Source organism: Paracoccus sp. SSJ (assembly GCF_030234105.1).
Taxonomy (GTDB): Bacteria; Pseudomonadota; Alphaproteobacteria; order Rhodobacterales; family Rhodobacteraceae; genus Paracoccus; species Paracoccus denitrificans.
Window position 1 is genome coordinate 1 of sequence record NZ_JASSPE010000018.1, and the last position, 54875, is coordinate 54875.

The window sequence follows — 54875 nt, forward strand, 5'->3', positions numbered from 1 at the left end:
ACAGACCCAGCACGCCAAGCCCCCGGCCCAGCAATCACCCAGCGCGCCGAACCACACCAAACACGCCCGACCAGCCCCATTTCCTCAGCAAACGCAGAAACAACAACAAAAGAATCGTCCCGAGAATGCAAAGAGGACGATGAAGGGGTTCCTGCCCGGGCCATCCGGTACCCGCTCGATCAAGCCGATGATCTTCCAGGATCGCGAAAAGCCGAAGATCGCGCCGAAAACCAACCTGAACGACGACAACGTCTTCTTCCAGGACGAATTTGTCTGGGGCGCCAAGCGCCGTTGCGCGGCCGGGTTCGGGGCCTGACAGCTTATCTACGCCTCACGCCAACCCCTGACCGCGCAGAACTACGCCGCCGCCAGGGCGGCGATGACCACGATGCGCGGCCACCGGGGGCGCAAGCTGAACCTGAAGCCGAAGCTGCTGATCGTGCCGGGCACGCTCGAAGAGACTGGCCTGGAACTGCTGAACGCCGAACGCAACGCCGCCGGTGCGACCAACGTGTGGAAGGGCACGGCGACCCTTCATGTCGAGAACCGGCTCACCCTGATCTGACGGCGGTCATCTTCCCGTGGGGGCGTTTCGCGCGCCCTCATCGATAAGCTGACAGGAGGCCATCATGGCGCGGAAACCCGCACGGACCACCACGAAACCGGCTGCCGAGGAGAAGGTCGCCGTGAAACCCGAGGCCGATATCATCAAGGCTCCGGTCGAAGAGGCTGTGCCCGAAAAGGAGGCTGGAAAGCCCGATGCCGCCACGGCATCCGAGAATACCGAGGGGGCTGAAACAGCGCAGCAAGCTGCCGATGCCCCGAGCCAGGCCCCTGCAGATGATGTGCAGGGGCAAACCGGCGGGGAGGATGGGTCGGACCTCCCCGCCGACGATAATCTTCAGCAGCTGGTGATCCGGCCGCTGCTCACCAGGGCGAAGCGTCGCGCTCCATGGCCGAACTGCTGGCCAGCGGCGGCGCCACCTCGCTCGCGGCGATGATCGCCGAGGCGGCAGGGTCAACAGCGCCGATCATCTCGAAAGGCACCGACGTCGTTTTTGTCGGCCTGGACCTCGCCGTGTCGGAGGTCGACTGGATCGTCACCTACCACCGCGAAGACGGGCGCCGTCGCGCAGGTCGGCGCTGGCCCAGGGGCGAAACCCCGGTTCGAGGCGGTGAACTCACGGCTCACGATCTCGCTCTGCTTCAGGGCGATCCGCAGTTCACCGTCCGCAAGGCCGGCCAGGACTGACCGATGCCCTATACGTCCCTCGACCAGCTGAAGGAGGTGATCCCGGCTCGCGACCTCGAACTCCTGACGGATTTCGAGCACAGCGGCGAGCCGTCCGATACGCGCCTCCAGCGGGCGCTGGTCGACGCCACGGCCGAGATCAACGGCTACATCGCCAAGGTGGTCAAGCGCCCCCTGGCGGACCTGCAAACCCGGCGCGGTTCAGAGGGCCGGTTCTACGCAGAGCTTAACTGGGGGCCACGCTATCTCGCGACATCTGTCGAAGGCGAGTTTGTATCAGATAGCGCATTCAGTGCGGTCGATTCCAACGGCTGAACTTCTTGATGGTAGGCGCATCACGCATTGAGCGACTGCTGTAAACTCAGTTCGATCCAGTTTTGTGTGCTGCAAATATTCCTGTCAGGCCCTGCAAAAATTAGCGTCACGCTACATCCGAAGCCGATCGGATCAATGATACGAACCATAGTGCCGGGTGAATAGCCTCTCGCGCCTCCAGACTTGCTGGGGGCTCGGGTGACATGCCAGTGCCCAACTCACTTGAAGGGAAGAACCATGGTGGCCCCGGCAGGACTTGAACCTGCAACCTGCCCCTTAGGAGGGGGCTGCTCTATCCAGTTGAGCCACGGGGCCGCTCGGCGCCTCTTTTGCCCTCTGGCCGAAGAAATGGCAAGCTTGCCGCGACCGGGCATAAAAGATAACGGTAACATGATTGCGTCCCGGTAGTTGCGATGAACACGAAAAGATCCCGCCGCCCCCTGACATTGCGCGATGTGTCCGAAGCATCGGGCGTATCCGAGATGACCGTCAGCCGCGTGCTGCGCAACCGGGGCGATGTCTCGGCCGCCACGCGCGAGAAAGTGCTGACCGCCGCACGCACGCTCGGCTATGTCCCGAACAAGATCGCCGGCGGGCTGGCCAGCCAGCGCGTGAACCTGGTCGCCGTGGTCATCCCGTCGCTGTCGAACATGGTGTTTCCCGACGTACTGGGCGGCATCTCGGCCGAACTCGACGACACCGGGCTGCAACCCGTGGTGGGGGTGACGAATTACAGCCCCTCGCGCGAGGACACGGTGCTTTACGACATGCTCAGCTGGCGGCCCTCGGGGGTGATCCTGGCCGGGCTGGAGCATAGCCGGGCGGCACGGGCCATGCTGGACAATGCCGGCCTACCGGTGGTCGAGATCATGGATGTGGACGGCGAGCCCATCGATACCGCCGTCGGCATCTCGCATCGCCGGGCCGGCGCCGAAATGGCCGACGAGATCCTCGCCGCCGGCTATCGCCGCATCGGCTTCATCGGCACCCATATGCCCGAGGATCACCGCGCCCGCAAACGACTGGCCGGCTTCGAGGAACGGCTGGGCGAGCATGGGCTGCAACTGGCGGCGCGGGAATATTACCAGGGCGGATCGTCGCTGCTGAAGGGGCGCGAGATGACCGAGCGCATCCTGGCCCGCGAGCCGGACCTGGACTTCCTGTATTTCTCCAACGACATGATCGGGGCCGGCGGGCTTCTGTGGTGCATGGAGAAAGGCTACGACATTCCCGGCAGGCTGGGACTGGCCGGCTTCAACGGCGTCGAGTTGCTGGACGGGCTGCCGATGCGGCTGACCACAACCGACGCCCGGCGCATCGACATCGGCCGGCGCGCCGCCCGCCTCGTCGCAGGCAAGGAGCCGCGGCCCGAAAGCGGCATCATCGCGCTTGCACCGACGATCATGCCGGGAGAGACCATCCGCAAGCATTGACGCCGCGCCTGCGGGCGGCGTTGCATGAGTATTTGCCAAACGGTGAAACAGGCGCTGGGTGGGCCCGCGCGCGACGGCCTGCGTTTTCTTCGTTCCCCAAATACTCATGCGGCGGCGACGATTGCACGGTCGCATGAGTATTTGGGGAACGAAGAAGCCGGGAAGTCAGCCCAAATCGGGGAAGAACAGGCCCTTGGGCGAGGGCGTGAAGATCTCGCAGCCATCCGCCGTCACGCCGATCGAATGCTCGAACTGGGCCGAGAGCGACTTGTCGCGCGTCACCGCCGTCCAGTCGTCGGCAAGGATCTTGGTCTCGGGGCGGCCAAGGTTCACCATGGGCTCGATGGTGAAGAACATGCCCTCCTCCAGCACCGGGCCCTTGCCGGGGCGGCCGAAATGCAGGACGTTCGGCGGCGCGTGGAAGGTGCGTCCGAGGCCGTGGCCGCAGAAGTCGCGCACCACCGACATGCGGTTCGATTCCACATAGGACTGGATGGCCCAGCCGATGTCGCCGAAGGTGGCGCCGGGACGGACGGCCTCGATGCCGCGCATCAGCGCGTCATGGGTGACCTGGATCAGCCGCCGCGCCTTGACGCTGGGCTTGCCCGCCACATACATGCGCGAGCTGTCGCCGAACCAACCGTCCGCGATCACCGTCACGTCGATGTTCAGGATGTCGCCGTCGGTCAGGATCTTGTCGCCCGGAATGCCGTGGCAGACGACATGGTTCACGCTGATGCAGCTGGCATGCTGATAGCCGCGATAGCCGATGGTGGCGCTGGTGACGCCCAGTTCCTCGACCCGGCCGCGGATGAAATCGTCCAGGCCGCCCGTGGTGGCGCCGGGCTGCACCAGCGGACCGACCTCGTCCAGGATCTGCGCCGCGATCAGACCAGCCGCCCGCATGCCCTGGAAGTCCTGCGGGTCGTGGATGCGGATCCCCTCGCGGGTCTGGCGTGCGTCGTTCATGGCGTCCTCGTGCTGGTCTGCCCCCACAGATAGTCCCATGGCGCCACTTGTTCCAGCCCCTCGCGCGGACCTATACATTCGGAACCGCAGCAGATCGCCAGGGGAACGCGCCGATGCAATCCGACAATCCCACCGCAGCCATCCTCGTCATCGGGGACGAGATCCTTTCGGGCCGCACGCGCGAGGGCAATGCCCATTACCTGTCGCAGGTCCTCAACAGCATCGGCGTCGACCTGCGCGAGGTGCGCATCGTCGGCGACGACCACGACCAGATCTCCGCCTCGATCAGGGCGCTGGACAAATCGCTGGGCGGCGCCTGGGACATGCTGTTCACCAGCGGGGGCATCGGGCCGACGCATGACGACATCACCGCCGATGCGGTGGCCGCAGCCTTCGGCGTCGGCATCGAGATCAACGAGGAGGCCCGCCGTGTCATGGTCGAGCGCTGGCAGGCGCGCGGCGTCAAGGTCACCGGCAACCGGCTGCGCATGGCCCGCATCCCGCTGGGCGCGGCGCTGATCCCCAACGCCCATTCCGCCGCCCCGGGTTTCCATATCGGCAACACCTATGTCATGGCCGGCGTGCCCGAAGTGTTCCGCGCCATGGTCGAGGCGGTCGTGCCGCAATTGCCCACTGGGCGCCCCTCGGTCAGCGAGGCGCTGGAGGTGCTGCGCCCGGAATCCGACGTGGCCGACGAGTTGCGGGCGGTTGCCGACGATTTTCCCGACCTGTCGCTGGGCTCCTATCCCTTCCAGCGCGGACAGCGCTACGGCACCAGCCTGGTGATCCGGGGGCTTGACGGCAAGCGCGTCACCGATGCCATGACCGCCCTGCGCGAAAGGCTGGCCCTGTGATTGCCGATCCCGATATCGCCCGCGCCTTCGAGTCCACCTGGCCCGCCGCCGAATATGCCCAGGCGGGCGGTTTCCTGGTCGGCCGCGGCCGGGGCGGCGGCGGTCGCGTCAGTTCGGCCCGGGCCACGCGGCCGGATTGGAGCGAGGCCGACATCGCCCGCGCCGAGGCCGTCCAGCGCAGTTGGAACGAGCGGCCCATGTTCCGCGTCGCCGACGACGATGCCGCGCTGTCGCAGGCACTGGCGGCGCAGGGCTTTCGCCACGGCACGCCGACCGCGATCCTGGCCGCCGATTGCGCCCGGCTGACCGCCCTGCCCGTCCCGCCGCTGACCGCCTTTGCCATCTGGCCGCCGCTGGCCATGCAGCGCGACATCTGGAGCGACGGCAATGTCTCGGCAGCCCGGCAAGAGGTGATGGAGCGCGCCTGCCTGCCCAAGACCGGATTGCTGGGGCGGGTGCAGGACCGGGCGGCGGGTGCGGCCTTCGTGGCGCTGGACGGGCCGGTCGCCATGATCCACGCCATCGAGGTGGTGCCCGCGCTGCGCCGGCAGGGCGTGGCGGGCTGGCTGATCCGCATGGCGGCGGCTTGGGCCGAGGAGCAGGGCGCCACGCGGTTGGCGCTGGCGGTCAGTCGCGCCAATACCGGCGCCCGCGCGGTCTATGACCGGCTGGGCTTCGCCGAACTGGGCGGATACGGCTATTGGAGCAAGGACTGATCCCGGGCAAGGCGCTCAGCCCGGTTCGGCGGCCAGGCGGCGCAACTCCTTCTTGAGCAACTCCAGTTCGCTGCGCATCAGGCTCAGCTCGGCATGCAGGTCGCCGTCCAGAAGCGCGCCCGCCACCAGCGTCAGGCTGGCCAGATGCCGGGCGCCGGGATGGGGCGGCTCGCCCTCGGCGCCCCGATCCTCGAGCAGCAAGAAGCTTTGCACCCCGTCCGACAGCCGCTCGGCCGGGATGGCGACGTCGACGGCCCAGCCGCCCTCGGGCTCGGGGGTCGCGCAAGCCTCGGCCAGCCGGCTGCCCATATGCACCAGCACCAGCCGGCCGGGCGGGGCATCGCGATGGAGCACCCCTTGCCAGATGCCGCCCTTCAGCCCGAGGGATTCGAAATCGTTCATGGGAAAATCCTTGCTCAGAACTCGGCCCGCAGATGGCGCGAGAAGAACAGCTCGCGAATCTCGACCGCGTTCATCCGGGGCGCTTCGAAGATCAGGTCCAGCCAGATCTTTTCCAGCCGCTTCTCGTTCATCTGGGTATAGGCCAGGTCGAACTCGATCACCTGCTGGCTGCAAAGGCCCGGTTCCAAACCGTGCAACTGCTCTGTCAGATCGTCGATATTCGGGCCGTGGCCGATGTTCAGCCGCGCATAGACGTTCAGCGCACGCTCGGCCAGGATGCCGGTTTCCAGCCGCAGGACATGGCTGCGGGTCAGGCCCTGCAAGGCGCTGGCCGGCAGGTCGACGGACAGCGACAGGAAGCTGCCGGCAAAGCCGAACACCTCCAGCCGCACGGCAAAGGGCGACAGGTCGGTCGCGCCGGTGCTGGCCAGCTGTTCCAGGATCAGCGCGCGTTCGGGGCAGTCGTGCCAGACCGCGGTGCCGTCGCCCAGCCGGTCGCCGTTTTCGGGACCGGCCAGGCCGCGGGGCGAGATCCGCCCGGCCATGAGCCCGGGGCGCCAGCGCCAGTCGGTGCCGCCCGGCAGGTGCAGCACGTCCAGCGCCGCGCGCGAACGCGCCGCACGACGGTCGGTGCCGACCAGGAAACGGTCGAGATCGCCGCGCAGGCCCAGCGCCTCGTCGCGCAAGTTGCGCAGGCGGGCGGGGGCCAGCGTCTCGACCCCCCTGGCCAGCGCCGTCCATTGTCGCGCCACCCGTTCCCGGGCCTTGCGTTCAAGCCATTTGCGAGGGCGTATTGCCATGCGTCCGCCTGTCACTGATCCATATAGACATGGGTTTCGGCCGCCGCGCCCGGATGGGTGACCGCGCCATAGCGCGCCTTGCCGACCAACTGGGCGTATTTCCACAGCGCGCCCGAGGCATAGTCGGTCTTGCGCGGTCCCGCCCATGCGGCGCGGCGCCGCGTCAGTTCCTCGTCCGGCAGCGCCACCGAGATCTCGCCCCTGATCGCGTCGATGGTGATCATGTCGCCGTCTCGCAGCAGGGCGATGGGGCCGCCATGCGCCGCCTCGGGACCGACATGGCCGACGCAGAAGCCGCGCGTCGCGCCCGAGAACCGCCCGTCGGTGATCAGCGCCACCTTCTTGCCCATGCCCTGCCCCGACAGCGCCGCCGTGGTCGCCAGCATCTCGCGCATGCCGGGGCCGCCGGCCGGCCCCTCGTTTCGGATGACGATCACGCAGCCCTCGCTGTAATCGCGGCGGGCGACGGCCTCGAACGCCTCTTCCTCGCATTCGAAGACCCGGGCGGGGCCGGTAAAGACCTGGTGCTCGGGCGCCATTCCCGCGACCTTCACGATGGCGCCGTCGGGCGCCAGGTTGCCGCGCAGCCCGACCACGCCGCCGGTCCTGGACAGCGGCGCCGTCACCGGATGGATCACCTTGCCGTCGGCCTCGCGCTTGACCAGGTCCAGCTCCTCGCCCATGCTGCGGCCCGAGGCGGTCAGGCAATCCTCGTGGATCAGCCCGGCGCGGCGCAATTCGCGCATGACGACCGGGACGCCCCCGGCCTCGAACAAGTCCTTGGCGACGTAATCGCCGCCCGGGCGCAGGTTCACGAAATAGGGCGTGTCGCGGAAGATCTCGCAGACGTCGAACAGGTCGAATTCGATCCCCGCCTCATGCGCGATGGCGGGCAGGTGCAACCCGGCATTGGTCGAGCCGCCGGTGCAGGCCACCACCCGCGCCGCGTTTTCCAGCGATTTGCGCGTCACCACGTCGCGGGCACGGATGTTCCTTTCGATCAGCGCCATCACCGCCTCGCCCGAGGCCAGCCCATACTGGTCGCGCGATTCGTAAGGCGCCGGCGCGCCCGAGCTGTTCATCAGCGCCAGCCCGATGGCTTCCGACACGCAAGCCATGGTGTTCGCGGTATATTGCCCGCCGCAGGCCCCGGCCGAGGGGCAGGCCACGCGCTCCAGGATCTCCAGCTCGGCATCGGACATGTTGCCGGCCGCGTGCTGGCCCACCGCCTCGAACACGTCCTGCACCACCACGTCGCGGCCGTTGAGCTTGCCCGGCAGGATCGAGCCGCCATAGATGAAGACGCTGGGCACGTTCAGCCGCACCATGGCCATCATCATGCCCGGCAGCGACTTGTCGCAGCCCGCCAGCCCGACCAGCGCGTCGTAGCAATGCCCGCGCATGGTCAGCTCGACCGTATCGGCGATGGCATCGCGCGAGGCGAGACTGGAGCGCATCCCCTCATGTCCCATGGCAATGCCGTCGGTGACGGTGATGGTGGTGAATTCGCGCGGGCAGCCGCCACCCTTCTTGACGCCCTGCTTGACCGATTGCGCCTGTCGGGCCAGCGCGATGTTGCAGGGCGCGGCCTCGTTCCAGCAGGTGGCGACGCCCACCCAGGGGGAATGGATTTCTTCCTCCGATATCCCCATGGCATAGAAATAGCTGCGATGCGGCGCGCGGGCCGGCCCTTCGGTCACATGGCGGCTGGGCAGGGACGACTTGTCGAAGCGGCTGTTTTTCATGGCTGCATCCTCCGGCTGAATTCTGGATAGGCCCAGCCCGCACCCGGGGCAAGAGGCTGCGTCCCGGGCGCCCGGCCCTCAGCCCGTCGCGGCGTCCAGCCGGGCGGCCATGATCAGGTCGTTTCGGCTCACGCCGCCCGCCGAATGGGTGGAATAGCTGACGCGGGCATGGCCCCAGCCAAAGGCGATATCGGGATGATGCCCGGCGGCCTCGGCCTGCCAGGCGGCCAGGTTGGCCAGTTGCGCCGCCTGCTTGAAATTCTTGAAACGCCATTCGCGACAAATCGACTTGCCGTCCCCGGCCAGTTGCCAGCCGGGCAGGCCGGCCAGCGCCGCCTGCAATTCCTCCGCGGAAAGCGCCGGGGCGCCGTCCACGATCCTTTCCCTGTCCAGGTCCGTCATCGCTTCCTCCGTCACAGGATCGGCGCCGCCAGCGCCAGAAGGTTGTTGCGCAGCCGCCGCAGGACCGACCAGCCCCGGATCTCGTCCAGATGGATCGGGCGGGCGCGGCCGATATAGCCCTGCTGGCGTTCGTCCAGCCGCTCGGTGACGTCGCCGCCCAGAAACAGCATGTTCATCTCGTAGTTCAGCTCGAAGCTGCGGCGATCCATGTTGGCGCTGCCCAGCATCGCCATGCGCCCGTCCACGGTGATGATCTTGGAATGCAGCAGGCCGTCCTTGAACAGCATCAGCTTCACCCCGGCCGAGACCAGCCCGTAATAGAACCCCTCGGAGGTGGCCTGCACCACCAGCGAATCGTTGCGCTGGGGCAGGATCACGGTCACGTCCACGCCCCGCCGCGCCGCCGTGCGGATCGCCGAATCAAGCGAGGCGTCGGGGACGTAATAGGGCGTGGTGATGACCAGCCGCTCGCGCGCCGCATGGATCATCGTCGCCATGCAATCCGACAGCGAGCCCAGGCGTTCGTCCGGGCCGGTGGCGACGACCTGCGCCACCTCGCCCGGGGCGGTGACGGGACGGGTCATGCGCAGCATCTCGCCCAGATCCTCGCCCGTATAGCTCATCCAGTCCTGCAGGAAGACCGCCTGCATCTGGCGCACCACCGGCCCCTCGATGGCCAGGAAGACGTCGATCCAGGGCGCATAGCGCGGCTTGATCGCAAAGGCGCGGTCCGAGCAGTTGCGGCTGCCGGTAAAGCCCAGCACATGGTCGATCACCACGATCTTGCGGTGATTGCGCAGGTCCATGCGCTGGAAAAGCCCGCCGATCACCGGGATGCTCAGCGGCAGCGCCTCGACGCATTCCACGCCCGCCGCCTTCATCCGCGCCCAGGGTTCCGAGCGGCCGAAGGCGCGCGAGCCGAAGGCGTCGATGATCGCCCGCACCTTGACGCCGCGTCCGGCGGCACGGATCGCGGCATCGGCCACGGCGCGGCCCGAGGCATCGTCCAGCCAGATATAGAACAGCATGTGGACATGCTCGGTCGCGCCGTCGATGGCCTCGACCAGGGCAGTGATGGCGCTGTCGTCCTCGGGCAGCAGCGCGGCGCGGTTGCCGGCAACGGCGGCAAAGCCGGTCGTGGCGTGATTCGCCTTGATGACGGGCGCGGCGAAATCCGGCAGCATCTTCAGCTCTTCGGGGCTGGGCTGCCACAGGCCGGACAGGCGCGAGCGGACATTGGCCATGGTCTCGACCTCGGCGCCGCGCATGCGGATCTCGCCGAACAGCACATAGGCCAGGATGCCGACCAGCGGCACCAGCTCGATCACCAGGATCCAGGACAGGCGAACCGTCGGCTCAAGCCGCGGACGCAGCAGCACGCGGGCCGAAACGGCCAGCGCGGCTGCGTAATGCATGAACACAAGCGCTTCGGTCCACATGCCGCCATGAAAGCCCGGACAGCGTGGAATTGCAATTCGGCACCGCTTTGCATATCTGAGCCCCTGAACGCAGCGCAGGGGGCCGCCGATGAACTGGATCACCAACTATGTCCGTCCGCGCATCAATTCGCTGTTCTCGCGCCGCGAGGTGCCCGAGAACCTGTGGACGAAATGCCCGGAATGCGGGACCATGCTGTTCCACCGCGAGTTGTCGGACAACCTGAACGTCTGCACGAATTGCGACCATCACCTGGCGATCAGCCCCCGGCAGCGCTTTGCCGCGCTGTTCGACGGCGGCGTCTTCAACGAGGTCAAGGTGCCCGAGCCGGTCGCCGACCCCTTGGGCTTTCGCGACCAGAAGAAATATCCCGACCGCATGAAGGCGGCGCAGAAATCCACCGGCGAGAAAGAGGCGATGCTGGTCGCCGAGGGCGAGATCGGCCGCACCCCAATCGTCGCCGCCGCGCAGGATTTTTCCTTCATGGGCGGCTCGATGGGCATGTATGTCGGCAACGCCATCATCGCCGCGGCCGAGCGCGCGGTGAAGCTCAAGCGCCCGCTGGTGCTGTTCTCGGCCGCCGGCGGCGCGCGCATGCAGGAGGGCATCCTGTCGCTGATGCAGATGCCCCGCACCACCGTCGCCGTCGAGATGCTGAAAGAGGCGCGGCTGCCCTATATCGTCGTGCTGACCCATCCGACCACCGGGGGCGTGACCGCCAGCTATGCCATGCTGGGCGACATCCAGATTTCCGAGCCGAACGCGCTGATCTGCTTTGCCGGCCCGCGCGTGATCGAGCAGACCATCCGCGAAAAGCTGCCCGAGGGCTTCCAGCGCGCCGAATACCTGCTGGAACACGGCATGCTGGACCGGGTGACGCATCGCAAGAAACTGCGCGAGGAACTCGTCTCGATCCTGCGCATGCTGGGGGGCCTGCCCGCGCCGGTGGCCGGCGACCTGCCCGCGCCGGGTCCGACCGCAACCGCCCGGTCCGAAGCCGACGAGACCCCGGCCGACAGCACATCCGCCTGAGCCGGACGGCATCGCGATGACCTCTTCCGACGCCATTCTCGCGCGGCTCATGCAGCTGCATCCCAAGGTCATCGACCTGTCGCTGGACCGGATGCATCGCATCCTTGCCGCCTTGGGCGACCCTCAGCGTCGCATCCCGCCCGTGATCCATATCGCCGGGACCAACGGCAAGGGCTCGACCCAGGCGATGATCCGGGCCGGGCTCGAATCGGCGGGCAAGCGGGTCCATGCCTATACCTCGCCGCATCTGGCGCAGTTCCATGAACGCATCCGGCTGGCCGGCGAGCTGATCGCCGAGCCCGACCTGGCTGCCGCGCTGGAGGAATGCGAGGCCGCGAACGGCGGCGCGCCGATCACCTTCTTCGAGATCACCACGGCGGCGGCCTTCCTGGCCTTTTCGCGCATACCGGCGGATTACACGCTGCTGGAGGTGGGCCTTGGCGGCAGGCTGGACGCGACCAATGTGATCGACGATCCGGCGCTGACCGTCATCACCCCGATCAGCATCGACCACACGCAATATCTGGGCGAGACGCTGGCCGAGATCGCCGGCGAAAAGGCCGGGATCCTCAAGCGCCGCGTGCCCTGCATCGTCGGGCCGCAAGAGCCCGTCGCCCGCGAGGCGATCGAGCAAAAGGCCGAGCGCCTGTTCGCGCCGCTGCGCATCGCCCGGCAGGACTGGGACAGCCGGCGCGAGGGCGACAGCCTGATCTATCAGGACGAGCACGGGCTGATGGACCTGCCCCTGCCGGTGCTGCCCGGTCCGCATCAGATCGTGAACGCCGGCACCGCCATCGCCGCGCTGCGCGAGTTGGGCTTCGGCCGCATCGAGGCTCGCGCCGCGGTGATCGAGGCGGAGTGGCCCGCCCGCATGCAGCGCCTGACCCGCGGCCCGCTGGTCGAGGCGGCGGGGGCTTGCGAGCTGTGGCTGGACGGCGGCCACAACCCGGCGGGCGGCGAGGCGGTGGCGGCGACGCTGTCGGCCATGGCAAGGAAACCGACGCATCTGGTCTGCGGCATGCTGAACACCAAGGATGTCGCGGGCTACATGCGGCCGCTGGCCGGCGTCGCGCAAAGCCTGACCGCCGTGGCGATCCCGGGCGAGCCGAACACCCTGCCGGCCGAGGACACCGCGGCCGCCGCTGCCTCGGTCGGGCTTGCGGCTGGAACCGCCCCGGACGCGCTGGCCGCCGTGCAGCGCCTCGCCGCCGACCAGCCCGGGGCGCGCATCCTGATCTGCGGCTCGCTCTATCTCGCCGGGCAGGTGCTGCGCCAGAACGGCTAGGCCCGGTTGAATCCCGCCTAAGCCCCGCCCCGGCCCCAATCGGCGTCGCGCATCTCGCGCAACCGGCTGGCGGTGCGCTCGAATTCGAACGCCCCCTCGCCCTCGGCATAGAGCCGCTCGGGCTCGTCGGCCGCGCTGGCGACCAACCGGACCTTGGCTTCGTAAAGCGCGTCGACCAGGGTCACGAAGCGCTTGGCCTCGTTGTAGTTCGACTGCGACAGGCGCGGGATGGCGTCGATGAACAGCAGGTCCAGCGCCTCGGCGATGGCCAGATAATCGGCCGGACCCAAGGGCTTGCCGCAAAGATCCCAGAAGCTCGCCCGCCCGATGCGACCGACATGCTGCGGGATCTCGACCTTGCGGCCCTTGACTTCCAGCAGCAGGGGCAAGGCGGCCGCGCCGCCGGTCTCGGCCCGCCACAACGCATCCATCTGCTCTCGCGCCGGTGCATCGGCGGGGATGAACCACACCTGCCCGCCCTCGTCGCGGTTCTGGCGGTGGTCAGTGGCGCTGGCCAGTTCCACCACCTCCAGCTTCTCGCGGATCTGCGCGATGAAGGGCAGGAAAAGCTGGCGGTTGAGGCCGTTCTTGTACAGATCCTCGGGCACCCGGTTCGAGGTGGTGACGATGGTCACGCCCTCTTCGAACAATACCTGGAACAGCCGGCCGACGATCATCGCATCGGCGATATCGGTGATCTGCATCTCGTCGAAGCACAAAAGCTGCGCATGCTGCGCCACCGCCTTGGCGACGGGGCGGACGGCATCCTGCTGGCCGGTCTTGCGCACGCCCTCCAGCGCGGCCTGTATCTCCTGCATGAATTCGTGGAAATGAACCCGGCGCTTGACCGCGACCGGCGCGGCCTCCATCACCAGATCCATCAGCATGGACTTGCCGCGGCCGACCCCGCCCCACAGATAGATGCCCCTTGCCGCCCGCACGGGCGCAGGCGCCGAGCCGCGCAGCCGCGACAGCCAGCCGTTCTTCTGCGGCGCGGGCTCGGGGACGGCCGTCAGTTCCCGCACCAGCCGGTCCAGCACCGGCAGCACGCCGCGCTGCGCCGCATCGGGGGCCAGCAGGCCCGCGGCCACGCGGGCATCATAGAGTTCGGATACGCTTACCATACCTGCCCCCTGCCAAAGAAAGGACCGGCCCGCAAGGGCCGGTCCGGCAATTCCCACGAATTTCCTCTGCTATCCGCTTCGGGATCAGCGGCCGCGCCGCTGGAAGCTGCCGCGCGGATCGGCGCCGCGGCCCAGCCAGTTCTGCGTCACGGCCGCGATCTGGTTCACGATCTGCACGCGCTGGGTCAGGCCCCTGGCCTCGGCCTCGTCGCCGGCCTTGCCGACAAGGGCGGGGAATTCGGCCTTGATGAGCTGCGGCTGGCTCAGGGCGGCACCGCTGCGTGCGTCGAAGACCTGCACGGTATATCGGATGTTGTGCACGCCCGAATTCTGCAACCGCTCGCGCACCACCGGGGTGATGGCGTGGAACTGGCTGACGGTCGCGACGATGCGCACGCCGGTCTTGCCGTTCAGCCCGGCGGCGCCCTTTTCGATACCCTCCCTGAGGATGGCGGCCACCTGGGCACGGCGGTCGCCGGCGGGCTCGCCATGCCAGACGATGTCGAAATCGGGGATATAGTTGTTCGCCTCGCTGGTGGTCAGGGCGTCGGGGACGGCGACCTCGACCGCGGCGACGCGCCAGCCGGCGGTCTGCGCCGCATCAAGCTGCTGATAGGTGGTTTCCCAGGTGGTGGCACAGCCTGCAAGGCCAAGGGCCAGGCCAAGCGCCAGAAGCGCGGGTTTCAACATGGGGTGGTTCCTCGTTAACAGATGAATGGAATACCGGCCGCAGGCCGGCCGTTGAAAATTGCGCCAAGGCCTTTGGGCATGATCGTGATCGGGAAATCGGATGGATCAGAAAAGCGCCTCCGCAAAGGGGCGGGCTTGCGCCGCCCTTGGGTCGCGGGGACAATCCCACGACCCGGCGAAAGGATAATCTTGGTTTTCCAATGCGCAAGAGATTCGATTCGATGCAAGCCGCCGCCCGCGCCCAGCCCTTTGCCGACTGGCCCGCGCGCGCCGCACGCCTGCGGGCGCTGAAGCGGATGCTGGTCGAGAACCGCCGCCGCTTCGCGCAGGCCATCGCCCGCGATTTCGGCCAGCGCCCGCAGGCCGAGACCGACCTGGCCGAGATATTCCCGGCACTGGCCGGCATCCGCCACGCGCTGCGCCACGGCCGGGGCTGGATGCGCCGCCGCCCGGCGCGGACCGGGCTGTGGTTCCGTCCGGCGCGGGCATGGGTCCAGCCCCGGCCGCTGGGGGTGGTGGGGATCGTGGTGCCGTGGAACTATCCGGTCTTTCTCAGCATCGGCCCGGTGACCGATGCGCTGGCCGCCGGCAACCGGGTCATGGTCAAGCTGTCCGAGCACGCGCCGGGTTTTGCCGAAGCCTTCGCCGAGACGGTGGCGGAGCATTTCGACCCGGACGTGCTGGCGGTGGTGACGGGCGGGCCCGAGGTCGCAGCCGGGTTCACCGCCCTGCCCTTCGACCACCTGCTGTTCACCGGCTCGACCAAGGTCGGCCGGCAGGTGATGCAGGCGGCCGGGGCGAACCTGACCCCGGTCACGCTGGAACTGGGCGGCAAGTCCCCGGCGCTGGTCGCGCCCGATGCACCGCTGGCGCATGCGGTGGACCGGATCATGACCGGCAAGCTCCTGAATGCCGGCCAGACCTGCATCGCGCCGGATTACGTGCTGCTGCCCCGGCCCAGGGTCGAGGAGTTCACCGCCCTTGCCCGCGATTGGGTCGGCCGGCACTATCCCCGACTGGCCGCCAATCCCGATTACAGCCGCATCATCAATGATGCGCAGTTCCAGCGCCTGAGCGACTGGATCGCCGAGGCGCAAGAGTCCGGCGCCGCCCTGCATCCGCTGAGCGATGCGGCCCCGGATGCCGGGCGCCTCCTGATGCCGCCGCTGATCGTGACCGGCGCGAAAGGCGCCCTGGCCGAGCAGGAGATCTTCGGCCCCGTCCTGCCGCTGATCCCCTATGACAAACTGCGCGAGGCGGTGGATCACATCCTGGCCCGGCCGCGCCCGCTGGCCTTCTATCCCTTTACCGGGAATGCCGAGACGCTGGCGCTGCTGCTGGGGACGGTGGCGGCGGGCGGGGTCACGGTCAACGATACGCTGCTGCATGTCGCCCAACCCGGCCTGCCCTTCGGCGGCGTGGGCGCCAGCGGCATGGGCGCCTGGCACGGCAAGGCAGGGTTCGACCGCATGTCGCATCTGATGCCGGTGTTCCGGCAGGCCCGGCTGAACGGCGCGGGGCTGCTTGCCCCGCCCTATGGCGCGCGGTTCCGCATGCTGATGCGCTGGATGCTGCGGCTTTAGACGATGGACTGGTTGCGCGTCTCGGCCCGGATGAACAGCGTGGCCAACGCCGCCAGCAGCAGCAGCGCCGCAAAGACACCGATGGCGACCCCGAAGCCGCGCGCCACGACATAGCCCATGAGCGAGGGTGCCAGAAGCCCGCCCACCCGCGCCACCGCGCTGGCGGTGCCCATGCCGGTGCCGCGCAGGCTCGTGGGGTAAAGCTCGGGCGTGAAGGCGTAAAGCGCCCCCCAGGTGCCCAGCAGCGCAAAGCTCATCAGCAGAAGCGATGCGGCCACCAGCCAGGGACTGACGGCGACGGTGAACAGGACGCAGCCCGCGGCGCTGAGGACCAGGAAGATCTGCAAGGTGGGCTTCCTGCCCCAGCTTTCCACGCCATGCGCCGCCAGCGCATAGCCCGGCAGCTGCGCCAGCGCCATCAGCACCAGGAAGCCATAGCCGCGCACGAAGCCGAAACCGCCCTTGGCCAGTTCCGCCGGCAGCCAGACGAAGACGCCGTAATAGGACAACGAAACCAGGAACCAGGCGGCAAAGATGCCCAGGCTGCGGTTGCGCAGCTCGGGGCCGAAAAGCCGCGCCTCGGCAGTGACGGGCGGCGCGGTCAGTCGGGTGCCTGCCGGCAGGGCGCGGGCGCCGTTCGCGGTCAGGACCCGGTCGACGACCGCCCGCGCGCCAGCCTCGTCGCCCTTGCGCAACAGATACATCGGCGATTCCGGCACCCAGAGCCGCAGCCAGATGCCGATCACCGCCGGCAACGCGGCGACGGCAAAGATCCAGCGCCAGGGCTCTGCCGCGCCGGCCAGATGGGCGATCCAGGCGGTCAGGGCGATGGCGATGGTGCCGACGGCCCAGAACCCCTCCAGCCAGACCAGCCAGCGGCCGCGATTCCTGGGCGGCAGGAACTCGGCCATCATGGCGTAATCGACCGGCAATGTGCCGCCGACCGCCATCCCGGTCAGGAAGCGCAGCAGCATCAGCGACCAGATGTCCGGCGCAAAGACCGAGGCAAGGCCGAAGACCGCATCGCAGCCCACCGTCAGGAACAGCACGTTGCGCCGCCCGATCCGGTCGGCGATGCGCCCGAACAGCGTCGCGCCGGCGAACATGCCCAGGAAGAAAAGCGTCCCGGTTTGCAGGGCCTGCGGCACGGTCAGCCCAAAGCTCGCGGCGATGGAGGCCGCGGTAAAGCCGATGGCGATGACCTGCATCGCATCCGCCGCCCAGACCAGGCCAAAGATGCCCAGCAGCCGCCCCTGGAAACGCCCCGCACCGCCCTGGGCCAGGGCCTCGTCGATGGTCAGGTTCATCCGCTTTCCTCCGCCTTGCCGCTTGCGGCGCAGTTTTGCGAGGTTTCGCGCCATGTCCACCGAAAAACGCCCTGTTGCACCCGGCTTGAGCAAGGCGATGCGGCGCGGATGGGCAGTGGGCACGAAAAAAGGCCGCCCACGCGGGCGGCCTCTTGCGGCAGGTGCCGGGGCTTGACCCTCAGCCCTCCAGGAAATCCTCGATCACCTGCTCGAAGCTTGCGGCAAAGCTGCCGCCGACCGGCTTGGTGAACAGCGCCGCGCGCATCAGCGTGCCATGCACGAACTGGCCGGTGCGCACGGTGGCGTAGTTGGCGACCGGCATGCCGACCGGCGTCGCCAGCACGAACGCACCGGAGGGTGCATAGCCCCGCACCCGGTTCGCCGCGACATCGACCTCGACGCCGACGACGAAGGTTTCGCCATAGGTCACGTCGCCCAGCCCGATGCTGCGGGTCGCACCGTCGTAATAGCGGGCCTGCAGCGCGCCCTTGTTGTTGTGGATCGAAAAGTTGCCGCCGCTGGGATTGGCCCCGAAAAGCAGCGACACGCCCGAGCCATAGCTGTCGATGGCCATGCGCAGGACGATGAAGGCCCCTTCGAGCCCGCTGGTCGTCAAGCCCGTCGCTTGCAGGAACTGCCCGTCGCCGAACCGGATGCCCAAGGGCGTCGCGGCGATCGCATTGCCCGAGCTGGCGACCGCCAGGTTCCAGCCGCCATTGCCGCCGTTGGTCACGCCCGTCACCGCCGAGGACTCGCCGGAATAGGCCGAGGCGGAGTCGAAATAGCCAGCCGCCTGCGCGTAGTCGATCCCCGGTGTCGCCGGTGCGGCGACCGTCAGCAGCGCGGGGCTGGCCGCGACCGTCCCGGCGGCATTGCTCCAGTTGACCGCCAGCGCATATTCGCCCGGCTCGGACAGTTCCATGCTCTGCTCCTCCGGGTCGATCCGGTCGCGGATCGAATTGTCGTCCAGCAGCAAGTCCCACTCTGCGGCCGGTGGCGGGGTGCCTTCGGCACTGCCCAGGTCCAGGGTGATGCTGTCGCCCAGCCCCGCCGCTTCGGGCAGGATCGCGGGCTGGCGGGTGATCGTCGGTGCCATGGCGGGCACCGCCTCATCGACCAGCACCGAACCGTTGGCGTCCAGCAGCCTCGCGGGCTGGCCGCCGTGATAGATCCGCTCGACCCCGTCGAAAAGGCTGCGCTCGATACTGCCATGGATCGCCGGCGGCGCATCCCGGCCATCCAGCACCACCAGATCGTTCGGGCGCCTCTGCCCCTCGGGCAGGGCGAGGTAGCGGTCGTAGTCCGGGGCGACGATCAGCCGCACCGTGCCGTCCTCGCGCGCCGCCTTCAGGTTCTGCGCGCTGGTCCTTTCCAGGTCCCCCAGCGTCGTCTCCAGCGCCGAAGCCAGGAACAGCGACCGCACCTCGAACAGCTTGGCCACATAGGGGCTGTAGCCCGCGACGGTCCAGGTCGTCCCCGCCCGCTCGCCCTCGCCGTTCACGATCAGATCCAGCGACCAGCCGCCCTGCGCGTCGGTCGTCGCCTCGACCTGCTCGGTCACCACCCGCACGCCGCCCTCGAATACGTCCGAGCCCTGAAGCGTCGCGACGATCTTGCCCGCGGCGACCGGCGCAAGCGTGGCGTCCATCAGCACGCCCCTGACTGTGGCTTTGTTCGGCATCTCACCCTCTCCTCATCCGAATGGCGCAGCGATTATCCGGGCAAGGCCCACACGTTGCAGAAAGCAGGTCTGCAACGAACGGGGCTAGGGTCAGGACTCGATGCTTCAGCTCATCAGCGGTTTCGAGGCGCCACGGGACAGCGTCACGCCGTCGATCCCTCGGCCTACGGGATCCATGCTTCGACCATCCGGGACTTGCGCCCTTGAGATGCAGAACCCGCCCCGACAAGGCCGGGGCGGGCATGATGATCCGCGCAATGACTGGCGCGGAATGGCGCCGGCACAGCCATGCCGCCTTGGCGATTGCGGCGGGATCAGCCGTTCCCTTCGCCTTCGCCACCGTCGGAGCCACCGTCGGAGCCGCCATCTCCGCCATCAGAGCCGTCCGAACCGCCGTCCGATCCATCCGAACCACCGTCGGTCCCGTCCGTGCCGGAGTCTTCACCGTTACCGTCACCATTTCCGTCTTCGGTGCCTCCGTCCGTTTCGCCACCGCTGCCGTCGTCGCCCCCCTCGCCGGGGGCCGTCTCATCGCCGGTAGCGTCCGCAGTCGAATGACCGTTGCCGGTCTCATCCGCTGCGGGGCGAAGTTCCACGCCATCGACCGAGATCAGCGAACCGTTGGCGATGCTGTAGACCAGTTCGATCGGCTGGCCATCGCGCTGCGCATTCACCGTCAGGATCGGACCCTCGCGCAGGATATGCACGTCGGTAAAGCCTTGCGCGATCAAGGTCCGCGCGATCTCCTGGTCATTGTCGAGCTGCTCCGGCAACTTGTAGTCCGGCTCCAACACCGCCCCTACGGGAGTGCCCGGCTCGGCCGCCACCCCGGGAACGATCGTGGTATTGCCCGACGGCGTCTCGACCACGGTCGTATCGCCTTCTGTCACTTCGCCGCTCTGCGCCAGCGCCGTGGAGCCCATCAGCGCACCAAGCGCCAGAACCTTGCCGCAGATCAGGGCGGTCGTAATGCTGCGTTTCAGCATGACTTCTACCTCCTTCATGCTCATGGGGGTTAAAACCCGGCGCCTCCGAAAGAGTTTCGTCACGCTTGATCGCATCGGCGTCATGGCGCGACGGCCCAGCACCAGCGACCATAAAGGCCGTCAAGGCCGCCCGGGGGTGTATCTGCCCGGCTTGCGTCCTGGTCTCTGCCGGTATCCAGGGTCGCAAACTGGTCCAGGGTGCTTCGCGGCTATGCCGGAAACCGGCCGCCTCCAGAACGAAGCGTTCCTGCAAGGCATCGCACTTTCGCGGCGACAAGGCGTGCCTGCCAGCTGTCCCAGTCGGCCCCACCGCGGCTCCACGACTTCGGCAAAGCAAAAGGCCGCCCCGAAGGACGGCCATTTTCGCTGGATTTCCAGTAAATCACTGGTGCCGGTGAAGGGACTCGAACCCCCGACCCCATCATTACGAATGACGTGCTCTACCAGCTGAGCTACACCGGCGCCTTATGTGCCGCGCCGGATAGCAGGTTCCGGCGCGGGCGAAAAGGGGGGATCAGCGATTTTTCCCCGCAATCCTCATCTCATCCTCCTCGGGCGGCTCCACATCGGGACGCACGGGCAGGATATCGCCCTGTACGCCTGGAACAGGCTCGCGCAGGGGTTCGGGCGCAGGCGGTGCGACAGCGGCGGGCTCGGGATCGGTGACGGTCATCGCCGGCTCCACCCCGCCCACGCCCGGAGAGACGCGGCGGTAATCCGATTCGCGCGGCACCATGCCGGGCGAGACATCGGCGATCTCGACCGGACCCGCTTCGGGCGCAGGCGCCTCGGGCTGCGGAACGGGCGGTGTTGCGCGGGCCTGGGCCGCAGGCACGGGAGGGGCCGGCACATCGGCCCCCGCCTCGTTGCCATGCGGGGCGCCGACCAGCAGCGGCAGCATCTCGACCCCGTTCGAGGCGGTGGCGCCCCAGGCCGGCGTGTCAGGCTCGCACCAGGTCAGCGTGTCGAACCCGCCGCAACTGTCGCAGGTCGGGGACCAGTCGGCCATGACGTTGTGGCACTTGTCGCAAACCCATTGCGGCCCGCGGCTGGCGACCAGTGCACGCGCCAGGATGCCGCGCACCACCGCGTCGTCCCCGCCCTCGCCCCGTTCGACGGCAGCCAGGATCGAAAGCGAGCGCACCGTCGGATGCTTTTCGGCCAGATCACCAAGCGCGCGGCGGGCGCCGGGGAAATCCTCGGCGGCCAGCAAAAGCTCGGCGCGCAGCAACCGGGTTTCCTCGTGATCCGGGTTCTGCCGCATCAGGTCCTCGAAGCGCCGCAGCCGCGCGGCCGGCTTTTCGTCCGGCACGATCTCGGCATAGGTCACGGCGATCGAGGGATGCGGGCGGACGCTCCAGGTCTTTTGCAGCACCCGGCCGGCATTGCGGGGATCGTTCTGGGCGATATAGCTGCGCGCGGCCAACACCGCAGCCGGGATCAGGTCGGGGCTGGCGCGGTTGGCCGAGATCGCCGCCTCGCGGGCGCTGATCGAATTGCCATGCGCCAACACCTCGGAGGCCTCTTTCAGCGCCAGGACCGCGTCGCGGCGGATATGCACGTCCTTGGGCAGTTGGCCCTGCTGGCGCTTGTCCTTGAGCACGGCGCGCGCGCCTTTCCAGTCGCCCTGGCGGGTCTGCAGTTGCAAGAGCGTGTCCTGCAACTCAGCATGTTTCGGCTTCAGCGCATAGGCTTTCTCGGCTAATTTCAATGCGGTAACCGTATCGCCTTCATCCAGTTTCTGACGCATCAGGCCACGGATGCCGACAAAGCGCGTGCGCGGGTCCGACAGCAGCCGGCGATAGACTTCGCCGGCCTTGCGGCTGTCGCCCGCGACCTCGGCGGCCTGCGCGGCCAAAAGGTCGGTGACATGCGGCTTGTCGAGGAACTTCGCCGCCTTCGCCGCCTTGTCCTGCGCAAGCTTCCCCTCGCCCGAGGCGACGGCCAGCATGCCCTCGGACAGCGCGTCATAGCCCTTGCGCTCGCGCGAGCGGGCGAAATAGCGGTTGATCGCCGTCTCGTCGCCCAGCAGGAAGCGCAGGAAGGCCAGAAACAGCCCCAGCAAGCGCACGGTGATCCAGCCCAGCAGCACGACGACCAGCGCCGCGATCACCAGTTGCACCGGCCCCAGCGTGTATTCGGTGCCGCCATAGACCATGCTCAGGCCATGGCCGGTTTCCGAAAGCTGCATCGCGCCCAGCGTCAGGACCAGCACGATGGCGAAGAAGATCAGGATTTTCAGTGCCGAAAGCAGCATGGCGCGCCCCTTACATGCTGCCCGCGGCCAAGGTGGCCAGCGCGGCATTGGCTTCGACCCAGGTCTGGGCCCTGGCAGTCCAGTCGGCCATCGCCGCCTGGCCGGATTGCGGCAGGGCGGCGATCTCGGCCAGCGCGCCCTTGATGTCGCCGGCACTCACCGCGGCATCGGCACGCGACAGCACGGCGTCGGGGTCGCTGCCCTCGCGCGGCTCGACCGAACGGGCGCCGGTCTGCACGCGCAGGAAGCTGCTGATGGCCCCCAGCGCACCCTCGTTCTCGGGCGCGTCCTTCAGCGCGGCGGCCAGCCCCTCGCGCGCAGCGGCGGGGAAGCCCGCGCGCAGCTGCGCCAGCGTCGGGATATCGCCGGCCAGCACGGCCGGCGGCTCGATCCCGGCGGCGCGCAGATCGGCCAGCGCCTGATCGCGGGCGCCGCCCGTCTCGATCGCGGCTTGCAGGGCTGCGGCGGCGGTGGCAGCCTGGGCGCGGCGGTTCGCCGCCTCGGCACTCTGCTGCAATTCGGATGCCTGCGCCTCGGCCGCGGCGATGCGCTTTTCGGCCTCTTCGGCCGCGGCGGCGATCCGCGCTTGCAGGGCCTCGGCCTGAGCGGCAAGGTCCTGGACCTGTTCGGCTCCGGCCGTGTCGGCCGCAGGGCGCGCCGCAAGCTCGTCGATGCGGCTCTGCTGCGCGGCCAGCCGCCCGGTCAGCTCGTTCAGCACCTGCTGAAGCCCCTCGCTGTCCTCGCCCGAGACGACCGGGGCCACCACGGGACGCGCGGCCAGATCGGCCACGGTTTTCTCCAGCGCGGCCAGCTTTTCCTCCTGCGCCCGTAGCGCCTCGGCATCGCCGCCTTGCGGCGCTGTATCGGCCAGCGCCTGCCGCGCCGCATCGGCGCCGGCCTCGGAAGCACGGTTGGCAAAGGCGTCGGCCTGCGCCTGGATCTCTTCGCGCGCCGCTTCCACGGCAGCCTCGCGGGCAGCGGCGATCTGCGCCTCGGTCGGGGCGGGATCGGCCACCCCCGGCTGCCAGGCCGGCGGCAGATGCGGAATTGCCCACCAGGCCGCCGCGGCACCCAGGCCGGCAGCAACGACACCGCCCAGGAAGGTCGGCGCGAAGCCGGCCTTGCGCACCTCGACCACGCGGGTTTCGACCTTGGCCGGCTGGGACTGCGAAGGGGCGGGTTTCGGCGCCTCGGCCGGGCCGCTATCCGCCTTGGCGACCGGCGGCACGGTGCCCGGCTTCGCCCCGGCGACGGGCTGCGGCGCGTCGGATTTCGATTCGGTCGCCGGCTTGGCCGACGCGGGCTTGGGCGCGGCGGCATCGGATCCGGCGCCGCTGCCGACCAGCCTCGATTCGATCTGAGGCTTCGGCTCAGACTTCGCGGCGGGGGCGCCTTCGCCGGCGCTGACCGGGCGGCTGTCGATGACGGAACCCGAGACCGCTTTCTTTTTACCGTCTTTTCCGGGGCTTGCCTTGTTATCGCTGGAATTGGTTTCTGGCTTCTTCACAATTCTTCCCCGTTCCCTTTCGCATTGCGGCCCGGCTGCCACGGAGCAGGACCTGCCCCTTCCGCCCGCAATCATGACTGGCTCCCGCCGGCAGTCTAGTCGGCGGTGCGTGGCGCCTCAACCCGCCCTCATGCGGATTGTTCCGCGTCCAGCAGGCGTGCGACGGCCAAGAGCACGCCATCCGCATCGGGCGTCGGCGCCGGTGCGATGCGCGCGGCCGGACCCTGCCAGGCATCCTGCGCCGCCGGGCTGATCGGCGCCAGCCACAGAGGCGCCCGCGCGTCCGCAGCCTGGACGGACAGGATCCGCGCCGAGCGTGGCGAGAACAGCGGCAGGATCACCGGCGCCGTGCCCGCCAGCGCCGCCAGCGCCGCCGCGTTCAACGGCTCGGGCAACTGGTCATAGACCACCATGTCCGGCACCGGCAGTTCCTTGGCGACATGGGCGCCGTGCGGATGCAGCCAGCCCTCGCCCAGCCCGTCCAGCAGCGGCATCATCCGCGCCGCGTCGCCCGGCCCCTCGGTCACGTCGAAACCCGCCGCCCGCGCCGCCTCGGCCGTGGCGGGGCCGACGCAGATCGCCGGCCGCCCGCGCCCCGCCCCCGCCGCCGGCACGGCGTTGACCGAGGTAAAGACCAATCCCCGCGCCGCCGCCAGCCGGCCGGCATCATGTGCCACCGGCCGGATGCGCAGCACCGGCGAGATCAGCACCTCCAGCCCCAGATGCGCCAGACCTGCGGCAAATCGCCGCGAGGCCGGCTCGGGCCGGGTCAGAAGCAGGATGGGCGCAGGGTTCGGCAGCATGGCAATCGGCCTGACAAGGTGTTACTTGCCCTCTGCCTAGGCCGTTGGCGGCGCAGGAACAAGGATGAGCATGGGACTGACCTTTCTGGGCATCGAAAGCAGCTGCGACGATACCGCCGCGGCGGTGGTGCGCGACGACCGCAGCATCCTTGCCTCGGTGGTGGCAGGCCAGGCGGCGCTGCATGCCGATTTCGGCGGCGTGGTGCCCGAGATCGCCGCCCGCGCCCATGCCGAAAAGCTGGACCTCTGCGTCGAGGAGGCGCTGGCCCAGGCCGGGCTGCGCCTGTCGGACCTGGACGGCATCGCCGTCACCGCGGGGCCGGGGCTGATCGGCGGCGTGCTGTCGGGCGTCATGCTGGCCAAGGGGCTTGCGGCGGGCACGGGGCTGCCGCTGGTCGGCGTCAACCATCTGGCGGGCCACGCACTGACGCCGCGACTGACCGACGGCACCCCTTATCCCTATCTGATGCTGCTGGTCTCGGGCGGGCATTGCCAGTTCCTGCGCGTGGACGGCCCCGAGGATTTCACACGCCTCGGTGGCACCATCGACGATGCGCCGGGCGAGGCTTTCGACAAGGTGGCAAAGTTGCTGGGCCTGCCGCAACCGGGGGGCCCCTCGGTCGAGGCGGCCGCGCGGGCGGGTGATGCGCGCCGCTTCGCCCTGCCCCGGCCGCTGCTGGACCGGCCGGGCTGCGACCTCAGCTTTTCCGGGCTCAAGACCGCTTTGCTGCGCCAGCGCGACGAATTGGTGGCAGCACAAGGCGGCCTGCACGAACAGGACCGCGCCGATCTTTGCGCCGGCTTCCAGGCGGCGGTGGCCGAGGTTCTGGCCGAAAAGACCCGCCGTGCCCTGGCGCTGGCCCCCGCCCCGGTGCTGGCCGTGGCCGGCGGCGTCGCGGCCAACCAGACCCTGCGCACGGCCCTGCAAGCGGTTGCGGCCGAAGCGGGCGCAACCTTCCTCGCCCCGCCGCTGCGGCTTTGCACTGACAATGCCGCGATGATCGCCTGGGCCGGAATCGAGGCATACGAGGCGGGCCGGCGCGACGGCATGGATCTGGCCGCGCGCCCGCGCTGGCCGCTGGACCAAAGGGCCGCACCCATGCTGGGCGCCGGAAAAAGGGGGGCCAAGGCATGAGCGTGGCGATCATCGGCGCGGGCGCCTTCGGCACGGCGCTGGCGGTTTCGCTGGCGACCAAGAGGCCGGTGACGCTTTGGGGCCGCGACACGGAATGGGCCGGCACGGGCGAGAACCCGCGCCTGCCCGGCGTGCCCCTGCCGCCGGCGCTGCGCGTCACCGACCGGCTGGACGAGATCACGGCCGAAACCGTGCTGCTGGCGCTGCCCGCGCAGGTGCTGGGCGGCTTTCTGGCCGAGCACGGCGCGCAGTTCGACCGCCGCAACCTGGTCAGCTGCGCCAAGGGCATCGACCTGGCCACGCTGACCGGGCCTTCGGCACTGATCGCCGCCGCCTGTCCGCAGGCGACGGTAGCGGTGCTGACCGGGCCCAGCTTTGCCGCAGACATCGCCCGCGGCCTGCCCACCGCGCTGACGCTGGCCTGCGCCGATGCAGGTGCGGCCGAGGCGCTGCAACGCCAGCTTTCCACCGCCACGCTGCGGCTTTACCGCACTACCGACGTGACCGGCGCCGAACTGGGCGGGGCGCTGAAGAACATCATCGCCATCGCCGCCGGTGCCGCCATCGGCGCGGGCTATGGCGACAGCGCGCGCGCCAGCGTCGTCACGCGCGGCTTTGCCGAGATGCTGCGGCTGGCCACCGCGCTCGGCGCCCGGCCCGAGACGCTGCCGGGCCTGTCGGGCCTTGGCGATCTGGTGCTGACCTGCACCTCGGAACAATCGCGCAATTTCCGCTATGGACTGGCGTTGGGATCGCGCCGGCCCTTCGCCGCCGGCACCACGGTCGAGGGTGCCTCGACCGCCCGCGCCGTCACCCAGCTTGCCGAAAGGCTGGGGATCGAGATGCCGATCTCGAATCTGGTCGCGGGTCTTGCCGAGGGCCGCATCGCCATGGAACATGCGCTGGACTTTCTGCTGAACCGCCCGCTCAAGGAGGAATGATGCCCCTTTTCGCCGTGATCTGCCGCGACCATGCCGGCAAGCTGCAAACCCGTCTCGACACCCGCGAAAGCCATCTGGCCTTCCTGGGCGCGCAGCCCGGCGTCAAGCTGGCCGGCCCCTTCGTCGAGAACGGCCAGCCCTGCGGCTCGCTGCTGATCGTCGAGGGCGAAAGCTTGACCCAGGTCAAGGAATGGGCGGCACAGGACCCCTACAACGCAGCCGATCTGTTCGCCTCGGTCGAGGTGATCGAGTGGAAGAAGGTGATTGGCTGATGGCGTATTGGCTGTTCAAATCCGAGCCCGACGTCTTCAGCTTCGACGACCTGATCGCCAAGGGCGAGACGGGCGAGCAATGGGACGGCGTGCGCAACTACCAGGCCCGCAACAACATGCGCGCCATGAAGAAGGGCGAGCGCGGTTTCTTCTATCACTCGAACATCGGCAAGGAGATCGTCGGCATCTGCGAGGTGGCGGCCGAGGCGCATCCCGACTCGACCGCCGACGACCCTAAATGGGAATGCGTCGATGTCCGCGCCGTCGCCCGCGTCCGGCGCCCGATCTCGCTGGACGAGGCCAAGGCCGAGCCGCGGCTCAAGGACATGGTGCTGGTCAACAATTCGCGCCTGTCGGTGCAGCCGGTCTCGGATGCGGAATGGGAGATCATTCTGGAACTGGCCGGCGGCACCGAGGCGCTCTGAACGCACCGCCAGGCACCCATTCGGGCGACCCAGGGAGGATATATGGCACGCGCACCCAAACCCATCGTGGATCGGCCGACGACGAAACGCATCGGCGCGCTTCGGGCGCTCTGGCCCTTCATCCTGCCCTATCGCGGGTTGCTGGCGGCGGCGTTGCTGGCGCTGACGCTGACGGCGGGGATCAGCCTTGTCCTGCCGCTGGCGGTGCGCCGGGTGGTCGACGGCTTCGACGCCGGCGCGCATCTCCTGGATCAGTATTTCGGCGCGGCCCTGGCCATCGTGGCGCTGCTCGCGCTGGGGACCGGCATGCGCTATTACCTCGTCACCCGTCTGGGAGAGCGGGTGGTGGCCGATATCCGCAAGGCCGTGTTCAAGCGCGTCATCGCCATGAGCCCGGCCTTTTACGAGCGCGTGCTGACCGGCGAGATCATCAGCCGCATCACCACCGACACCACGCTGATCCAGTCGGTAATCGGCTCGTCCGTCTCGATCGCGCTGCGCAATTTCCTGATCCTGGTCGGCGGCATGGTGATGCTGGTCTGGACCTCGGCCAAGCTGTCCGGCCTCGTGCTGCTGCTGGTGCCGCTGATCGTAGTGCCCATCGTCGTGCTGGGGCGGAGGCTGCGGAAACTGTCGCGCGAGAATCAGGACTGGATCGCGCTATCCTCGGGCGCGGCCTCGGAAAGCCTGCTTTCGGCACAGACCGTGCAGGCCTTTACCCAAGAGGGGCCGACGCGCGCACGCTTCGACGACGTGACCGAGCGCTCCTTCGATTCGGCGCTGAGCCGGGTCAGGACGCGGACGGTGATGACGGTGATCGTGATCTTTCTGATCTTCTCGGGCGTGCTGGGGGTGCTGTGGATCGGCGCCCGCGACGTGCGGTTGGAGATGATGACCGTGGGCGAACTGGTGCAGTTCGTCATCTATGCGGTGCTGGTCGCCGGCGCCGTGGGCGCGCTGTCCGAGATCTGGGGAGAATTGCAACGCGCCGCCGGCGCGACCGAACGGCTGACCGAGCTGCTGACGGCGCAGGACTCGCTGACCGATCCGGCCGAGCCGATTGCCCTGCCCCGCCCGGTCAAGGGCGCGATCCGGCTTGACGACGTGACCTTCCACTATCCCTCGCGCCCCGACCGTTCGGCGCTGGAGGGGGTCACGCTGGACATCCAGCCCGGCGAGACGGTGGCGCTGGTCGGGCCTTCGGGCGCCGGCAAGACGACGGTGATCCAGTTGCTGCTGCGGTTCTGGGATCCGGATTCCGGGACGGTGCGCATCGACAACATCGACCTGCGCGACATGACCCGCGCCGATTTCCGCCAGGCCATCGCATTGGTGCCCCAGGATCCGGTGATCTTTGCCGCCACGGCGCGCGAGAATATCCGCTTCGGCCGCCCCGACGCCTCGGATGCCGAGGTCGAGGCCGCCGCCCGCGCCGCCCATGCCGACGAATTCCTGCGCCTGCTGCCCGAGGGTTATGACAGCTTTGTCGGCGAGCGCGGCGTGATGCTGTCGGGCGGGCAAAAGCAGCGCATCGCCATCGCCCGCGCCATCCTGCGCGACGCGCCGATCCTGCTTCTGGACGAGGCGACGTCGGCGCTGGATGCCGAATCCGAACGGCTGGTGCAGCATGCCGTGGACGAGCTGGCCCGGACCCGCACCACGATCATCATCGCCCATCGCCTGGCCACGGTGAAAAAGGCCGACCGGATCGTGGTCTTCGACCATGGCCGCATCGTCGCCCAAGGCCGGCATGAGGAGTTGGTGGCGCAGGGCGGGCTTTACGCCCGGCTGGCGCGGCTGCAGTTCACCGAAGGCGTGACGGAAGAAGTCGCCTGAGGGCTGCGCAAACCCGCGGATCCGAGCGCCTATCCGGCGCAGCGTGGTTGGTCACGGCTACCCGCGGACCCCGCACGGAAAGGCACCGCAACCGCTGCGCATCGACCTTGCAGGGCGCGCCGCCGGCTTAACGCGGTGCGCTATAGACCGCCGCCCAATAGACGGTCTTGCCATCCGCCCCCAGCGCCTTGCCGATGCCGTAATGCCGGACCTGCGGGATCAGGATATTGGCCAGATGCCCGCTGGAGCGCGACCATTCCACCAGCACGCGATCCTGCCCCCAGGGGCCGGCGGCGATATTCTCGGCCGCGATGCTGGGCCTGTAGCCCTCTTGCTTCAGCCTCTGCATCGGGCCCTTGGTCTTGCCGCCCCGATGCGACATCGTCCCACGCTTGGCCATGTCGCAAGCATGGCGGGCTGCCGCCATGGCAAGGTCCTGGTTCGGCTTCAGCGGCGCCAGTCCGCGCGCCTGGCGCGTGGCATTGGTGGCACGCGCCGCTGCCTCATTTTCACGCATGGATGTCTGGTAGCAGGTGACGGCGCCCGGCATGGCTTCTGCCCCCGCAACGGACTTCGTCGAGATTCGCGCGCCCTCCCCGGCAACGGCAGGAGCCGCCATCAATCCAAGAAAAGTCGCCAAAACCAGTGATTTGCAGTATTCGTTCAAGTTCTATATCCTTTAGCCTCGCAAAAACTAGGAACCGAGAGCCCGTTTCTCAACCCTAGATTGCTTAAATTTGTCTGGAACCGCAGCTTCGGCGAAACGTTGCCGCCCGAGATGCAACTTGAAAGGAGTGGCCATGGCCATCTGGGATTTCGTGAAGGACGCCGGCAAATCGCTTTTCGGATCCGAAGCCGAAGCGCAGGAGGCACCCGCCCAGCCCGCGCAAAGCGATACCGACCGCAAGGTGGCCGCGCTCAAGGCCGAATTGTCCGCCCTGGGCCTGACCGGCAAGGACGTGCATCTGACCTTGCGCGGCGATACGGTGGTGATCTCGGGCAAGGCGCGCGACCAGGAAACGCTGGAAAAGCTGATCCTGGCGGTCGGCAACATCAAGGGCATCGCCCATGTGGAACTGGCCGACGGTGCCGGCAGCGAAACCCCGGCCCCCTCGACGCAACCCGTGTTCCATACCGTGCAGAAGGGCGAGACGCTTTCCGCCATCGCGCAGAAATACCTGGGCAAGGCCAACCGCTATCCCGAGATATTCGAGGCCAACAAGCCCATGCTCAGCCACCCCGACAAGATCTATCCCGGCCAGACCCTGCGCATTCCCCAGGCCTGATTCCCCGCCGCGACGCTGCGTTTCGGCATCCCCGTGGCGTCGCGGAATGCTTGCCAGCATGCTGATTGTTGGACCATTCTGCCTAGCGGCGGGGCATGACCCCGAAAGGGAGAACGGGAGGTAAAGGAATGGCAAGGTTCGCAAGCGTCGCAGACCGCGATGCGGTCGAGGCGGAGATGCCCTATGCGGAGCGCCAGGTGCCGCATACGGTCTATCAGGCCCTGACCGAGACCCGTGACCGCCATCCCCAGCGCCCCGCAATCAGCTTCCAGCTGTTCTCGGACCCCAAGGCTCCGGCCCGCACGCTGACCTGGACCGAGCTGCACGAGCGGGTGACCGAGACGGCGAACCTGTTCCGCAGCCTGGGCGTCGGGCCGGACGATGTCGTCGCCTATCTGCTGCCCAATTGCATCGAGGCGCCGGTCGTGCTGCTGGCGGGCGCGACGGCGGGGATCGTGAACCCGATCAACCCGTTGCTGGAGCCCGACCACATCGCCGCCATTCTGCGCGAGACCGGCGCCAAGGTGCTGGTGACGCTGAAAAGCTTCCCTAAATCCGAGGTCGCCCAGAAGGCGGCCGATGCGGTGGCCCAGGCGCCGAACGTGCAGACCGTGCTGGAGGTTGACCTGCGCGGCTACCTGACCGGGGTGAAACGCCTGCTGGTGCCGCTGATGCGACCCAAGGTTACCGCGCGGCATCACGCCAAGGTCATGGATTTCGACGCCGCCGCCAGCGCGCAGAAGCACAACCGCCTGACCTTCGACGAACCGGCCGAGGATCGCGTCGCCGCCTTCTTCCACACCGGGGGCACCACCGGCATGCCCAAGGTCGCCCAGCACAAGCAGTCGGGCATGATCTATAACGGCTGGCTGGGCGGAACGCTGCTGTTCACCGAAACCGACGTGCTGATGTGCCCGCTGCCGATGTTTCACGTCTTCGCGGCCTATCCGGTTCTGATGTCCTGCCTGATGTCGGGCGCGCAACTGGTCATGCCGACGCCCGCAGGATATCGCGGCGAAGGCGTGTTCGACAACTTCTGGAAGCTGATCGAGCGCTGGCAGGCGACCTTCCTGATCACCGTGCCCACCGCCATCGCCGCGCTGATGCAGCGCTCCGTGAATGCCGATGTCTCTTCGCTCAAGACCGCGATCTCGGGTTCTGCGCCCTTGCCGATCGAGCTTTACAACCGCTTCAAGGCGGCGACCGGGGTCGAGATCGCCGAGGGCTACGGGCTGACCGAGGCGACCTGCCTCGTGTCCTGCAACCCGATCAACGGGCTCAAGAAGGTCGGCTCGGTCGGCATCCCCCTGCCCCATACCCATGTGCGCATCCTGCAACGCCGGAACGGCGGCTTCCACGAATGCGCCACCGACGAGATCGGCGAGATCTGCGTGGCCAATCCCGGCGTCTTCGAGGGCTCGACCTATACCGAGGCCGACAAGAACCACGACCTTTTCGCCGAAAGCCGCTTCCTGCGCACCGGAGACCTCGGCCGGATGGACGCCGACGGCTACCTGTGGATCACCGGGCGGGCCAAGGACCTGATCATCCGCGGCGGCCACAACATCGACCCCGCCGAGATCGAGGATGCGCTGCTGTCCCATCCCAAGGTCGCCGCGGTGGCCGCCATCGGCCAACCCGATTCCTTTGCCGGCGAGCTGCCCTGCGCCTATGTCGAGCTGATCGCGGGCGCCGAGGTCGGGCTGGACGAGTTGATGGAGCATGCCCGCACCCATATCCACGAACGCGCCGCAGTGCCGAAGCATGTCGAGATTCTGCCCGAGCTGCCCAAGACCGCCGTCGGCAAGATCTTCAAGCCCGACCTGCGCAAGCTGGCGATCCGCCGCGTCTATGACTCCGCCCTGGCCGAGGCCGGGCTGGCGGCCGAGGTGGGCGAGGTGGTCGATGACCGCAAGCGCGGCCTGGTCGCCCGCATCCGTCCCAAGGGCCAAGTCGACCGCAGCGCCGTCGAACAGCTGCTGGGCCAATACGCCTTGCCGTGGGAGTGGGTCGGCTAGTCCAGTTCATGCACAAGCGGGGTGCGCGCGCACAAAGGCTGGAAATGTCTAAATTGTTCGCATAAAAGACCATGAACTATCTATTCATGGACCAAACAATTGAAGCTCCAGCAACTTGGAAAGATCGAGCCAGACCCTGACCACGGCTGGTCCCGCGAAATCGTTCAAGTCCACGACGCCGTTGTCGTCCCCCCGACGACGATGATCGGCCGCCCGATCTGCGGCGTCGTTTCGGACCTTGGGGACTGTCCCCATGCGGCGACATGGCGCGGCGGCATTCGAATGACGCGTGCCGTCACCGAAAAGACCGGACCTGGCAAGCGCCTGAAGGGCAAGCATATGTGGGGCGGCCTTTATTATGGCCATTTCGGCCATTTCATGACCGAAACCATGTCGCGCTGCTGGGCATTCGACCATGACGAGATCGAAACGGTCATTTTCGTTCCCAAGCACCCCGACCTGCAGGATTTCCAGAAGTATCAAAGCGAATTTTGGGAACTTCTGAATCTCAAGGTCAAGGTCACCATCGCCCGGGAGCCGATCAGCGTAGAGGAGCTTTATGTGCCCGGGCAGGGCTTTGGCCTGGGTCGAATTGCCAAGGGCACTCCCGAATTTCGTGCCAGGATGCGCCAGATTGCGGATCGCCTGCCGGCAGACAATCCACGGAAGATCTATATCTCGCGCACGAAATTCAACGGCCGCGGGGGAATTGTTGCAGAATCCGTCATGGAACGCAATATGATCCGCAATGGCTATGAGATCATGCACCCCGAAAAGATGGCGCTGACCGACCAGCTTCGTTACTACAAGTCCGCAAGCCATATCCTGGGGGTGGACAGTTCCGCTTTTCATATCGCCGGAATGGTGGCGGATCCTTCCAAGAATATAGGCTTCATCTTGCGCAGGGATAACAATGCGCATGAATCCATCGCCGCCCAAATTCAAGGAATGATAGGCCGCGATCCCGAGATCATCGATGCATTGGCTGCAAACTGGATGGATCCGCTTCAGGATAAGTCCAACCACCTGAGCTGGGGTGAAATCGACCATGGCAAGCTCGCCCTCGATCTGGTCGAAAAAGGGTTCATCGATAGTGCCGAGGGTTGGGAAAGCCCGAGTGAAGAAGAAATCGCAACCAGCGTCGAGGAAGCCAGCAAGCGCGCCAAGGTCGCCTTGACGAGATCGCCGAGAGATGTGGCGGATCATGAGTCACCGCAATAATTTCAGCCGCGTTTCGGCAGAGAAATAGTAGCCACATAACCAGTGGGGATCAGGTTTTGGTCAAAGAGCAGGACATCAACATCGTAGGCGTATGCCGTTTCTCGATGCTGGGCCGGGGCGATTGGAAGGCTTATCGCAATCAGCCGGAAGAGGCGCTCGAAGAGATTTACGCCGAGAAGGTCAAGGAACTGTTCGAGCCTCGCCGCATCGAGGCCAGGCTTGCGACGTTCCAGCACCTGACGCTTCGCTCGCTGACGCATCAAACCGATCCGAATTTCAGCTTCCTGGTCGTCTCCTCGGATCGCATGCCGGAAAAATACAGGCGCCAGCTGGCCGATATTTGCGCAGCGGATAAGCGGGTGATCCTGAAGTTCGTTCCACCGATGCATATCTCGGATGCGATACGCATGGTCGCCGAGGAACAGGACTGGTCTTTACCCAATTCGGTTCAGTTCCGACTTGATGACGACGACTGTGTTTCAAAGGAATACATTCGCCGATTGCGCCGCCACGCCTCGGGAATGTGGCGCAATGGTAATTTCGGAATCAGCTTTTCGCAGCAATATTATTGTATTACGGATGGCCCGACAGAGGGTATCTACGACTGGTATAGCCCTTTCTTCAGCGCAGGTGCAGCAGTTCGCAGCGCCGGCCGAACCATCTTTGATTTTGGCCACTACCAGATCCCGCTCAGGATGACGGCCGTGACCGATCCGCATTTCCCGAATATCGTTACCCATCGCGGCGACAATGACACGCCCCGGCATGCGCCCGAGATTCTGCGCAAACGCGGCATGCGCAAAGCACCGCATTCAGAACTTCAGCGTATATACGAGCGCCATTTCGACTACCTGACCACCGAAGGGCTCGCGTTGTGCAGATTCGATACTGCGATAACGCCCGCGGCTGCCGAGACGACGGAAGCACCACCGGAAATGTCGCAAAAGACCACGCCCGAAACCATCGAGAAATCGGAAAGCGCAACGCAACCTGCATCCACGGTTGCCGGAAAAGCGCCCGGAAAACGCCGCGCGCGTTCATCAAAGCAGGAAAGCGCATCCTGAGCGGCAGGGGATCGAAGCTTGAAAGGGCCGCTGCGATTTCGCAGCGGCCCTTATCTTGTCAGCGCGTGAACTTCTTGTATTTCACCCGCTTCGGCTCGATGGAATCCGGGCCCAGGCGGCGGACCTTGTCGGCCTCGTAATCCTCGAAGTTGCCTTCGAACCACTCGACATGCGCATCGCCCTCGAAGGCGAGGATATGCGTGCAAAGTCGATCGAGGAAAAAGCGGTCGTGCGAGATGATGACCGCGCAGCCGGCGAAATCCTCCAGTGCCGCCTCCAGCGCCTGCAGGGTCTCGACATCCAGGTCGTTGGTCGGCTCGTCGAGCAGCAGCACGTTGCCGCCGGATTTCAACAGTTTGGCCATGTGCACGCGGTTGCGCTCACCGCCTGAAAGCAGGCCGACCTTTTTCTGCTGGTCGCCGCCCTTGAAGTTGAAGGCGGAAGCATAGGCGCGGCTGTTCATCGTCGCATCGCCCAGTTCGATCTGTTCGGCCCCGCCCGAGATTTCCTCCCAGACGGTCTTGTTCGGGTCCAGCGCATCGCGGGACTGATCGACATAGCTGAGCTTCACCGTGTCGCCATAGGTGATCTCGCCCGCGTCGGGCTGTTCCTGCCCGGTCAGCATCTTGAACAGCGTCGATTTGCCGGCGCCGTTCGGGCCGATCACGCCGACGATGCCGCCCGGCGGCAGGCTGAAGGACAGGTTCTCGATCAACAGCTTGTCGCCCATGGCTTTCTTCAGCCCGTCGACCTCGATCACCTTATTGCCCAGCCGCTCGCCATTCGGGATGATGATCTGGGCGTTCGACAGCTTTTCACGCTCGGACTGGCTGGCCAGTTCGTTATAGGCGTTGATCCGGGCCTTCTGCTTGGCCTGCCGCGCCTTGGCGCCGGCGCGGATCCATTCCAGCTCGCGTTCCAGCGTCTTTTGCTTGGCCTTGTCCTCGCGCGCTTCCTGCTCCAGCCGCTTTGCCTTCTGCTCCAGCCAGGCCGAGTAGTTGCCCTCGTAGGGGATGCCGCGGCCGCGGTCGAGTTCCAGGATCCAGCCGGTGATGTCGTCCAGGAAATAGCGGTCGTGGGTGACGATCAGGATGGTGCCGGGATATTCGATCAGGTGCTTTTGCAGCCAGGCGATGGTCTCGGCGTCCAGGTGGTTGGTCGGCTCGTCCAGAAGCAGCATGTCCGGCTGTTCCAGCAGCAGCTTGCACAGCGCCACCCGGCGGCGTTCCCCGCCCGAGAGGCTTTCCACGTCGGCATCGTCCGGCGGGCAGCGCAGCGCCTCCATCGCGATGTCGATCTGGCTGTCGAGATCCCAGAGGTTCTCGGCATCGATCTCGTCCTGAAGCTTCGCCATTTCTTCGGCGGTTTCGTCCGAATAGTTCATGGCGAGTTCGTTATAACGGTCCAGCTTGGCCTGCTTGGCCTTGACGCCCTCCATGACGTTGCCGCGCACGTTCAGCGCCGGGTCAAGCTGCGGCTCCTGCGGCAGGTAGCCGACGGTCGCGCCCTTGGCGGCCCAGGCCTCGCCGGTGAAATCCTTGTCGATGCCGGCCATGATGCGCAGAAGCGTCGATTTGCCGGCGCCGTTGACGCCGACGACGCCGATCTTGACGCCGGGCAGGAAGTTCAGGCGGATGTTCTCGAAGGTCTTCTTGCCGCCCGGATAGGTCTTGGACACCCCGTCCATGTGGTAAACGAACTGGTAGGAGGCCATGATCTTTCCCCGTCTCTGAAATCCGTATGAATCTGGCCGCTATGTAGTCGAGCAGGGGCGAAAGGGGAAGGCTCAGCGGAACTGTCGGGTAAATTCCGGGCCGAAGGCCTGTTCGAGAAAGCCGAACTGCGGCTCCAGCTTCTCGCGCAGCCGGGCGCGAGCCTTGTCGGGAACGACCAGCGTGTTGTCCGAGGCAAAGACCTTTTTCCCCAGGTCGCGATAGTCATGCTGCCGAAGGCCCAGGAAGTCCTCGACCCGGCGCAGGAAGCCCAGCGGATCGCGGGCGATCATGCCGAAAGGCAGGTAAAGCAGCCGGTCGGGACCGAAATGCGCGTTCCAGCGCGGCACATAACGCATGTAGTCGCCGCGATCCATCAGCACCGGGTCTTCGACCTCGGCCAGCCAGTCCTCGACGGTCGCGGGCTTTCGCCGGGCGCGGCTCAGGTTCATCTTCAGCTGCGAGATGGCCCGGTCGACCGGGTGGCGAATGATATAGACGAACTTGGCTTGCGGCAGGAATTTCGCCATGAAATCCACGCCTTCCGGCGGCAGGGTCGAATATTCCGGGGTGACGTCGATGGTCCTTGTCCCCTGCGGCGCCGGGGCGAAGACCAGCTTGTACCAATGGTTGGTGAACATCGGCTCGCGGGTGATGCGGTCCAGATAGCGCACCATGTCGCGCGGCATCTCCTCGCCGCGGGCGGCCCAGCGTTTCTCGATGTTCTGGCGGCCACGGCGAAAATGCCAGGGCAGCCATTTGCGATGCTCCTCGATAAAGCGATGGTTGAAGAACTGCACCTCCTTGAATGGAGGCGCCCAGACGTCGGGATGCTGGCCCAGCATCTGCGACAGCCAGGTGGTGCCGGCCTTTTGTGCACCGATGCCCAGGAAATCGGGCTTGCGGGGCCTGCCTTCGGGATCCCAGTTCATCCATGCCGCCTTGTTGTGTCGCAACCCCTGATTAAGCCAGCGGCGCGACTGCCACAACCGGAACGATTGTCGCCGCCTATAGCCGGCCCCAAAGATCGTATTCGCCCGCCTCGTCCACGGTGACGCTGACGATGTCGCCCGGGGCCAGATCCTCGAATCCCTCGTCGATGAACAGGTTGCCGTCGATCTCGGGCGCATCCGCCTTGGTGCGGCAGGTGGCGCCGTCGCCGTCCACGGCATCCACGATCACCTCGATGCGGCTGCCGACCTTGGCCGCCAGCTTCGCCTCGGAGATCGCCTGCGCCTTTTGCATGAAGCGGTCCCAGCGATCCTGCTTCACATCGTCGGGAACGTGATCCGGCAGGTCGTTCGCTCGCGCGCCCTTGACGTTTTCGTATTGGAAGCAGCCGACGCGATCCAACTGCGCCTCGTCCAGCCAGTCCAGCAGGGTCTGGAACTCGGCCTCGGTCTCGCCCGGATAGCCGACGATGAAGGTCGAGCGCAGCGTGATGTCGGGACAGACCGCGCGCCATGCGGCGATCTCGTCCAGCGTCCTCGCCGCCGCGGCGGGGCGGGCCATCCGCTTCAGCACGTCCGGGTGGGCGTGCTGGAAGGGGATGTCCAGATAGGGCAGCACCAGCCCCCCCGATTCCCCATGGGCGGCCATCAGCGGGATCAGGTCGCGCACATGCGGGTAGGGATAGACGTAATGCAGCCGCACCCAGGCACCAAGCTGCCCGAGGTCGCGCGCCAGGTCGGTGATATGCGCCCGGTGCCCGCGCTCGGTCGCGAACTTGCGGTCGAGCCCGTAGGCCGAGGTATCCTGCGAGATCACCAGCAATTCGCGCACCCCGGCCTCGACCAGCTTCTCGGCCTCGCGGATCACCGCATGGGCGGGACGGCTGACCAGCTTCCCGCGCATGTCCGGGATGATGCAGAACTTGCAGGCGTGGTTGCAGCCCTCGGAAATCTTCAGATAGCTGTAATGGCGCGGCGTCAGCTTGACGCCCGAGGCCGGCAGCAGGTCCACGAAAGGATCGGGACTGGGCGGCACCGCGTGGTGCACCGCATCCAGCACCTGTTCGTATTGCTGCGGTCCCGTCACGGCCAGCACCGACGGATGCGCGCCGGTGATGTATTCCGGCTCGGCGCCCAGGCAGCCGGTCACGATCACCTTGCCGTTTTCCGCCAGCGCCTCGCCGATGGCTTGCAGCGATTCCGCCTTGGCGCTGTCCAGGAAACCGCAGGTGTTCACGATCACCGCGCCGGCGCCCTTGTAGTCGGGGCTGATGGCATAGCCCTCGGCCCGCAGGCGCGTCAGGATGCGCTCGCTGTCCACCAGCGCCTTGGGACAGCCAAGGCTGACCATGCCGATGGTGGGCTGGCCCTCTCTCCGGCTGGTGTCGAAGATGGGCGCGGGGGCTAGATCGGGGCGCAACAGGGGCGGGTTCTGGCTCATGGCCGGCATATAATGCGGGGCGCGGCGCTTGTTAAGCGGCAAGCGCGGCTCGCCGGAACGTCATTTGGACTTGGGCGTTCGGCGAGGCATAGCAAGGGACATGAGCATGCGTTCTTTCCTGACCCACATTTCCATGGCACTTGCCCTGTCTCTGGGGCTGGGTGCCGGCATCGCCGCCATCCCCACCGCGGCCGAGGCGCAGCCGCGCGGCAAGCCCATCGTCATCATGAACAACCGCGGCGGCAATGTCGTCGACGCGATCCGCTACCGCAACAAGCTGGCCGCCAGCGGCCGCCCGGTCGAGGTGCGCGGCTATTGCCGCTCGGCCTGCACGATCTACATCACCCTGCCCAATGCCTGCCTGGGACCGAAGGCGACGGTCGGCTTTCACGCGCCGCGCATCCCTGGCACCAACATCATCCCGCCGATCGTGGACGAGTTGATGGCGCAATATTATCGGGGCGGCATCCTGCGCATGTGGAACACGCAATGGAAGCATTCGCTGAAAATGCACAAGATCTCGGCCCGGGACTATGTCCGGCTGGATCCGCAGACCCGGCTGTGCGGGAGGAAATAGCTGACAGGACCGCAGCATCGTGCCACACTTGCCGAAGTGGGGAGGAAACGAGGAGAGGGCACATGGTTCGACAGCGGATTCTCATCTCTGCCATGGCCCTGTTCTGGGCGACTGCGGCCGGAGCGCAAGGCGCGGGGACCGATTCCGCGCCGTTGCCGAAGCAAGGCAGCGCCGCCAGCAGCGTCGTGCAAATGGCGCCGGGGCCGCTGGATTGCGCGATCTGGGCCAACCGCGAACGGCTTGGCCCCACCTATCGGCAATTGGCGCAGGCGCAGGGACGCGAGACGGCGGAAACCTGGCTGAGCCAGCAAAGGACGGCCTTAAATCTCCATGCGGCCCGGATGGGCAAGGCAGCAGTGCCCTGCCCGGCCTGAGCCGTCATTCCCGCAGCCGCCAGCCGGTCAGGAAGATCCAGCGGATCGCACCCATGCAGACCAGGATCATCAGCGCCACCGCCGCCAGCGAAAGCCCGACCGGCACGTCGGCAAAGCCGAAAAAGCTCCAGCGAAAGCCCGAGATCAGGTAAAGCACCGGGTTGAGCTTGGCCACGCCCTCCCAGAAGGGCGGCAGCATCGAGGCCGAATAGAAGGCGCCGCCCAGGAACACCAGCGGCGTGATCACCATCATCGGCACGATCTGCAACTGCTCGAAATTCTTGGCCCAAAGGCCGATGATGAAGCCCAAAAGCGAAAAGGCGATGGCGGTCAGGAACAGAAAGGCCAGCATCCAGAACGGATGCGCGATATGGACCCCGGTGAACCAGAAGCTTGTCACCAGGATCACCAGCGCGATCATCACCGCCTTGGCGGCGGCGGCGCCGACAAAGCCCAGCGTGACCTCGATCCAGCCGGTGGGGGCGACGAGGATCTCATAGATCGTGCCGGCGAATTTCGGGAAATAGATGCCGAAGCTGGCATTGGCCACCGATTGCTGCAGCACGGTCAGCATCATCAGGCCCGGCACGATGAAGGCGCCGTAGGGCACGCCCTCGACCGCCTGGATGCGCCCGCCGATGGCGGCGCCGAAGACAACGAAGTAAAGCACCGTGGACAGCACCGGCGAGGCCAGCGACTGCCAGATCGTGCGGAAGAACCGCGCCATCTCGTGGCCGAAGACGGCGCGGGCGGAACGCCAGTTCATGCGGTTTCCTCCTCGACCAGCGACATGAAGATCTCTTCGAGGCTGCTCTGCTTGGTCGAGACGTCGCGCACGGCGATGCCGCGCTCGGCCAGTTCGGCCAGCAGATGGGCGATGCCGGTGCGCTCGGCCCGGGTGTCGTAGGCATAGCCCAGCTCCCGCCCGTCGGCGGACAGGACCAGCCCGCGCCCGGCCAGTTCGGCAGGCAGGGCCCGCAGCGGTTCGTAAAGCGAGACGGTCAGATGCTTCTTGCCGAACTCGCCCAGCAGCTCGTCCTTGGACTTGACCAGCAAAAGCTCGCCCCGGTTGATGACGCCGATGCGGTCGGCCATGTCCTCGGCCTCCTCCAGGTAATGCGTGGTCAGGATGATGGTCACGCCTTCGGCGCGCAGTTCCCGGACCACCTGCCACATCTCGCGCCGCAGGGCCACATCCACCCCGGCGGTGGGCTCGTCGAGGAACAGCACCTTGGGCCGGTGCGACAGCGCCTTGGCGATCAGCACCCGCCGCTTCATGCCGCCCGACAGCTCACGCGTCTTGGCCTCGCGCTTGTCCCATAGCGCAAGGCTGCTCAGCAGCCGCTCGATATAAGCGTCATCCGGCGGCTCGCCGTAAAGACCGCGGGTAAAGCGCACGCAGTCGATGACGCTCTCGAAGGGCTCCAGCGCGATCTCCTGCGGGACGAGACCGATGAGCTTGCGCGCCGCACGCCAGTCCTTGCGGATGTCGTGGCCGCCGACGCGGACCGTGCCGCCGGTCGGCACCACAAGGCCGCAGATGATCGAGATCAGCGTGGTCTTGCCCGCCCCGTTCGGGCCGAGCAGCGCCAGGATCTCACCCTCGTCAATCTGCAGCGAGACGTCGTTCAGCGCAACCGTGCCGCTGTCATAGCGCTTGGAAACATGGTCGATGTCGATGATCGGACGCATCCCGTCCCCCTGTTCTGGCCCGAAGGCCCGCGAATCCGCCGGGCAGGTTGGACCGCAACCGCGACCGGGCGCAATGCCGAAAACGCTTCGGCCCTGCCCCTGCCCTTGCGTCAGGCGTCAGGCCGCCGGCGCGGGCGTGGTTCCGGGCAGGCCGCCGGCCTCGGCCAGCAGGCGGTCGCTTGCGGCCTCGATCCGCGCCTCCAGCAGTTCCATCACCGCGCCGGAACGCTGGCCGACGGTGATCGGCGGCAGGAACTCGATCACCGCCGTGCCGCCCCGGACCGGGATGCCGCGCTTGGGCCAGAACAGGCCGCAATTCACCGCCACCGGCTGGATCGGCAGGCCGGTGGCGCGCTGGATCGTGCCTGCGCCGTGCTTGTAGGGCAGTTTCTGCCCCGGCCGGGTGCGGGTGCCCTCGGGATAGATGATCAACTGGCCCAGCCCGCCGGGGCGGGTGCGGGCGGCCTCGACCCCGGCGATGATCTGCTTCATCGCCTCCTTGCCCCGGGCGCGGTCGATGGGAATGCAGCCGACCTTGCGCGCGAACCAGCCCATGATCGGCACCCGCAGCACCTCGCGCTTCATGACGAAGGCGCGGCGCGGACAGGCGTGGGCCAGCGCGAGAATGTCGAGAAAGCTTTGATGTTTCGAGGCGACGATGCAGTCGCCGGCGGGCGGCGTGCCGCGATATTCGATGCGCACGCCCAGGATGACCCGCGCCGCGCCCAGCATCTGGCCCAGCCACAGGCTGGCCACGCGATGCGCGCGTTCGGGATGGACCAGCACCTGCGGCAGGCCCCAAAGCCCCAGCACCAGGGTCACCAGCGCCACGTAAAGGTAGTAAAGCACCGCACGCGGCCAGTCGAGAATCGAGGCCCGGCGCGGGTGATAGGCACTCATCAGCGCACCTCGCGCAGCATCTTCAGCGCCGCCCAGCGGGTGGCGACAAAGCCGATCGCGGCGGCCACGGGCGGGATCAGCAGCGGCCACAGCCAGCCCCAGCCCTGGAATCCCAGCCCGGTCAGGAAGCTTCCCGCCTGGTCCATCGAGGGCAGCGCCCAGATCGCCCCCATTCCCAGCGCCGTGCCCCCGGCCGCGCCCATGGCGGCACGGCGGGTAAAGCGGCGCACGAAGGCGGTGGCGATGGTGATGTCGCGGGCGCCGATCAGGCGCAGCACGCGGATCACCTGCCCGTTCGCCGCCAGCGCCGCCTTGGCCGCCAGCGTGATCATGGCACCCGAAGCCGCGCCGATCAGCAAAAGCGAGACCAGCCCCAGCACCCGCAGCCGGTTCGCGGCCGAAACCAGCGGCTGGCGCCAGCGGGTATGGTCGTCCAGTACCGCGCCCGGCGCCTCGCCCTGAAGCCGCAGGCGCAGCGCCGCGGCATCGAAACCGTCGGCGGCCTCGGTGATCTCGATCAGCCGCGGCACCGGCAGGGCCTCGACCGGGACATCCGGGCCGAACCAGGGCTCCAGCAGCCTTTCCACCTCGTCATCGGGCAGCAATCGGGCCTCGGCGATGCCGGGGGTCGTCTTCAGCGCCTCCATCACCGTGACGGTCTGCTCGTCGATCTGGTCATCGGGGGCCGAGATGCGCACGGTCACCGTCTGGGCCAGTTCGGTGGACCAGCGTTCGGCCAACCGGCCGGTGGCCAGCGCCAGGGCCAGGGCAAAGACGGCCAGAAAGGCCATGGCGGCGGCCGAGAATACCGTCAGCTGCGCGGTAAAGCCGGTCGGCGGCACCACGCGGTCCGTGCCCGCCGGGTCGGGCCGGGTCAGCCCCCGCCACAGCGCCGCCAGGTCCAGCGATTTCAGATCGGCTTTCTTCACAGGTCCGCTCCCGCCAGTTGCAGCCTCTTGCCCGCGATGCGCAGCACCCGCGCCTGCACCTGCTGCTTGGCGGCACGGATCAGGTTCAGGTCGTGGGTGGCGATCAGCACCGCCTTGCCAGAACGGTTCAGTTCGATCAGCAGCTGCAAAAGCCGCATCGACATGTCCCAATCCAGGTTGCCCGTCGGCTCATCGGCCAGGATCAGGTCGGGCGACATGATGACGGCACGGGCCAGGGCGGCGCGCTGCCGCTCGCCCCCGGAAAGCTCGGGCGGCATGGCGCGGGCGTGGCCGGACAGCTGCACCCAGGCCAGAAGCTCGCCCAGGGCCGGCATGTCGATCTGCTCGCCCGAAACCAGCAACGGCAGCGCGATGTTTTCCGCCACCGGCAGGTGGTCAAGAAACTGCGTATCCTGATGCACCACCCCCACCCGGCGGCGCAGCGCGGCGATGCCGTCGCGCGACAGCGTGCGCACGTCCTGGCCGAATGCCGTCATCTGCCCCGCACTCGGCATCAGTTCGGCATAGCACAGCCGCAGGAAGGTGGTCTTGCCCGCGCCCGACGGGCCGGTCAGGAAATGAAAGGAACCCGGCTGTAGCGTCAGCGACATGTCGGCAAGCAACGGATCGTTGCCGCTGTAGCCGAAGGACAGGTTCTGCATCTCGATCACTGGTGGTCCCTTTCCGAGCGGGCTGCTTGGCGCGCGGTTCCTGGCTTGATAGAACAGTCGCGCGGCGAATGCGAGACGCCCGCATGATCGAAACCATCCCCGACCGGAGCCGAAAGACCAGCCCATGCGCCTGACCTGCCCCCGCTGCGCAGCCCAATACGAGATTGCGGAATCCGCCATTCCCGCCTCGGGGCGCGAGGTCGAATGCTCGGCCTGTGGCCATGTCTGGCGCCAGCCAAGGCCCGGAAAATCCGCCTTGCCGCCCGAAGCCGGCCCGCGGGACCCCCATGCCCCCGAGGCACGCCCGGTGCTGAACCGGCCGCTGGACGAATCGGTGCTGGCCATCCTGCGCGAAGAGGCCGCCCGGGAATTGCGCGCCCGCCAGACGGAAATGCGCCCGCCCACCGCCGATCACAATCCCGCGAAGCCGGTGGCCGAAGTGCCGCAGGACATGCCGGATGCAGCCCGGCCGGAACACAGCGCAGCGGAAAACGGGACAGAGGCCGAGCCGCTGGTCGACTGGCCCGCCGTGACCGTGACCGAGGCCGGCCACGCCTCCTTGCCCGACAAGACTTCCGTTGAAAGACCTGCTGAGGCTCCTACTGAGACCCAGGCCGCTCCCCTGCCCGAAAGCCCGGGCGCAGCCGATCCGGCCCTTGACCCTGCACCGCAGGATCGGCCCCAGCCGGTAGCGGCCCCCGTCCTGCCCGATGCCGAGGAACTGGCCGCCACCCTTACCCGCTCGGTCACGCCGCAGCCCGATGCGGCAGCCCAGGCCGAAGAACCGCCCTCGCCCGCCGCATCGCTGATCCGGCCCGCCGCGCCGGAAGCCGGATCCGGCCAACCCGCCGAAACCGGCAGCCTGCGCGAAGCACCCGTCCCCGCCATCGTGCCGGTGCGACGCGATAGGACGGGCTATGCCACGGGTTTCGGCCTTGCCGCCATGCTGGCGCTGGGGGTGGTGGCGCTCTATGCGCTGGCGCCGCAGATCCCGGCCGATGAAGGCGGCAACTGGCTTGCCGGATTGCGCCAGCACATCGATCATGGCCGGCTCTGGCTGCACGACCGCATCCTGGGCGAATAGCACGTTTCGGCCCTGCTGACGTGACGCGGCACCCCATGCAGGCCGGTTCGACGCCGGCCGCGGACCTTCCTGCGACGGTTCAGAAATTCTCCAGAAGCCGGCCCAGATAGTCGCGCTCGTCGCGCGGCCGCTCGCGCTCGCCGGTGCGGCGGCGGATCTCGTCCTGCAATTCCCGGGCCTTGCGCGAGGGATCGCCCCCCTCAGCGAGCGGATCGCCCGAGGTGATCGAGCCGCCGTCGCCCGACAGCGCCCGGCCCAACGGATCGGTCTGCGGCCGGCGGTCGTAGGGTTGCGCCAGCCCGCGCTGGCCGCGCGGATCGCCCGAGGGGCCCTCGGGACCGTCCTGCTGCCCGCCCTGCTGCGGCTCGCCGTCCTGCCCCTGCTGCCGGTCCTGCGCCATCATGTCGCCAAGCGCGCGCATCCCCTCGCGCATGGATTGGATGGCCTGGGCCTGGCGCTCCATCGCGCCGGCGGCGTCACCCTCACGCAGGGACTGCTCGGCATCCTCCATGGCACGGCCGGCCTCGTCCAACTGGCGACGCGCCTCCTCGCCCTGCGGCGTGCCGCGGCCGGGCAGCAACCCGCGCTGCCGGCCCAGATCCTCGCGCAACTCGCGCTGGCGGTCGGCGAGCTGCTGGTTGTCCTGGCTGCCCTGCCCTTCCTGGCCCTGCTGCCACTGGCCGTATTGGTCCTGCATCTGGCGCATGGCCTCGTCGGCCAGCTTCTGCTGGTCGCGAAGGGTCTCGGCCAGCCGGTTCATCGGACGCTGGCGGCCGCCCTCGCCCCCTTCGGATTGCGTCACCCGCAGGTTCTGCATCATGCGGTTGAACTGCTCCAGCAGTTCCTGGGCCTCGGCCATGCGGCCCTCGTTCATCAGGCGCTGGATCTCGTCCATCATCTGCTGGATCTGGTCGCCGGTGATCTGCTGGCGGCTCTGGGCCGAGCGGTCGAAACGCTGGGCCGGATCCTCGCCCTGCTGCTGGGCCAGCATGTCCAGATAATCGTCGGTGGCCTGCTTCAGCTCGTCCATCAGCCGCTGGATCTCGTCAGGGCTGGCGCCGTTGCGGATCGCCTCGGACAGCCGCTCCTGGGCCTGCTGCATCCGCTCCAGAGCATCGGCCAGGCCGCCATCCTCCAGCGCGACGGCCGCGTCCCACAGCAATTGCGCCAGCTTGTTGCGCGCCTCCTCGCTCAGATTGCCGGCTTCCAGCGTGCCGACGGCACCCCGCAGGCCGTGATAAAGCTCCTCCTCCATGAAGCCGTCGGGCTGCCAGCTCGCCGCGCGCAGAACCTGGGCGCTGCGGGCAGCGTTTTCGCGCGACCACAACAGGTCGCGCCGCACCTCGATCAGCGCCGCCGCCAATGGATCGAAGAAGCGCCGCCCCGGCAGCACCATGCGCATGGGGGCCGAGACACCCTGCTGCTCGATCCCGTCCTCGACCTGCAGCGAGATGGTCACCGGCAGGTTGGCCCAGGGGTGGCGCGCCAGGTCGCCCACCAGCCGGCCGCGGACCTGCTTGCGGCTGCCGGTCGCGGGCAGCGGCAGGTCCAGCGCCACCGTCTCGCGCGGCTCGGGGTCGGGCGCCAGGCCAAAGCGGCGGTCCACCGCATCCAGGTCCAGCATGATGACCGCCTGCCCCCCCGCAATGCCGTTGTCGTCGCTGGCGGTGAATTCCTGCACCAGCCGGCCGTCGGCTCGCCGCTCGGGCGCCTTGCCCGGTGCGACGACCGGCGCCGCATCGGGCAGCACGGTCACGTCGAAACGCCGCCCGGCGACCTCGACGACCCCGTCGCGCTCGGCCATGAACTCCGGCGCCGAAGGCTCGCCGCCCGGCAGCGCAGCACCGATGTCCTGCACGATCCCGGCGCCTTCGCCATAAAGCCGGAAGCTCAGCTTCGAGCCCTTGGGAAGTTCCAGCCCCTGCCCCTCTGGCAGGGCGTTCAGGTAAAGCGTCGGACGCCGGGTATAGGCGGGCGGCTCGGCCCAGCCCTCCCATGAGGGGCCGGCCTCGCCCCCCGGACGCACCTCGGGCATGGGCCGGAAGGTTGCGCCCAAGGCGGCGATGCCCTGCCCCAGTTGCCCCGTGGGCGCAAAGATCAGCGCCATGACCAGCGCCACCATGCCGACCAGCCGCAGCGCGACCGGATCGCGCCAGCGCAGCCGCGCATCGGGGGCGACCGGCCGCGCGGCCGAGGCCACCGCCTGCATCCGCGCCAGATGCGCCCGCCACAGCGCGGCCGCACCGCCGTCCCCGGCACCCACGGCCACCTGATCGCGCAGCGCCGAAAGCGGCCGCCCCGGCAGGGTCAGATCGACCCGCGACCGCGCCGCCTCGGCCGAAGGCCGCCGGAATCGCCGCAATCCCCAGGCCAAGGCCGACAGCACGGCCAGCACCACCGCCGCCATGCTCCAGAACAGCACGCGCGAGGACAGCAGATCGGTCACGCCGAAGGCCAGCGCCGCCAGCGCCAGGGCCAGCAGCACGCCCAGCGGCCAGAACGCCGCGGCCAGCGCCTCCCACCACATGCCGGCGCGGGTCAGCCAGACCGCCCGGCGAATCCGGCGTGGCTCATCCCGATCCACGATCACGCCCCTTCATTTTCCGTTTGGGAAATACCCCACGGGGGCCCGGGGGTGTGAAACCCCCGGTCGCAACGGCGCGGGAATGAGCGTTCAGAGCCATTCCGGGATGGTATCGCGTCCCAGCATTTCCTCAAGCGTCGGTCGCGCCCGAATGACGGCGAATTGATCGCCGCTGACCAGAACCTCGGGCACCAACGGCCGGGAATTGTATTCCGAGGCCATCACCGCGCCATAGGCCCCGGCCGAGCGCAACGCCACCAGATCGCCGGGGCCCAATGCCGGCAGCTCGACCGCCTTCTGGAAGGTGTCGCCGGTCTCGCAGACCGGGCCGACCACGTCATGCGGCGCGACCTCGGCCCCCGGCGCCGCCTCGCGCACCGGGACGATGTCGTGATGCGCGGAATACATCGCCGGCCGGATCAGATCGTTCATCGCCGCGTCGAGGATCAGGAAATCCCGCCCCTCACCCTGTTTCAGATAGATCACCGAGGAAAGCAGGATCCCGGCATTGCCGGCGATGTTGCGCCCCGGCTCGATCTCGATCTCGCAGCCCAGGTCGCCCACGGCATCGCGGATCACCTGGCCGTATTCGATGGGCAGGGGCGGCGCATTGTTGTCGCGCCGATAGGGAATGCCCAGGCCGCCGCCCATGTCGAGCCGGGTGATCCGGTGCCCGTCGGCGCGCAGCGCGCGGGTCAGTTCGGCCATCTTGGCATAGGCTTGGCGATAGGGCTCCAGGTCGGTCAGCTGGCTGCCGATATGCATGTCGATGCCGACCACCTTGATCCCGGGCAGGCGCGCGGCATGGGCATAGACCTCGCGCGCCCGCGCGATGGGGATGCCGAACTTGTTCTCGGACTTGCCCGTGGCGATCTTCTCATGCGTCCTGGCGTCCACGTCCGGGTTCACCCGCACGGCGATCGGCGCCTCGACCCCCATGGACGAGGCGACGCGCGACAGCAGCTCCAGCTCGGGCTCGGATTCGACGTTGAACTGGCGGATGCCGCCTTCCAGCGCCATGCGCATCTCGGGTTCGAGCTTGCCGACGCCCGAGAAAACGATCCGCTCGCCCGGCACGCCCGCCGCCCTGGCGCGCGCATATTCCCCGCCCGAGACGATATCCATGCCCGCGCCCAGGTCGCCCAGAAGCTTCAGCACCGCGATGTTCGAATTCGCCTTGACCGCAAAGCAGACCAGGTGATCGGTCCACGCCAGCGCCTGCTGGAACAGCTTGAAATGCCGGGTCAGCGTGGCGGCGGAATAGACATAGACCGGGGTGCCGACCTCGGCCGCGATGCGGGCCAGCGGCACCTCCTCGGCATGCAGCCAGCCATCGACATAGTTGAAGTGATCCATCAGGTGATCCTGCGAGAGCGGATGAACAGATATAGCGGCAGCGCAAAGCCGATCCCCAGCGCCAGCCCCGGCAGCGTCAGCAGTGCCGCCCAGTTGCGGCGCAGCATGGTCTCGATCAGGCACCACAGCGCCAGCGTGGCCTGCGCCACCAGTTCGGACCCGCCGGCGCCTTGCCAAAGCGCCTCGCCCCGCCACAACGCCACGACAAGGCCGACCAGGGCAAGCCCGGCCCAGGCCAGCCGCAGCGGCGTCAGCTCAGAGCTGCGTGATGACACCGAAACGCGCCTCTCCGCTGATATGCACGCCGGGTTCGCGCACGGTCTCGCGGGCGGGCTCGGGACGGGTCGGGGCGCCATCGACGCCACAGGCGGCCAGGGTCGCCAGGATCAGCGCGAAAGCGGCCAAAAGCAGATGCTGCGTCATGCGGATTTCTCCTCCAGTTTCTCTTTCCAGCGGGCGATCTGGGCGCGGACCTGCGCCGGAGCGGTGCCGCCATAGCTCATGCGCGAGGCGACCGAGTTATGCACGCCCAGCACGCCATAGACATCCGCGGTGATCGCCGGGTTGACCGATTGCATCTGTTCCAGCGTCAGGTCCGGCAGGTCGATGCCCGCCTGCTCGGCCATGGCGACCAGCGCGCCGGTCGCATGATGGGCGTCGCGGAAGGGCAGCCCGGCCTCGCGCACCAGCCAGTCGGCCAGGTCGGTCGCGGTCGAGAAGCCCGAGCCCGCCGCCGCCTCCAGCCGCTCGCGATTCGCGGTCAGGTCGGTGAGCATCCCCGTCATCGCAGCAAGCGCCAGCATCAGGTTGTCGCTCGCGTCGAAGACCTGCTCCTTGTCCTCCTGCATGTCCTTGGAATAGGCCAAGGGCAGGCCCTTCATCACCACGAACAGCGCCACCGCCGCGCCCAGGATGCGGCCGATCTTGGCGCGGATCAGCTCGGCGGCGTCGGGGTTCTTCTTCTGCGGCATGATCGACGAGCCGGTCGAGAATCGATCCGACATGGTCACGAACCGGAACTGGGCCGAGGACCAGATCACCAGTTCCTCGGCCAGCCGCGACAGGTGGACGGCGCAGATCGCGGCGCTCGACAGGTATTCCAGCGCGAAATCCCGGTCGCTGACCGCGTCGAGGCTGTTCGCCATCGGCCGCTCGAAGCCCAGCGCCCGGGCCGTCGCCTCGCGGTCGATGGGAAAGCCGGTGCCGGCCAGGGCGGCGGCGCCCAGGGGCGATTCGTTCATGCGCCTGCGCGCGTCCCGGAAACGCGACAGGTCGCGGCCGAACATCTCGACATAGGCCATCATGTGATGGCCCCAGGTCACCGGCTGCGCGGTTTGCAGATGTGTAAAGCCCGGCATGACCCAATCCGCGCCCTTCTCGGCCTGCGACAAGGCGGCGCGGATCAGGGCGTCCAGCCCGGCGATGGCGGCGTCGCACTGGTCGCGCACCCAAAGCCGGAAATCGGTCGCCACCTGGTCGTTGCGCGAGCGCGCCGTATGCAGGCGCCCCGCCGGCTCGCCGATGATCTCCTTCAGCCGCGATTCCACATTCATGTGGATGTCTTCCAGCGCAGTCGAAAAGGGAAAGTCGCCCTTCTCGATCTCTGACAAGACCGTGAGCAGCCCTTCCCCGATCGCCTCGGCATCGCTAGTGCTGATGATGCCTTGTGCGGCGAGCATCGCGGCATGGGCGCGGCTGCCCCGGATGTCCTGGGCATAGAGCCGCTGGTCGAAGCCGATCGAGGCGTTGATCGCCTCCATGATCGCGTCCGGGCCTGCGGCGAAACGTCCGCCCCACATCTGGTTGGCGGTGGTGGGCTGCTCGGTCATGACTTGTCCTTCGGGGGGTGGAATGCGTTGGCTGGTTCTTTATACGGCGCTGCTGATCGGTGCAAATGCGGGTTTCGGCCCGGCAATTGCCGTGGAAATCGACTGGCAGGCCGCCCATGACGGCGGGCTGGCCAAGCTGGCGCCGACCGATCCGACCCCGGTGCCCGCAACCGCCTTCACCGACCCCGAGGGCGGCACGCACAGCCTGGCCGACTGGCAGGGCAAGGTGGTGCTGCTGAACTTCTGGGCGACCTGGTGCGCCCCCTGCCGCGAGGAAATGCCCTCGCTCGACGCGCTGCAGGCCGAGATGGGCGGCGAGGATTTCGAGGTCGTGGCCATCGCCGCCGGCCACAACCCGCCCCCGGCGGTCAGGAAGTTCCTCGACGAAGAAGGCATCACCCACCTGCCCGTGCATCTCGACCCGCGCCAGCAACTGGCGCGCGAGATGGGGGTCATGGGCATGCCGGTGACCGTGCTGATCGACCGCGAGGGCAACGAGATCGCCCGGCTGATCGGCGGCGCCGACTGGTCCTCGGAGGCGGCCAAGGAACTGGTCAGGCAGGCGACAGCGCCTTGACGCGGGCGTGGGCCGGGCAATGGGTCATGTGGTCGTTGACCAGCCCGCAGGCCTGCATGAAGGCATAGGTGATCACCGGGCCGCAGAAGTTGAAGCCGCGCTTTTTCAACGCCTTGGCCATGGCTTCGGATGCCGGGGTCTTGGCCGGAACCTGGTTCATGCTGGCGAACTCGTTCTGGATCGGCCGGCCGCCGACAAAGGACCAGATGAAGGGCGAAAACCCCTCGCCCCCCTCGATCTCCAGGAACAGCCGGGCGCCCTTGACGGTGGCCTCGATCTTGCCGCGATGGCGGACGATGCCCGGGTTTTGCAGGGCACGCGCGATCTCGGCCTCGCCCCAGGCCGCGACGCGCTCGGGCTCGAACCCCTCAAAGGTCTCGCGAAAGGCATCGCGCTTGCGCAGGATGGTGATCCAGCTGAGGCCGGCCTGAAAGCCGTCCAGCACCAGCTTTTCCCAAAGCGCGCGCGCATCGTATTCCGGCACGCCCCATTCCTGGTCGTGATAGGCGACATAAAGCGGGTCGGAGCCGCACCAGGCGCAGCGTTCGGTCATATCGGGCAAGGGTCGGTTAACCTCGAGTCGAGAAAGCGGGTCCAGTTTACGCGATGTTAGAACATGATCGCCAGAGTGCCGCCAGTGACAGGAGGCTTGGCATGACCGACAATATCGATTCGCGACTGGAAATGGGCTCTCCGCTGGATTTCGCCGTCGATCGGCAGTCGCGGGTGACGATGACCGCGGTCCGGGGCGCGGTATCGCGCGGCAACGCAGTGCTGGCCTATCAGCCGGTGGTGCAGGCGGATCGCCCCGACCACGCCGCCTTCCACGAAGGACTGATCCGAATCATCGACGAAACCGGGCGCATCGTGCCGCTGCGCGACTTTCTTCCGCTGGCCGAGACCACCGAGCTGGGCCGGCAGATCGACTGCCTTTCGCTGTCGCTGGGCCTGAAATCGCTGGCCGAGGAACCCTCGCTCAGGCTTTCGATCAACATGTCGGCGCGTTCGATCGGCTATCCGGCCTGGCTGCGCATCCTGCGCGAAGGCATCGCCGCGGACGATAGCATCGCCGAGCGGCTGATCCTGGAAATCACCGAAAGCTCGGCCATGGGCATGCCCGACCTGGTGGGGCGTTTCATGCAGGAGTTGCAGGCCCAGGGCGTCAGCTTCGCGCTGGACGACTTCGGCGCGGGCTATACCTCGTTCCGCTATCTGCGCGATTTCTGCTTCGACATGATCAAGATCGACGGCCAGTTCGTCCGCGACATCGCCACCCAGCGCGACAACCAGGTGCTGGCGCGGGCCCTGCAATCCATCGCGCATCATTTCGACATGTTCACGGTGGCGGAATCGGTCGAGACGGCGGATGACGCCGCGTTCCTGATCGACATGGGAATCGACTGCCTGCAAGGCTATTATTTCGGCGCGCCGACCATCATGCCGCCGTGGAAATCGCCCAGTTCGGCTGCCCGGCGCGGCTGAGCACGTCTCGCCCGGCGGTAGAATCGCCTCGGCCTTTCCGGCGGCCATGCCCGATACCGCCCCGCGGCAATATCGCGGTAACCCGGGAATTGCCCGACCGACCGACCGGCCTGCGCAAGCCCATGCGCAAACCCCATGGCTGCACCCGCGATCCGGGGCGTCGCACCGTCAAGTCCGCTTGACCTCGGGTAACGAAACGGCAAACAGTCGTCCTGTAACCGATACTTTCGGACATCTGGGAAGGAGCCCCGCCATGACCAAAGCCGTAATCGTCTCTGCCGCCCGCACACCCGTCGGAAGCTTCCTGGGATCCTTTGCGAACCTGCCGGCGCATGAGCTGGGCGCCATCGTCCTGAAAGCCCTCGTCGAGCGGGCCGGCATCGATCCTTCCGAAGTGTCCGAAACCATCCTGGGCCAGGTGCTGACCGCCGGCCAGGGCCAGAACCCCGGCCGCCAGGCGCATATCAAGGCGGGCTATCCGCAGGAATCGGCCGCCTGGGTGATCAACCAGGTCTGCGGCTCGGGCCTGCGCTCGGTGGCGCTGGCTGCGCAGCAGGTGCTCTTGGGCGATGCCACCGTGGTCGCGGCGGGCGGCCAGGAATCCATGTCGCTGGCACCCCATGCCGCCTATATCCGCTCGGGGCAGAAGATGGGCGACATGAAGATGCTCGACACCATGATCAAGGACGGGCTCTGGGACGCCTTCCACGACTATCACATGGGCACCACGGCCGAGAACGTCGCCGGGAAATGGGGCATCACCCGGGCCGAGCAGGACGAATTCGCGGTCGCCTCGCAGAACAAGGCCGAGGCCGCGCAGAAGGCCGGGAAGTTCGCCGACGAGATCGTGCCGGTCACGATCAAGGGCCGCAAGGGCGACACCGTGGTCGATGCCGACGAATATGTCCGCCACGGCGCCACGCTGGAGGCGATGGAAAAGCTGCGCCCCGCCTTCAGCAAGGACGGCACGGTCACCGCCGCCAACGCCTCGGGCCTGAACGACGGCGCCGCCGCCGTGCTGGTGATGACCGAGGACGAGGCCGCCCGCCGCGGCCTGACCCCGCTGGCCCGCATCGCCTCCTATGCGACCGCCGGCGTCGATCCGCAGATCATGGGCTCGGGCCCGATCCCGGCCAGCCGCAGGGCGCTGGAAAAGGCCGGCTGGTCGGTGGGCGACCTGAACCTGGTCGAGGCGAACGAAGCCTTTGCCGCCCAGGCCATCGCCGTCAACCGCGACATGGGCTGGGACCCCTCGATCGTGAACGTGAACGGCGGCGCCATCGCAATCGGCCATCCGATCGGCGCCTCGGGCTGCCGCATCCTGAACACGCTGCTGTTCGAAATGCAGCGCCGCGACGCGAAAAAGGGCCTTGCCACGCTGTGCATCGGCGGCGGCATGGGCGTCGCCCTGTGCCTTGAACGCCCCTGATCGAAAAAGGTGCGCGCAACTATCTTGCGCGCACTCGCCCGGTTCGGTAACACAATTTCAAGACCATTTTCAGAGGGGGACGAGAAATGGCAAAAGTGGCCCTTGTGACCGGCGGCTCGCGCGGCATCGGCGCAGCGATCTCGAAGGCGCTGAAAGAGGCAGGCTACACCGTCGCGGCGAACTATGCCGGCAACGACGATGCAGCCCGCGCCTTTACCGAGGAAACCGGCATCAAGACCTATAAATGGTCGGTGGCGGATTACGACGCCTGCGCGGCGGGCATCAAGCAGGTCGAGGAGGAACTGGGCCCCATCGCCGTGCTGGTCAACAATGCCGGCATCACCCGCGACGCGATGTTCCACAAGATGACGCCGCAGCAGTGGAAAGAGGTGATCGACACCAACCTGACCGGGCTTTTCAACATGACCCATCCGGTCTGGTCCGGCATGCGCGACCGCAAATACGGCCGCATCGTCAACATCAGCTCGATCAATGGCCAGAAGGGCCAGG

53 protein-coding genes, 2 tRNA genes and 1 pseudogene (1 of these 56 running past the window's edge) are annotated in these 54875 nt (G+C 67.5%); 25 read left to right on the forward strand and 31 right to left on the reverse strand.

Features of this window, described 5'->3' with window-relative positions; genetic code table 11:
* Positions 1-139: 139 nt before the first annotated feature.
* From QPR87_RS17750 to QPR87_RS17760, 3 genes and pseudogenes are all read left to right on the forward strand, one after another.
* Positions 140-565: pseudogene (locus QPR87_RS17750) on the forward strand (Mu-like prophage major head subunit gpT family protein).
* 387 nt (positions 566-952) lie between these two features.
* Positions 953-1252, forward strand: coding sequence for an HI1506-related protein (locus tag QPR87_RS17755; protein ID WP_285050654.1), 300 nt, complete (start codon positions 953-955; stop codon positions 1250-1252).
* Between the two features lie 3 nt (positions 1253-1255).
* Entirely contained in the window at positions 1256-1567 is a 312-nt protein-coding gene (locus QPR87_RS17760) for a phage protein Gp36 family protein (protein ID WP_285050655.1), read from the forward strand.
* Between the two features lie 238 nt (positions 1568-1805).
* Here QPR87_RS17760 and QPR87_RS17765 read toward each other — a convergent pair.
* A tRNA-Arg gene (locus tag QPR87_RS17765) sits at positions 1806-1882 on the reverse strand.
* A gap of 98 nt (positions 1883-1980) precedes the next feature.
* On the opposite strand from QPR87_RS17765, the gene QPR87_RS17770 reads away from it, so the two are divergent.
* Positions 1981-3000 carry a LacI family DNA-binding transcriptional regulator gene (locus QPR87_RS17770; protein ID WP_285050656.1) on the forward strand — a complete coding sequence of 340 codons (1020 nt, stop codon included), beginning with the start codon at positions 1981-1983 and terminating at the stop codon, positions 2998-3000.
* A gap of 165 nt (positions 3001-3165) precedes the next feature.
* Here the strand turns inward: QPR87_RS17770 and map are convergent, their stop codons facing one another.
* Entirely contained in the window at positions 3166-3969 is an 804-nt protein-coding gene (gene map, locus QPR87_RS17775; RefSeq protein WP_041529914.1) for a type I methionyl aminopeptidase, read from the reverse strand.
* Between the two features lie 113 nt (positions 3970-4082).
* Between map and QPR87_RS17780 the strand changes: the two genes are divergently transcribed.
* Positions 4083-4823: a competence/damage-inducible protein A gene (locus QPR87_RS17780; RefSeq protein ID WP_285050657.1), complete on the forward strand. Its 741-nt coding sequence runs from the start codon at positions 4083-4085 to the stop codon at positions 4821-4823.
* Entirely contained in the window at positions 4820-5539 is a 720-nt protein-coding gene (locus tag QPR87_RS17785) for a GNAT family N-acetyltransferase (protein ID WP_285050658.1), read from the forward strand. The genes QPR87_RS17780 and QPR87_RS17785 overlap by 4 nt, the downstream gene beginning before the upstream one ends.
* Positions 5540-5554: 15 nt before the next feature.
* On the opposite strand, the gene QPR87_RS17790 is transcribed toward QPR87_RS17785, so the two are convergent.
* From QPR87_RS17790 to cls, 5 genes are all read right to left on the reverse strand, one after another.
* Complete coding sequence (locus QPR87_RS17790) at positions 5555-5941, reverse strand: hypothetical protein (protein WP_285050659.1); 387 nt, start codon at positions 5939-5941, stop codon at positions 5555-5557.
* Between the two features lie 14 nt (positions 5942-5955).
* Positions 5956-6741: a DUF6478 family protein gene (locus QPR87_RS17795; protein ID WP_285050660.1), complete on the reverse strand. Its 786-nt coding sequence runs from the start codon at positions 6739-6741 to the stop codon at positions 5956-5958.
* 11 nt (positions 6742-6752) lie between these two features.
* Positions 6753-8486: a dihydroxy-acid dehydratase gene (ilvD, locus tag QPR87_RS17800; protein ID WP_011748273.1), complete on the reverse strand. Its 1734-nt coding sequence runs from the start codon at positions 8484-8486 to the stop codon at positions 6753-6755.
* 78 nt (positions 8487-8564) lie between these two features.
* Positions 8565-8888: a 4a-hydroxytetrahydrobiopterin dehydratase gene (locus QPR87_RS17805; RefSeq protein ID WP_285050661.1), complete on the reverse strand. Its 324-nt coding sequence runs from the start codon at positions 8886-8888 to the stop codon at positions 8565-8567.
* 11 nt (positions 8889-8899) lie between these two features.
* Positions 8900-10303 (reverse strand): cardiolipin synthase, encoded by a 1404-nt coding sequence (gene cls / locus QPR87_RS17810; RefSeq protein WP_285050662.1) that lies wholly within the window; start codon positions 10301-10303, stop codon positions 8900-8902.
* Positions 10304-10415: 112 nt separating this feature from the next.
* Here cls and accD point away from each other — a divergent pair, with 112 nt between their 5' ends.
* Entirely contained in the window at positions 10416-11357 is a 942-nt protein-coding gene (gene accD / locus QPR87_RS17815; RefSeq protein ID WP_011748276.1) for an acetyl-CoA carboxylase, carboxyltransferase subunit beta, read from the forward strand.
* A 16-nt stretch (positions 11358-11373) separates the two neighbouring features.
* Entirely contained in the window at positions 11374-12642 is a 1269-nt protein-coding gene (locus QPR87_RS17820) for a bifunctional folylpolyglutamate synthase/dihydrofolate synthase (protein ID WP_104494180.1), read from the forward strand.
* A 17-nt stretch (positions 12643-12659) separates the two neighbouring features.
* On the opposite strand, the gene zapE is transcribed toward QPR87_RS17820, so the two are convergent.
* Complete coding sequence (zapE, locus tag QPR87_RS17825) at positions 12660-13766, reverse strand: cell division protein ZapE (protein ID WP_011748278.1); 1107 nt, start codon at positions 13764-13766, stop codon at positions 12660-12662.
* A gap of 84 nt (positions 13767-13850) precedes the next feature.
* Positions 13851-14456 carry a DUF6778 family protein gene (locus QPR87_RS17830; RefSeq protein WP_285050663.1) on the reverse strand — a complete coding sequence of 202 codons (606 nt, stop codon included), beginning with the start codon at positions 14454-14456 and terminating at the stop codon, positions 13851-13853.
* A gap of 221 nt (positions 14457-14677) precedes the next feature.
* On the opposite strand from QPR87_RS17830, the gene QPR87_RS17835 reads away from it, so the two are divergent.
* On the forward strand, positions 14678-16039 hold the full coding sequence (locus tag QPR87_RS17835) for a coniferyl aldehyde dehydrogenase (RefSeq protein ID WP_285050664.1): 1362 nt from the start codon (positions 14678-14680) through the stop codon (positions 16037-16039).
* Here QPR87_RS17835 and QPR87_RS17840 read toward each other — a convergent pair.
* The 7 genes from QPR87_RS17840 to QPR87_RS17870 form a co-directional block, all read right to left on the reverse strand.
* Positions 16036-17346 (reverse strand): MFS transporter, encoded by a 1311-nt coding sequence (locus QPR87_RS17840; protein WP_285050665.1) that lies wholly within the window; start codon positions 17344-17346, stop codon positions 16036-16038. The genes QPR87_RS17835 and QPR87_RS17840 overlap by 4 nt on opposite strands.
* A gap of 178 nt (positions 17347-17524) precedes the next feature.
* Positions 17525-19027: a hypothetical protein gene (locus tag QPR87_RS17845; RefSeq protein WP_285050666.1), complete on the reverse strand. Its 1503-nt coding sequence runs from the start codon at positions 19025-19027 to the stop codon at positions 17525-17527.
* A 314-nt stretch (positions 19028-19341) separates the two neighbouring features.
* Entirely contained in the window at positions 19342-20013 is a 672-nt protein-coding gene (locus QPR87_RS17850) for a hypothetical protein (protein WP_285050667.1), read from the reverse strand.
* Positions 20014-20399: 386 nt separating this feature from the next.
* Positions 20400-20475, reverse strand: a tRNA-Thr gene (locus tag QPR87_RS17855).
* A 52-nt stretch (positions 20476-20527) separates the two neighbouring features.
* Positions 20528-22270, reverse strand: a complete 1743-nt coding sequence (locus QPR87_RS17860; RefSeq protein ID WP_285050668.1) for a heme biosynthesis protein HemY — start codon at positions 22268-22270, stop codon at positions 20528-20530.
* A 10-nt stretch (positions 22271-22280) separates the two neighbouring features.
* Positions 22281-23777, reverse strand: a complete 1497-nt coding sequence (locus tag QPR87_RS17865) for a hypothetical protein (protein WP_285050669.1) — start codon at positions 23775-23777, stop codon at positions 22281-22283.
* Between the two features lie 128 nt (positions 23778-23905).
* Positions 23906-24580, reverse strand: a complete 675-nt coding sequence (locus tag QPR87_RS17870; protein WP_285050670.1) for a uroporphyrinogen-III synthase — start codon at positions 24578-24580, stop codon at positions 23906-23908.
* 64 nt (positions 24581-24644) lie between these two features.
* Between QPR87_RS17870 and tsaD the strand changes: the two genes are divergently transcribed.
* Genes tsaD through QPR87_RS17895 form a run of 5 tightly spaced genes read left to right on the forward strand, consistent with a single transcriptional unit; the run spans position 24645 to position 29189 of the window.
* The gene (gene tsaD / locus QPR87_RS17875) at positions 24645-25715 is read left to right on the forward strand and encodes a tRNA (adenosine(37)-N6)-threonylcarbamoyltransferase complex transferase subunit TsaD (protein ID WP_285050671.1); all 1071 of its coding nucleotides are present in this window, start codon (positions 24645-24647) and stop codon (positions 25713-25715) included.
* Positions 25712-26656, forward strand: a complete 945-nt coding sequence (locus QPR87_RS17880; protein ID WP_285050672.1) for an NAD(P)H-dependent glycerol-3-phosphate dehydrogenase — start codon at positions 25712-25714, stop codon at positions 26654-26656. Before tsaD ends, QPR87_RS17880 begins: the two co-directional genes overlap by 4 nt.
* Entirely contained in the window at positions 26656-26928 is a 273-nt protein-coding gene (locus QPR87_RS17885) for a YciI family protein (protein ID WP_411712008.1), read from the forward strand. Before QPR87_RS17880 ends, QPR87_RS17885 begins: the two co-directional genes overlap by 1 nt.
* Positions 26928-27353, forward strand: coding sequence for an EVE domain-containing protein (locus QPR87_RS17890; protein WP_011748290.1), 426 nt, complete (start codon positions 26928-26930; stop codon positions 27351-27353). Before QPR87_RS17885 ends, QPR87_RS17890 begins: the two co-directional genes overlap by 1 nt.
* A gap of 42 nt (positions 27354-27395) precedes the next feature.
* The gene (locus QPR87_RS17895; protein WP_230999244.1) at positions 27396-29189 is read left to right on the forward strand and encodes an ABC transporter transmembrane domain-containing protein; all 1794 of its coding nucleotides are present in this window, start codon (positions 27396-27398) and stop codon (positions 29187-29189) included.
* Between the two features lie 127 nt (positions 29190-29316).
* Here QPR87_RS17895 and QPR87_RS17900 read toward each other — a convergent pair whose 3' ends face one another.
* Positions 29317-29706: a CAP domain-containing protein gene (locus QPR87_RS17900; protein WP_230999245.1), complete on the reverse strand. Its 390-nt coding sequence runs from the start codon at positions 29704-29706 to the stop codon at positions 29317-29319.
* 283 nt (positions 29707-29989) lie between these two features.
* Here QPR87_RS17900 and lysM point away from each other — a divergent pair, with 283 nt between their 5' ends.
* From lysM to QPR87_RS17920, 4 genes are all read left to right on the forward strand, one after another.
* Entirely contained in the window at positions 29990-30475 is a 486-nt protein-coding gene (lysM, locus tag QPR87_RS17905; RefSeq protein ID WP_011748293.1) for a peptidoglycan-binding protein LysM, read from the forward strand.
* Between the two features lie 128 nt (positions 30476-30603).
* On the forward strand, positions 30604-32493 hold the full coding sequence (locus QPR87_RS17910; protein WP_285050673.1) for an acyl-CoA synthetase: 1890 nt from the start codon (positions 30604-30606) through the stop codon (positions 32491-32493).
* Between the two features lie 99 nt (positions 32494-32592).
* Positions 32593-33714 (forward strand): glycosyltransferase family 61 protein, encoded by a 1122-nt coding sequence (locus QPR87_RS17915; protein ID WP_158659321.1) that lies wholly within the window; start codon positions 32593-32595, stop codon positions 33712-33714.
* Positions 33715-33770: 56 nt separating this feature from the next.
* On the forward strand, positions 33771-34778 hold the full coding sequence (locus QPR87_RS17920) for a putative rhamnosyl transferase (RefSeq protein ID WP_230999248.1): 1008 nt from the start codon (positions 33771-33773) through the stop codon (positions 34776-34778).
* A gap of 58 nt (positions 34779-34836) precedes the next feature.
* Here the strand turns inward: QPR87_RS17920 and ettA are convergent, their stop codons facing one another.
* From ettA to rimO, 3 genes are all read right to left on the reverse strand, one after another.
* Entirely contained in the window at positions 34837-36492 is a 1656-nt protein-coding gene (gene ettA, locus QPR87_RS17925) for an energy-dependent translational throttle protein EttA (RefSeq protein ID WP_011748297.1), read from the reverse strand.
* A 72-nt stretch (positions 36493-36564) separates the two neighbouring features.
* On the reverse strand, positions 36565-37422 hold the full coding sequence (locus tag QPR87_RS17930; protein ID WP_285050674.1) for a sulfotransferase family protein: 858 nt from the start codon (positions 37420-37422) through the stop codon (positions 36565-36567).
* Positions 37423-37498: 76 nt separating this feature from the next.
* Positions 37499-38881 (reverse strand): 30S ribosomal protein S12 methylthiotransferase RimO, encoded by a 1383-nt coding sequence (rimO, locus tag QPR87_RS17935; protein WP_285050675.1) that lies wholly within the window; start codon positions 38879-38881, stop codon positions 37499-37501.
* A gap of 106 nt (positions 38882-38987) precedes the next feature.
* Between rimO and QPR87_RS17940 the strand changes: the two genes are divergently transcribed.
* Together QPR87_RS17940 and QPR87_RS17945 are read left to right on the forward strand one after the other, a co-directional pair.
* Positions 38988-39458: a hypothetical protein gene (locus QPR87_RS17940; RefSeq protein WP_285050676.1), complete on the forward strand. Its 471-nt coding sequence runs from the start codon at positions 38988-38990 to the stop codon at positions 39456-39458.
* A 62-nt stretch (positions 39459-39520) separates the two neighbouring features.
* Complete coding sequence (locus tag QPR87_RS17945) at positions 39521-39832, forward strand: hypothetical protein (RefSeq protein WP_230999251.1); 312 nt, start codon at positions 39521-39523, stop codon at positions 39830-39832.
* A gap of 4 nt (positions 39833-39836) precedes the next feature.
* On the opposite strand, the gene QPR87_RS17950 is transcribed toward QPR87_RS17945, so the two are convergent.
* The 5 genes from QPR87_RS17950 to QPR87_RS17970 all read right to left on the reverse strand — a co-directional run bounded on the left by QPR87_RS17950 (position 39837) and on the right by QPR87_RS17970 (position 44024).
* Complete coding sequence (locus QPR87_RS17950) at positions 39837-40598, reverse strand: ABC transporter permease (protein ID WP_011748302.1); 762 nt, start codon at positions 40596-40598, stop codon at positions 39837-39839.
* Positions 40595-41524 carry an ABC transporter ATP-binding protein gene (locus QPR87_RS17955; RefSeq protein WP_011748303.1) on the reverse strand — a complete coding sequence of 310 codons (930 nt, stop codon included), beginning with the start codon at positions 41522-41524 and terminating at the stop codon, positions 40595-40597. The genes QPR87_RS17950 and QPR87_RS17955 overlap by 4 nt, the downstream gene beginning before the upstream one ends.
* Positions 41525-41641: 117 nt before the next feature.
* Positions 41642-42424 carry a lysophospholipid acyltransferase family protein gene (locus QPR87_RS17960; protein ID WP_104493595.1) on the reverse strand — a complete coding sequence of 261 codons (783 nt, stop codon included), beginning with the start codon at positions 42422-42424 and terminating at the stop codon, positions 41642-41644.
* Complete coding sequence (locus QPR87_RS17965) at positions 42424-43353, reverse strand: cell division protein FtsX (protein ID WP_011748305.1); 930 nt, start codon at positions 43351-43353, stop codon at positions 42424-42426. Before QPR87_RS17965 ends, QPR87_RS17960 begins: the two co-directional genes overlap by 1 nt.
* Positions 43350-44024, reverse strand: a complete 675-nt coding sequence (locus QPR87_RS17970; protein ID WP_011748306.1) for a cell division ATP-binding protein FtsE — start codon at positions 44022-44024, stop codon at positions 43350-43352. The genes QPR87_RS17965 and QPR87_RS17970 overlap by 4 nt, the downstream gene beginning before the upstream one ends.
* A gap of 124 nt (positions 44025-44148) precedes the next feature.
* On the opposite strand from QPR87_RS17970, the gene QPR87_RS17975 reads away from it, so the two are divergent.
* Positions 44149-45108, forward strand: coding sequence for a zinc-ribbon domain-containing protein (locus tag QPR87_RS17975; RefSeq protein ID WP_285050677.1), 960 nt, complete (start codon positions 44149-44151; stop codon positions 45106-45108).
* 79 nt (positions 45109-45187) lie between these two features.
* On the opposite strand, the gene QPR87_RS17980 is transcribed toward QPR87_RS17975, so the two are convergent.
* The 5 genes from QPR87_RS17980 to argH all read right to left on the reverse strand — a co-directional run bounded on the left by QPR87_RS17980 (position 45188) and on the right by argH (position 50877).
* The gene (locus QPR87_RS17980; RefSeq protein WP_285050678.1) at positions 45188-47692 is read right to left on the reverse strand and encodes a DUF4175 domain-containing protein; all 2505 of its coding nucleotides are present in this window, start codon (positions 47690-47692) and stop codon (positions 45188-45190) included.
* A 90-nt stretch (positions 47693-47782) separates the two neighbouring features.
* Positions 47783-49048 (reverse strand): diaminopimelate decarboxylase, encoded by a 1266-nt coding sequence (gene lysA, locus QPR87_RS17985; protein WP_104493597.1) that lies wholly within the window; start codon positions 49046-49048, stop codon positions 47783-47785.
* A complete protein-coding gene (locus QPR87_RS17990; RefSeq protein WP_104493598.1) occupies positions 49048-49323 on the reverse strand; it encodes a DUF2834 domain-containing protein in 276 nt (91 codons plus the stop codon). Before QPR87_RS17990 ends, lysA begins: the two co-directional genes overlap by 1 nt.
* Positions 49304-49471 (reverse strand): hypothetical protein, encoded by a 168-nt coding sequence (locus QPR87_RS17995; RefSeq protein ID WP_199766707.1) that lies wholly within the window; start codon positions 49469-49471, stop codon positions 49304-49306. Before QPR87_RS17995 ends, QPR87_RS17990 begins: the two co-directional genes overlap by 20 nt.
* Positions 49468-50877: an argininosuccinate lyase gene (argH, locus tag QPR87_RS18000; protein WP_230999255.1), complete on the reverse strand. Its 1410-nt coding sequence runs from the start codon at positions 50875-50877 to the stop codon at positions 49468-49470. Before argH ends, QPR87_RS17995 begins: the two co-directional genes overlap by 4 nt.
* A gap of 22 nt (positions 50878-50899) precedes the next feature.
* Between argH and QPR87_RS18005 the strand changes: the two genes are divergently transcribed.
* A complete protein-coding gene (locus QPR87_RS18005; RefSeq protein WP_041529924.1) occupies positions 50900-51454 on the forward strand; it encodes a TlpA disulfide reductase family protein in 555 nt (184 codons plus the stop codon).
* Here the strand turns inward: QPR87_RS18005 and QPR87_RS18010 are convergent.
* The gene (locus tag QPR87_RS18010) at positions 51432-52007 is read right to left on the reverse strand and encodes a DNA-3-methyladenine glycosylase I (protein ID WP_199766708.1); all 576 of its coding nucleotides are present in this window, start codon (positions 52005-52007) and stop codon (positions 51432-51434) included. The two genes, QPR87_RS18005 and QPR87_RS18010, sit on opposite strands and share 23 nt — an antisense overlap.
* Before the next feature lie 101 nt (positions 52008-52108).
* Here QPR87_RS18010 and QPR87_RS18015 point away from each other — a divergent pair, with 101 nt between their 5' ends.
* From QPR87_RS18015 to QPR87_RS18025, 3 genes are all read left to right on the forward strand, one after another.
* Positions 52109-52936 carry an EAL domain-containing protein gene (locus QPR87_RS18015; protein WP_011748314.1) on the forward strand — a complete coding sequence of 276 codons (828 nt, stop codon included), beginning with the start codon at positions 52109-52111 and terminating at the stop codon, positions 52934-52936.
* A gap of 253 nt (positions 52937-53189) precedes the next feature.
* Positions 53190-54365 (forward strand): acetyl-CoA C-acetyltransferase, encoded by a 1176-nt coding sequence (locus QPR87_RS18020; RefSeq protein ID WP_011748315.1) that lies wholly within the window; start codon positions 53190-53192, stop codon positions 54363-54365.
* An 86-nt stretch (positions 54366-54451) separates the two neighbouring features.
* Positions 54452-54875, forward strand: partial view of a beta-ketoacyl-ACP reductase gene (locus QPR87_RS18025; RefSeq protein ID WP_011748316.1) — the 5' portion only. Its footprint extends 302 nt past the window's final position; only the first 424 of its 726 coding nucleotides appear in the window; it begins with the start codon at positions 54452-54454; its stop codon lies off the right edge, out of view.

Bases quoted from the DNA above. Each gene is read 5' to 3' on its own strand.
- QPR87_RS17755 (WP_285050654.1), top strand. From the start codon at position 953: ATGGCCGAACTGCTGGCCAGCGGCGGCGCCACCTCGCTCGCGGCGATG.
- QPR87_RS17760 (WP_285050655.1), top strand. From the start codon at position 1,256: ATGCCCTATACGTCCCTCGACCAGCTGAAGGAGGTGATCCCGGCTCGC.
- QPR87_RS17770 (WP_285050656.1), top strand. From the start codon at position 1,981: ATGAACACGAAAAGATCCCGCCGCCCCCTGACATTGCGCGATGTGTCC.
- map (WP_041529914.1), bottom strand. From the start codon at position 3,969: ATGAACGACGCACGCCAGACCCGCGAGGGGATCCGCATCCACGACCCG.
- QPR87_RS17780 (WP_285050657.1), top strand. From the start codon at position 4,083: ATGCAATCCGACAATCCCACCGCAGCCATCCTCGTCATCGGGGACGAG.
- QPR87_RS17790 (WP_285050659.1), bottom strand. From the start codon at position 5,941: ATGAACGATTTCGAATCCCTCGGGCTGAAGGGCGGCATCTGGCAAGGG.
- QPR87_RS17795 (WP_285050660.1), bottom strand. From the start codon at position 6,741: ATGGCAATACGCCCTCGCAAATGGCTTGAACGCAAGGCCCGGGAACGG.
- ilvD (WP_011748273.1), bottom strand. From the start codon at position 8,486: ATGAAAAACAGCCGCTTCGACAAGTCGTCCCTGCCCAGCCGCCATGTG.
- QPR87_RS17805 (WP_285050661.1), bottom strand. From the start codon at position 8,888: ATGACGGACCTGGACAGGGAAAGGATCGTGGACGGCGCCCCGGCGCTT.
- cls (WP_285050662.1), bottom strand. From the start codon at position 10,303: ATGCATTACGCAGCCGCGCTGGCCGTTTCGGCCCGCGTGCTGCTGCGT.
- accD (WP_011748276.1), top strand. From the start codon at position 10,416: ATGAACTGGATCACCAACTATGTCCGTCCGCGCATCAATTCGCTGTTC.
- QPR87_RS17820 (WP_104494180.1), top strand. From the start codon at position 11,374: ATGACCTCTTCCGACGCCATTCTCGCGCGGCTCATGCAGCTGCATCCC.
- zapE (WP_011748278.1), bottom strand. From the start codon at position 13,766: ATGGTAAGCGTATCCGAACTCTATGATGCCCGCGTGGCCGCGGGCCTG.
- QPR87_RS17830 (WP_285050663.1), bottom strand. From the start codon at position 14,456: ATGTTGAAACCCGCGCTTCTGGCGCTTGGCCTGGCCCTTGGCCTTGCA.
- QPR87_RS17835 (WP_285050664.1), top strand. From the start codon at position 14,678: ATGCAAGCCGCCGCCCGCGCCCAGCCCTTTGCCGACTGGCCCGCGCGC.
- QPR87_RS17840 (WP_285050665.1), bottom strand. From the start codon at position 17,346: ATGAACCTGACCATCGACGAGGCCCTGGCCCAGGGCGGTGCGGGGCGT.
- QPR87_RS17845 (WP_285050666.1), bottom strand. From the start codon at position 19,027: ATGCCGAACAAAGCCACAGTCAGGGGCGTGCTGATGGACGCCACGCTT.
- QPR87_RS17850 (WP_285050667.1), bottom strand. From the start codon at position 20,013: ATGCTGAAACGCAGCATTACGACCGCCCTGATCTGCGGCAAGGTTCTG.
- QPR87_RS17860 (WP_285050668.1), bottom strand. From the start codon at position 22,270: ATGCTGCTTTCGGCACTGAAAATCCTGATCTTCTTCGCCATCGTGCTG.
- QPR87_RS17870 (WP_285050670.1), bottom strand. From the start codon at position 24,580: ATGCTGCCGAACCCTGCGCCCATCCTGCTTCTGACCCGGCCCGAGCCG.
- tsaD (WP_285050671.1), top strand. From the start codon at position 24,645: ATGAGCATGGGACTGACCTTTCTGGGCATCGAAAGCAGCTGCGACGAT.
- QPR87_RS17880 (WP_285050672.1), top strand. From the start codon at position 25,712: ATGAGCGTGGCGATCATCGGCGCGGGCGCCTTCGGCACGGCGCTGGCG.
- QPR87_RS17885 (WP_411712008.1), top strand. From the start codon at position 26,656: ATGCCCCTTTTCGCCGTGATCTGCCGCGACCATGCCGGCAAGCTGCAA.
- QPR87_RS17890 (WP_011748290.1), top strand. From the start codon at position 26,928: ATGGCGTATTGGCTGTTCAAATCCGAGCCCGACGTCTTCAGCTTCGAC.
- QPR87_RS17895 (WP_230999244.1), top strand. From the start codon at position 27,396: ATGGCACGCGCACCCAAACCCATCGTGGATCGGCCGACGACGAAACGC.
- QPR87_RS17900 (WP_230999245.1), bottom strand. From the start codon at position 29,706: ATGCGTGAAAATGAGGCAGCGGCGCGTGCCACCAATGCCACGCGCCAG.
- lysM (WP_011748293.1), top strand. From the start codon at position 29,990: ATGGCCATCTGGGATTTCGTGAAGGACGCCGGCAAATCGCTTTTCGGA.
- QPR87_RS17910 (WP_285050673.1), top strand. From the start codon at position 30,604: ATGGCAAGGTTCGCAAGCGTCGCAGACCGCGATGCGGTCGAGGCGGAG.
- ettA (WP_011748297.1), bottom strand. From the start codon at position 36,492: ATGGCCTCCTACCAGTTCGTTTACCACATGGACGGGGTGTCCAAGACC.
- QPR87_RS17930 (WP_285050674.1), bottom strand. From the start codon at position 37,422: ATGAACTGGGATCCCGAAGGCAGGCCCCGCAAGCCCGATTTCCTGGGC.
- rimO (WP_285050675.1), bottom strand. From the start codon at position 38,881: ATGAGCCAGAACCCGCCCCTGTTGCGCCCCGATCTAGCCCCCGCGCCC.
- QPR87_RS17940 (WP_285050676.1), top strand. From the start codon at position 38,988: ATGCGTTCTTTCCTGACCCACATTTCCATGGCACTTGCCCTGTCTCTG.
- QPR87_RS17945 (WP_230999251.1), top strand. From the start codon at position 39,521: ATGGTTCGACAGCGGATTCTCATCTCTGCCATGGCCCTGTTCTGGGCG.
- QPR87_RS17950 (WP_011748302.1), bottom strand. From the start codon at position 40,598: ATGAACTGGCGTTCCGCCCGCGCCGTCTTCGGCCACGAGATGGCGCGG.
- QPR87_RS17955 (WP_011748303.1), bottom strand. From the start codon at position 41,524: ATGCGTCCGATCATCGACATCGACCATGTTTCCAAGCGCTATGACAGC.
- QPR87_RS17960 (WP_104493595.1), bottom strand. From the start codon at position 42,424: ATGAGTGCCTATCACCCGCGCCGGGCCTCGATTCTCGACTGGCCGCGT.
- QPR87_RS17975 (WP_285050677.1), top strand. From the start codon at position 44,149: ATGCGCCTGACCTGCCCCCGCTGCGCAGCCCAATACGAGATTGCGGAA.
- lysA (WP_104493597.1), bottom strand. From the start codon at position 49,048: ATGGATCACTTCAACTATGTCGATGGCTGGCTGCATGCCGAGGAGGTG.
- QPR87_RS17995 (WP_199766707.1), bottom strand. From the start codon at position 49,471: ATGACGCAGCATCTGCTTTTGGCCGCTTTCGCGCTGATCCTGGCGACC.
- argH (WP_230999255.1), bottom strand. From the start codon at position 50,877: ATGACCGAGCAGCCCACCACCGCCAACCAGATGTGGGGCGGACGTTTC.
- QPR87_RS18005 (WP_041529924.1), top strand. From the start codon at position 50,900: ATGCGTTGGCTGGTTCTTTATACGGCGCTGCTGATCGGTGCAAATGCG.
- QPR87_RS18010 (WP_199766708.1), bottom strand. From the start codon at position 52,007: ATGACCGAACGCTGCGCCTGGTGCGGCTCCGACCCGCTTTATGTCGCC.
- QPR87_RS18015 (WP_011748314.1), top strand. From the start codon at position 52,109: ATGACCGACAATATCGATTCGCGACTGGAAATGGGCTCTCCGCTGGAT.
- QPR87_RS18020 (WP_011748315.1), top strand. From the start codon at position 53,190: ATGACCAAAGCCGTAATCGTCTCTGCCGCCCGCACACCCGTCGGAAGC.